The organism is Bacillus sp. 95MFCvi2.1 (assembly GCF_000374965.1).
Taxonomy (GTDB): Bacteria; Bacillota; Bacilli; order Bacillales; family Bacillaceae_G; genus Bacillus_A; species Bacillus_A pseudomycoides.
This window is the reverse complement of the sequence record NZ_KB895700.1, coordinates 115,343-171,949: the sequence shown is the minus strand read 5'-3', so window position 1 is coordinate 171,949 and position 56,607 is coordinate 115,343. Positions and strand designations below refer to the sequence as shown.

66 protein-coding genes and 10 pseudogenes (1 of these 76 running past the window's edge) are annotated in these 56,607 nt (G+C 34.1%); 27 read left to right on the top strand and 49 right to left on the bottom strand.

Annotated elements, in window-relative coordinates; genetic code table 11:
* Window positions 1-72: 72 nt before the first annotated feature.
* Window positions 73-444, bottom strand: coding sequence for a hypothetical protein (locus C568_RS0116800; RefSeq protein WP_018768014.1), 372 nt, complete (start codon window positions 442-444; stop codon window positions 73-75).
* 231 nt (window positions 445-675) lie between these two features.
* Between C568_RS0116800 and C568_RS0116795 the strand changes: the two genes are divergently transcribed.
* A complete protein-coding gene (locus tag C568_RS0116795) occupies window positions 676-1,179 on the top strand; it encodes a hypothetical protein (RefSeq protein WP_006096844.1) in 504 nt (167 codons plus the stop codon).
* Between the two features lie 143 nt (window positions 1,180-1,322).
* Here C568_RS0116795 and C568_RS0116790 read toward each other — a convergent pair whose 3' ends face one another.
* The 3 genes from C568_RS0116790 to C568_RS0116780 form a co-directional block, all read right to left on the bottom strand.
* Window positions 1,323-1,712, bottom strand: coding sequence for a (deoxy)nucleoside triphosphate pyrophosphohydrolase (locus C568_RS0116790; protein WP_018782204.1), 390 nt, complete (start codon window positions 1,710-1,712; stop codon window positions 1,323-1,325).
* 305 nt (window positions 1,713-2,017) lie between these two features.
* Complete coding sequence (locus C568_RS0116785) at window positions 2,018-2,311, bottom strand: hypothetical protein (protein WP_006096842.1); 294 nt, start codon at window positions 2,309-2,311, stop codon at window positions 2,018-2,020.
* A gap of 66 nt (window positions 2,312-2,377) precedes the next feature.
* Window positions 2,378-2,500 carry a hypothetical protein gene (locus C568_RS0116780; RefSeq protein WP_029427407.1) on the bottom strand — a complete coding sequence of 41 codons (123 nt, stop codon included), beginning with the start codon at window positions 2,498-2,500 and terminating at the stop codon, window positions 2,378-2,380.
* 272 nt (window positions 2,501-2,772) lie between these two features.
* On the opposite strand from C568_RS0116780, the gene C568_RS0116775 reads away from it, so the two are divergent.
* Both C568_RS0116775 and C568_RS36135 read left to right on the top strand, forming a co-directional pair.
* Window positions 2,773-3,867, top strand: a complete 1,095-nt coding sequence (locus C568_RS0116775) for a response regulator aspartate phosphatase (RefSeq protein WP_003209465.1) — start codon at window positions 2,773-2,775, stop codon at window positions 3,865-3,867.
* On the top strand, window positions 3,864-3,986 hold the full coding sequence (locus tag C568_RS36135; RefSeq protein ID WP_018768008.1) for a hypothetical protein: 123 nt from the start codon (window positions 3,864-3,866) through the stop codon (window positions 3,984-3,986). Before C568_RS0116775 ends, C568_RS36135 begins: the two co-directional genes overlap by 4 nt.
* Window positions 3,987-4,075: 89 nt before the next feature.
* Here C568_RS36135 and C568_RS30920 read toward each other — a convergent pair.
* Window positions 4,076-4,528: pseudogene (locus C568_RS30920) on the bottom strand (glycoside hydrolase family 5 protein); the annotation flags it as partial.
* Window positions 4,529-4,670: 142 nt separating this feature from the next.
* Here C568_RS30920 and C568_RS0116760 point away from each other — a divergent pair.
* On the top strand, window positions 4,671-6,017 hold the full coding sequence (locus C568_RS0116760) for an NAD(FAD)-utilizing dehydrogenase (RefSeq protein WP_018782203.1): 1,347 nt from the start codon (window positions 4,671-4,673) through the stop codon (window positions 6,015-6,017).
* Between the two features lie 270 nt (window positions 6,018-6,287).
* On the opposite strand, the pseudogene C568_RS0116755 reads toward C568_RS0116760, so the two are convergent.
* The 6 genes and pseudogenes from C568_RS0116755 to C568_RS33110 all read right to left on the bottom strand — a co-directional run.
* Window positions 6,288-6,641, bottom strand: a pseudogene (locus C568_RS0116755) (ATP-binding cassette domain-containing protein); the annotation flags it as partial.
* Window positions 6,637-6,945, bottom strand: a pseudogene (locus tag C568_RS0116750) (transposase); the annotation flags it as partial. The pseudogenes C568_RS0116755 and C568_RS0116750, both read right to left, overlap by 5 nt.
* A gap of 32 nt (window positions 6,946-6,977) precedes the next feature.
* The gene (locus C568_RS0116745; RefSeq protein ID WP_003199857.1) at window positions 6,978-7,295 is read right to left on the bottom strand and encodes a hypothetical protein; all 318 of its coding nucleotides are present in this window, start codon (window positions 7,293-7,295) and stop codon (window positions 6,978-6,980) included.
* A 207-nt stretch (window positions 7,296-7,502) separates the two neighbouring features.
* Window positions 7,503-8,156, bottom strand: a complete 654-nt coding sequence (locus C568_RS0116740; protein WP_016114779.1) for a DUF6944 family repetitive protein — start codon at window positions 8,154-8,156, stop codon at window positions 7,503-7,505.
* Between the two features lie 333 nt (window positions 8,157-8,489).
* Window positions 8,490-8,570: pseudogene (locus C568_RS35535) on the bottom strand (cell division protein FtsK); the annotation flags it as partial.
* 259 nt (window positions 8,571-8,829) lie between these two features.
* Window positions 8,830-9,018 (bottom strand): hypothetical protein, encoded by a 189-nt coding sequence (locus C568_RS33110; RefSeq protein ID WP_078212166.1) that lies wholly within the window; start codon window positions 9,016-9,018, stop codon window positions 8,830-8,832.
* Between the two features lie 717 nt (window positions 9,019-9,735).
* Here C568_RS33110 and C568_RS0116725 point away from each other — a divergent pair.
* Window positions 9,736-9,915, top strand: coding sequence for a hypothetical protein (locus C568_RS0116725; protein WP_003199845.1), 180 nt, complete (start codon window positions 9,736-9,738; stop codon window positions 9,913-9,915).
* A gap of 333 nt (window positions 9,916-10,248) precedes the next feature.
* On the opposite strand, the pseudogene dut reads toward C568_RS0116725, so the two are convergent.
* Window positions 10,249-10,596: pseudogene (gene dut / locus C568_RS0116720) on the bottom strand (dUTP diphosphatase); the annotation flags it as partial.
* Between the two features lie 153 nt (window positions 10,597-10,749).
* A complete protein-coding gene (locus C568_RS0116715; RefSeq protein ID WP_018766347.1) occupies window positions 10,750-10,992 on the bottom strand; it encodes a DUF3947 family protein in 243 nt (80 codons plus the stop codon).
* 391 nt (window positions 10,993-11,383) lie between these two features.
* Here C568_RS0116715 and C568_RS35530 point away from each other — a divergent pair, with 391 nt between their 5' ends.
* Window positions 11,384-11,551, top strand: a complete 168-nt coding sequence (locus tag C568_RS35530) for a hypothetical protein (RefSeq protein ID WP_222129854.1) — start codon at window positions 11,384-11,386, stop codon at window positions 11,549-11,551.
* Here C568_RS35530 and C568_RS35525 read toward each other — a convergent pair.
* Complete coding sequence (locus C568_RS35525; RefSeq protein WP_033794522.1) at window positions 11,537-11,785, bottom strand: hypothetical protein; 249 nt, start codon at window positions 11,783-11,785, stop codon at window positions 11,537-11,539. The two genes, C568_RS35530 and C568_RS35525, sit on opposite strands and share 15 nt — an antisense overlap.
* 1,083 nt (window positions 11,786-12,868) lie before the next feature.
* Window positions 12,869-13,264 carry a hypothetical protein gene (locus C568_RS0116700; RefSeq protein WP_018782199.1) on the bottom strand — a complete coding sequence of 132 codons (396 nt, stop codon included), beginning with the start codon at window positions 13,262-13,264 and terminating at the stop codon, window positions 12,869-12,871.
* A 484-nt stretch (window positions 13,265-13,748) separates the two neighbouring features.
* On the opposite strand from C568_RS0116700, the gene C568_RS0116695 reads away from it, so the two are divergent.
* Window positions 13,749-14,330 carry a pesticidal protein gene (locus tag C568_RS0116695; RefSeq protein ID WP_231398834.1) on the top strand — a complete coding sequence of 194 codons (582 nt, stop codon included), beginning with the start codon at window positions 13,749-13,751 and terminating at the stop codon, window positions 14,328-14,330.
* 51 nt (window positions 14,331-14,381) lie between these two features.
* Here C568_RS0116695 and C568_RS0116690 read toward each other — a convergent pair whose 3' ends face one another.
* A complete protein-coding gene (locus C568_RS0116690) occupies window positions 14,382-14,999 on the bottom strand; it encodes a replication-relaxation family protein (RefSeq protein WP_029427397.1) in 618 nt (205 codons plus the stop codon).
* Window positions 14,941-15,627, bottom strand: a pseudogene (locus C568_RS0116685) (FtsK/SpoIIIE domain-containing protein); the annotation flags it as partial. The gene C568_RS0116690 and the pseudogene C568_RS0116685, both read right to left, overlap by 59 nt.
* A gap of 85 nt (window positions 15,628-15,712) precedes the next feature.
* Between C568_RS0116685 and C568_RS0116680 the strand changes: the two are divergent.
* Both C568_RS0116680 and C568_RS0116675 read left to right on the top strand, forming a co-directional pair.
* Entirely contained in the window at window positions 15,713-16,099 is a 387-nt protein-coding gene (locus C568_RS0116680) for a hypothetical protein (RefSeq protein ID WP_231398832.1), read from the top strand.
* 15 nt (window positions 16,100-16,114) lie between these two features.
* Window positions 16,115-16,423: a hypothetical protein gene (locus tag C568_RS0116675; protein WP_018782194.1), complete on the top strand. Its 309-nt coding sequence runs from the start codon at window positions 16,115-16,117 to the stop codon at window positions 16,421-16,423.
* Between the two features lie 88 nt (window positions 16,424-16,511).
* Here C568_RS0116675 and C568_RS35520 read toward each other — a convergent pair.
* Window positions 16,512-16,628: pseudogene (locus C568_RS35520) on the bottom strand (N-acetylmuramoyl-L-alanine amidase); the annotation flags it as partial.
* 288 nt (window positions 16,629-16,916) lie between these two features.
* Here C568_RS35520 and C568_RS0116670 point away from each other — a divergent pair.
* The 5 genes and pseudogenes from C568_RS0116670 to C568_RS35510 all read left to right on the top strand — a co-directional run bounded on the left by C568_RS0116670 (window position 16,917) and on the right by C568_RS35510 (window position 19,556).
* Window positions 16,917-17,192, top strand: a complete 276-nt coding sequence (locus C568_RS0116670) for a TIGR04197 family type VII secretion effector (protein ID WP_018782193.1) — start codon at window positions 16,917-16,919, stop codon at window positions 17,190-17,192.
* 41 nt (window positions 17,193-17,233) lie between these two features.
* Window positions 17,234-17,596 carry a DUF3958 family protein gene (locus C568_RS0116665; protein WP_018782192.1) on the top strand — a complete coding sequence of 121 codons (363 nt, stop codon included), beginning with the start codon at window positions 17,234-17,236 and terminating at the stop codon, window positions 17,594-17,596.
* Window positions 17,593-18,234: pseudogene (locus C568_RS36475) on the top strand (T7SS effector LXG polymorphic toxin); the annotation flags it as partial. The gene C568_RS0116665 and the pseudogene C568_RS36475, both read left to right, overlap by 4 nt.
* Complete coding sequence (locus C568_RS36470; RefSeq protein WP_442852865.1) at window positions 18,210-19,193, top strand: polymorphic toxin type 17 domain-containing protein; 984 nt, start codon at window positions 18,210-18,212, stop codon at window positions 19,191-19,193. The pseudogene C568_RS36475 and the gene C568_RS36470, both read left to right, overlap by 25 nt.
* Before the next feature lie 18 nt (window positions 19,194-19,211).
* A complete protein-coding gene (locus tag C568_RS35510) occupies window positions 19,212-19,556 on the top strand; it encodes a hypothetical protein (RefSeq protein ID WP_018782190.1) in 345 nt (114 codons plus the stop codon).
* Between the two features lie 143 nt (window positions 19,557-19,699).
* Here C568_RS35510 and C568_RS0116650 read toward each other — a convergent pair.
* The 3 genes and pseudogenes from C568_RS0116650 to C568_RS0116645 all read right to left on the bottom strand — a co-directional run.
* Window positions 19,700-19,912 (bottom strand): annotated as a pseudogene (locus C568_RS0116650) (N-acetylmuramoyl-L-alanine amidase); the annotation flags it as partial.
* A 40-nt stretch (window positions 19,913-19,952) separates the two neighbouring features.
* A complete protein-coding gene (locus C568_RS36295) occupies window positions 19,953-20,069 on the bottom strand; it encodes an IS3 family transposase (protein ID WP_323957796.1) in 117 nt (38 codons plus the stop codon).
* A 106-nt stretch (window positions 20,070-20,175) separates the two neighbouring features.
* Window positions 20,176-20,520 carry a transposase gene (locus C568_RS0116645; RefSeq protein WP_231398830.1) on the bottom strand — a complete coding sequence of 115 codons (345 nt, stop codon included), beginning with the start codon at window positions 20,518-20,520 and terminating at the stop codon, window positions 20,176-20,178.
* On the opposite strand from C568_RS0116645, the pseudogene C568_RS36290 reads away from it, so the two are divergent.
* The 5 genes and pseudogenes from C568_RS36290 to C568_RS0116615 form a co-directional block, all read left to right on the top strand.
* Window positions 20,515-20,652 (top strand): annotated as a pseudogene (locus C568_RS36290) (Arm DNA-binding domain-containing protein); the annotation flags it as partial. The gene C568_RS0116645 and the pseudogene C568_RS36290 sit on opposite strands and share 6 nt — an antisense overlap.
* A 24-nt stretch (window positions 20,653-20,676) precedes the next feature.
* Window positions 20,677-21,204 carry a tyrosine-type recombinase/integrase gene (locus C568_RS35500; protein ID WP_006094770.1) on the top strand — a complete coding sequence of 176 codons (528 nt, stop codon included), beginning with the start codon at window positions 20,677-20,679 and terminating at the stop codon, window positions 21,202-21,204.
* Complete coding sequence (locus C568_RS34785; protein ID WP_029427391.1) at window positions 21,179-21,550, top strand: tyrosine-type recombinase/integrase; 372 nt, start codon at window positions 21,179-21,181, stop codon at window positions 21,548-21,550. The genes C568_RS35500 and C568_RS34785 overlap by 26 nt, the downstream gene beginning before the upstream one ends.
* A gap of 84 nt (window positions 21,551-21,634) precedes the next feature.
* Entirely contained in the window at window positions 21,635-21,949 is a 315-nt protein-coding gene (locus tag C568_RS0116625) for a thioredoxin family protein (protein ID WP_016114761.1), read from the top strand.
* A gap of 597 nt (window positions 21,950-22,546) precedes the next feature.
* Window positions 22,547-23,428, top strand: a complete 882-nt coding sequence (locus C568_RS0116615; RefSeq protein ID WP_003197533.1) for a cation diffusion facilitator family transporter — start codon at window positions 22,547-22,549, stop codon at window positions 23,426-23,428.
* Here the strand turns inward: C568_RS0116615 and C568_RS0116610 are convergent.
* The 5 genes from C568_RS0116610 to C568_RS0116590 all read right to left on the bottom strand — a co-directional run bounded on the left by C568_RS0116610 (window position 23,415) and on the right by C568_RS0116590 (window position 26,186).
* Window positions 23,415-24,050, bottom strand: coding sequence for a phosphatase PAP2 family protein (locus C568_RS0116610; protein WP_018782185.1), 636 nt, complete (start codon window positions 24,048-24,050; stop codon window positions 23,415-23,417). The two genes, C568_RS0116615 and C568_RS0116610, sit on opposite strands and share 14 nt — an antisense overlap.
* An 82-nt stretch (window positions 24,051-24,132) precedes the next feature.
* Window positions 24,133-24,888, bottom strand: coding sequence for a sporulation protein (locus C568_RS0116605; RefSeq protein ID WP_018766371.1), 756 nt, complete (start codon window positions 24,886-24,888; stop codon window positions 24,133-24,135).
* The gene (locus C568_RS0116600) at window positions 24,870-25,691 is read right to left on the bottom strand and encodes a serine/threonine protein kinase (protein ID WP_018782184.1); all 822 of its coding nucleotides are present in this window, start codon (window positions 25,689-25,691) and stop codon (window positions 24,870-24,872) included. Before C568_RS0116600 ends, C568_RS0116605 begins: the two co-directional genes overlap by 19 nt.
* A complete protein-coding gene (locus C568_RS33095; RefSeq protein WP_017149660.1) occupies window positions 25,691-25,882 on the bottom strand; it encodes a hypothetical protein in 192 nt (63 codons plus the stop codon). Before C568_RS33095 ends, C568_RS0116600 begins: the two co-directional genes overlap by 1 nt.
* 124 nt (window positions 25,883-26,006) lie before the next feature.
* Window positions 26,007-26,186 carry a YozD family protein gene (locus tag C568_RS0116590; protein WP_018782183.1) on the bottom strand — a complete coding sequence of 60 codons (180 nt, stop codon included), beginning with the start codon at window positions 26,184-26,186 and terminating at the stop codon, window positions 26,007-26,009.
* 158 nt (window positions 26,187-26,344) lie between these two features.
* Here C568_RS0116590 and C568_RS33090 point away from each other — a divergent pair, with 158 nt between their 5' ends.
* The gene (locus C568_RS33090) at window positions 26,345-26,500 is read left to right on the top strand and encodes a DUF3930 family protein (RefSeq protein ID WP_003197522.1); all 156 of its coding nucleotides are present in this window, start codon (window positions 26,345-26,347) and stop codon (window positions 26,498-26,500) included.
* Here the strand turns inward: C568_RS33090 and C568_RS0116580 are convergent, their stop codons facing one another.
* The 4 genes from C568_RS0116580 to C568_RS0116565 form a co-directional block, all read right to left on the bottom strand.
* Window positions 26,501-27,079, bottom strand: a complete 579-nt coding sequence (locus tag C568_RS0116580) for a hypothetical protein (protein ID WP_018766373.1) — start codon at window positions 27,077-27,079, stop codon at window positions 26,501-26,503.
* Entirely contained in the window at window positions 27,076-27,225 is a 150-nt protein-coding gene (locus C568_RS34780) for a hypothetical protein (RefSeq protein WP_018782182.1), read from the bottom strand. The genes C568_RS0116580 and C568_RS34780 overlap by 4 nt, the downstream gene beginning before the upstream one ends.
* A gap of 66 nt (window positions 27,226-27,291) precedes the next feature.
* The gene (locus C568_RS36130) at window positions 27,292-27,423 is read right to left on the bottom strand and encodes a hypothetical protein (RefSeq protein WP_018782181.1); all 132 of its coding nucleotides are present in this window, start codon (window positions 27,421-27,423) and stop codon (window positions 27,292-27,294) included.
* A gap of 184 nt (window positions 27,424-27,607) precedes the next feature.
* A complete protein-coding gene (locus C568_RS0116565; protein ID WP_018782180.1) occupies window positions 27,608-28,096 on the bottom strand; it encodes a Rho termination factor N-terminal domain-containing protein in 489 nt (162 codons plus the stop codon).
* Window positions 28,097-28,270: 174 nt separating this feature from the next.
* Here C568_RS0116565 and C568_RS0116560 point away from each other — a divergent pair, with 174 nt between their 5' ends.
* Window positions 28,271-28,531 (top strand): hypothetical protein, encoded by a 261-nt coding sequence (locus C568_RS0116560; RefSeq protein ID WP_018782179.1) that lies wholly within the window; start codon window positions 28,271-28,273, stop codon window positions 28,529-28,531.
* Window positions 28,532-28,881: 350 nt separating this feature from the next.
* Here C568_RS0116560 and C568_RS0116555 read toward each other — a convergent pair whose 3' ends face one another.
* Complete coding sequence (locus tag C568_RS0116555) at window positions 28,882-30,870, bottom strand: hypothetical protein (protein WP_018782178.1); 1,989 nt, start codon at window positions 30,868-30,870, stop codon at window positions 28,882-28,884.
* 354 nt (window positions 30,871-31,224) lie between these two features.
* Here C568_RS0116555 and C568_RS0116550 point away from each other — a divergent pair, with 354 nt between their 5' ends.
* Entirely contained in the window at window positions 31,225-32,994 is a 1,770-nt protein-coding gene (locus tag C568_RS0116550) for a DUF4209 domain-containing protein (RefSeq protein WP_018782177.1), read from the top strand.
* A gap of 390 nt (window positions 32,995-33,384) precedes the next feature.
* On the opposite strand, the gene C568_RS0116540 is transcribed toward C568_RS0116550, so the two are convergent.
* From C568_RS0116540 to C568_RS34305, 6 genes are all read right to left on the bottom strand, one after another.
* A complete protein-coding gene (locus tag C568_RS0116540) occupies window positions 33,385-33,594 on the bottom strand; it encodes a hypothetical protein (protein WP_231398829.1) in 210 nt (69 codons plus the stop codon).
* A 360-nt stretch (window positions 33,595-33,954) separates the two neighbouring features.
* On the bottom strand, window positions 33,955-34,158 hold the full coding sequence (locus C568_RS0116535; protein ID WP_231398827.1) for a hypothetical protein: 204 nt from the start codon (window positions 34,156-34,158) through the stop codon (window positions 33,955-33,957).
* Window positions 34,159-34,350: 192 nt separating this feature from the next.
* Window positions 34,351-35,913, bottom strand: coding sequence for a phage major capsid protein (locus C568_RS34775; RefSeq protein WP_018782173.1), 1,563 nt, complete (start codon window positions 35,911-35,913; stop codon window positions 34,351-34,353).
* Window positions 35,914-36,368: 455 nt separating this feature from the next.
* Window positions 36,369-37,028: a hypothetical protein gene (locus C568_RS0116520; RefSeq protein ID WP_018782171.1), complete on the bottom strand. Its 660-nt coding sequence runs from the start codon at window positions 37,026-37,028 to the stop codon at window positions 36,369-36,371.
* Window positions 37,029-37,208: 180 nt separating this feature from the next.
* Window positions 37,209-38,006, bottom strand: coding sequence for a hypothetical protein (locus tag C568_RS0116515; protein ID WP_018782170.1), 798 nt, complete (start codon window positions 38,004-38,006; stop codon window positions 37,209-37,211).
* 97 nt (window positions 38,007-38,103) lie between these two features.
* Window positions 38,104-38,268, bottom strand: coding sequence for a hypothetical protein (locus C568_RS34305; protein ID WP_018782169.1), 165 nt, complete (start codon window positions 38,266-38,268; stop codon window positions 38,104-38,106).
* 381 nt (window positions 38,269-38,649) lie between these two features.
* Here C568_RS34305 and C568_RS0116500 point away from each other — a divergent pair, with 381 nt between their 5' ends.
* Together C568_RS0116500 and C568_RS0116495 are read left to right on the top strand one after the other, a co-directional pair.
* On the top strand, window positions 38,650-39,273 hold the full coding sequence (locus tag C568_RS0116500) for a hypothetical protein (RefSeq protein ID WP_018782167.1): 624 nt from the start codon (window positions 38,650-38,652) through the stop codon (window positions 39,271-39,273).
* Window positions 39,274-39,740: 467 nt separating this feature from the next.
* A complete protein-coding gene (locus C568_RS0116495; RefSeq protein ID WP_231398823.1) occupies window positions 39,741-40,220 on the top strand; it encodes a hypothetical protein in 480 nt (159 codons plus the stop codon).
* A 77-nt stretch (window positions 40,221-40,297) separates the two neighbouring features.
* On the opposite strand, the gene C568_RS0116490 is transcribed toward C568_RS0116495, so the two are convergent.
* The 10 genes from C568_RS0116490 to C568_RS0116440 all read right to left on the bottom strand — a co-directional run bounded on the left by C568_RS0116490 (window position 40,298) and on the right by C568_RS0116440 (window position 50,681).
* A complete protein-coding gene (locus C568_RS0116490; protein WP_018782165.1) occupies window positions 40,298-41,773 on the bottom strand; it encodes a recombinase family protein in 1,476 nt (491 codons plus the stop codon).
* A gap of 321 nt (window positions 41,774-42,094) precedes the next feature.
* On the bottom strand, window positions 42,095-42,310 hold the full coding sequence (locus C568_RS0116480; protein ID WP_018766382.1) for a YozE family protein: 216 nt from the start codon (window positions 42,308-42,310) through the stop codon (window positions 42,095-42,097).
* Between the two features lie 72 nt (window positions 42,311-42,382).
* Entirely contained in the window at window positions 42,383-42,655 is a 273-nt protein-coding gene (locus C568_RS0116475) for a YokU family protein (RefSeq protein ID WP_018766383.1), read from the bottom strand.
* Window positions 42,652-44,070 (bottom strand): lysine 2,3-aminomutase, encoded by a 1,419-nt coding sequence (gene ablA / locus C568_RS0116470; protein WP_018766384.1) that lies wholly within the window; start codon window positions 44,068-44,070, stop codon window positions 42,652-42,654. Before ablA ends, C568_RS0116475 begins: the two co-directional genes overlap by 4 nt.
* Before the next feature lie 210 nt (window positions 44,071-44,280).
* Window positions 44,281-45,672, bottom strand: a complete 1,392-nt coding sequence (locus C568_RS0116465) for a sigma-54 interaction domain-containing protein (protein ID WP_003197487.1) — start codon at window positions 45,670-45,672, stop codon at window positions 44,281-44,283.
* Between the two features lie 224 nt (window positions 45,673-45,896).
* A complete protein-coding gene (gene ablB / locus C568_RS0116460; RefSeq protein WP_018782163.1) occupies window positions 45,897-46,748 on the bottom strand; it encodes a putative beta-lysine N-acetyltransferase in 852 nt (283 codons plus the stop codon).
* On the bottom strand, window positions 46,745-48,013 hold the full coding sequence (locus C568_RS0116455; protein WP_006094762.1) for a peptidase: 1,269 nt from the start codon (window positions 48,011-48,013) through the stop codon (window positions 46,745-46,747). Before C568_RS0116455 ends, ablB begins: the two co-directional genes overlap by 4 nt.
* 15 nt (window positions 48,014-48,028) lie before the next feature.
* Window positions 48,029-48,691: a CoA transferase subunit B gene (locus C568_RS0116450; protein WP_018766387.1), complete on the bottom strand. Its 663-nt coding sequence runs from the start codon at window positions 48,689-48,691 to the stop codon at window positions 48,029-48,031.
* Complete coding sequence (atoD, locus tag C568_RS0116445; RefSeq protein ID WP_018782162.1) at window positions 48,676-49,374, bottom strand: acetate CoA-transferase subunit alpha; 699 nt, start codon at window positions 49,372-49,374, stop codon at window positions 48,676-48,678. The genes C568_RS0116450 and atoD overlap by 16 nt, the downstream gene beginning before the upstream one ends.
* Window positions 49,371-50,681 carry an aspartate aminotransferase family protein gene (locus C568_RS0116440; RefSeq protein ID WP_018782161.1) on the bottom strand — a complete coding sequence of 437 codons (1,311 nt, stop codon included), beginning with the start codon at window positions 50,679-50,681 and terminating at the stop codon, window positions 49,371-49,373. Before C568_RS0116440 ends, atoD begins: the two co-directional genes overlap by 4 nt.
* A 1,128-nt stretch (window positions 50,682-51,809) precedes the next feature.
* On the opposite strand from C568_RS0116440, the gene C568_RS0116435 reads away from it, so the two are divergent.
* Both C568_RS0116435 and C568_RS0116430 read left to right on the top strand, forming a co-directional pair.
* A complete protein-coding gene (locus C568_RS0116435) occupies window positions 51,810-52,673 on the top strand; it encodes a PucR family transcriptional regulator (RefSeq protein WP_018782160.1) in 864 nt (287 codons plus the stop codon).
* 103 nt (window positions 52,674-52,776) lie between these two features.
* Window positions 52,777-53,880, top strand: a complete 1,104-nt coding sequence (locus C568_RS0116430; RefSeq protein WP_003197473.1) for an ABC transporter ATP-binding protein — start codon at window positions 52,777-52,779, stop codon at window positions 53,878-53,880.
* A 598-nt stretch (window positions 53,881-54,478) separates the two neighbouring features.
* Here C568_RS0116430 and C568_RS30905 read toward each other — a convergent pair.
* Entirely contained in the window at window positions 54,479-54,616 is a 138-nt protein-coding gene (locus tag C568_RS30905; protein ID WP_006094759.1) for a YjcZ family sporulation protein, read from the bottom strand.
* Between the two features lie 427 nt (window positions 54,617-55,043).
* On the opposite strand from C568_RS30905, the gene C568_RS0116415 reads away from it, so the two are divergent.
* Window positions 55,044-55,793 carry a DUF4397 domain-containing protein gene (locus C568_RS0116415; protein ID WP_018782159.1) on the top strand — a complete coding sequence of 250 codons (750 nt, stop codon included), beginning with the start codon at window positions 55,044-55,046 and terminating at the stop codon, window positions 55,791-55,793.
* Window positions 55,794-55,832: 39 nt separating this feature from the next.
* Here C568_RS0116415 and C568_RS0116410 read toward each other — a convergent pair whose 3' ends face one another.
* A protein-coding gene (locus C568_RS0116410; RefSeq protein WP_003197467.1) for a BA2291 family sporulation histidine kinase crosses the window boundary here: on the bottom strand, window positions 55,833-56,607 show its 3' portion. It continues 359 nt past the right edge of the window; 775 of the gene's 1,134 nt are visible here — the last part of the coding sequence; its start codon lies beyond the right edge, outside the window; the stop codon is at window positions 55,833-55,835.

Genomic DNA, 56,607 nt, shown 5'->3' with positions numbered 1-56,607 from the left:
CAATTAGTTTCATATATCATTAGATACATGAAACTAACGAAACAAAAAACCGCCTGTATAGGCGGTTCTCTTTTACGCTTCCAATTTTGCTACCATTTCATCCAATACATTTTCCTTCAGGTACAAAAACGCTGATTCCTCTTCACTCGTCATTCCTCGATGATTATGTATACCGTCCAGCAATAACCACTCCGCATCCCCTACGATGTTTCTATAACGCATCTTGTCTTCCTCGTAAACTAACATCATCAGCATCTCTTCGGTACTAGCTATTGCCAGTTGTCTTTCGAACTGATCTACATAAAACACCGAAATGGTATCACTCACTCGGTAGATTTCGAATTCGTATGTATGCTTGCCTTGTTTGACCTCCACGTTATACCACATTAACTCCTGTCCGCCTGACATTGATATTTCGTATAAGTTCGAATGTGTTTGCACCATTATTAAGCCCCCCTTTTACGTTTGTTTTTCGCCTTACATGTAAAATTTTAACAGATGGATATTAACGGAGTGTAAAGTGGGTGTGAAGTCTCGATTAAACAAAAAACACCTCCCTTTACGAGGTACCCTATCGCACATAGCATGTACGGTAGGTAAATATACAAGCGAAATGAAATAAATTTCCATCTATTGTATTATGCGTAATTTATAAGTAAAGGAATGTGATTATTCGTGAGCTTAAATAACGGAAGAAATTGTAACCATACTGCGATTTCTTGTTCAGTTCCTGGTTCCGTTTCCGTTCCGGAAAATGCGAGCAATATCACGATTATGGAGCTACGAGTTCCCACCGAAGCAGTAGCAGGACAAAGAGCACGCGTTCAACTAGATGCAACAATCGGTACAGAAATTTTTGCCGTTCCAGGAGATGAAGTTACTTTTAGTGTCGATGCCATTACGTATCAGCTATTCCGTAATGATGTACCACTTACAGATATACTTGTATCCGGAAACTATAGAACTAATACGGGTGACGAGACGCTCTATACCTTTAATTTTACGTTTTCGTGGGTGGATTTACCGGGAGACACGGTATTTCCGCCAGACCCGATACATTACCGAATTGTAGCGAATGTAGGGGATTATTTTCATGTAGCAAGAGCTCAAGTTAGAAATCGTGAGTTTGTTGGTGTGGTTCATCCTGTAGATCCTATACTTCCGTCTGATTCTATTTAAAATGGACTAAGCGCGCTATGTAATAAATAAAATCGACTCCGATTACTGAACTGCACCCCAATTGTTAGACACAATTAACAATTGGGGTGCAGTTCAGTACAAATCCGGTTTCTTTTTCGTTATAATAGACCCAACATTTTAAATTATAAACACAAGACCTCTACAGTCGGAATATCCGCTTGGGCCCACTTTAGCTCTAATAAATTATTAACATTAACCCATTTGAGTTCTGCATGTTCAAGTGCTTTAGGCACACCGGACTCTATGTATGCTTTATATGTAGTTAGATGAACAATAATATTCTCATACTCATGCTCAACTTCTTCTATTTTTTCACCTACAGTAATAAAACAACCTAGCTCTTCTTTAATCTCACGTAATAGTGCTTCTTCCGGCGCTTCTCCTTCATCAATTTTCCCACCAGGAAATTCCCAATAGTTAGGTAATGACATTGTAGGAGAACGTAATGCACATAGTATTTTATTTTGTTCATTGAATATTACTGCTCCAACAACCGATACTTTTTTCTTCATCGCTAATCACTTCCTTGATATCGTTTCATTCTTTTGCGTTATCTCATCTTCCCGTTTTATTCTGCTCTAGCTTTTTCTTTAATTTCGCAACATCTTCATTTTTATTTAACACATGTAACTTGCGATGACAATTTGCACCTACTCCAACAGTGTTATAAATCGGGTCTTCCCCACCATCCGATAGCCATTTTACATGATGAGCTTCTAAATATGGATTCCCTTATTTATCTTTGAAAGGAGCATGCTGTTCGCACAATTCACATATACCCTGTGCACGCCTCTTAGCCAACTCAGCTACATATTCATTACGCTGATATGTTTTCGTTTTTTGTAAATCGTTTGTTACTAATAGATATTACCTTTGTAGCACGGTCCTTTAGTTCTTCATAATTTAATCCTCTTGCTTCTTTCATTTCTTGCTCTTGTCGAATCTGAACAATATTCTGAGGAAGTACTACATTCTTAGTCAATAACTGGATTGGAAAAACCCATACTTTTCTATTGATTCCTTGCGTATCCTCCTGAATCTCTTGAAAAGGTTGCTCTATAAGCTTTACTTGCCCCATAAAGATATGTTTATCTGTTTCAAACGCTTCCAATAAATAAACGCCTACTCCATTTTCATTAGAATCATGTAGAGTCTTGTTTTGATTTCCTTCTAGAACTTAATCCCCTTCTTTCCCCATTCCCGTGTAATATAGTATATCTTCATTCCAACGATCATCGTAAATACCTTTTGTATGATCAGAAAATAATACTAATGTATTTGCTCTTTTAGATTTCCTCATTCCCCCCATATTTCCACATTTGAATCTCTTAGAAATTTCGTTATTATTCTAGATTTGACCGATTACAGATGTTCCGAACGAGAAAGTTCACTACGGTGCGACAGCGCTCCCACTTTTAGGAGGGGCGTGTCAATAAACACAACTTTTGGTTATTTGTTGCTTTAAAAATAAAACTGTTAGACAAATGTTGAGAAATATAGAAACTTAATTTCTATTACATTGTATTCCTGCTATCATTATTTATAAGAATATTTGAAAAAGGAGGGGTTTTCATGAATGTCAAAGTTAAGGGGAATGAACAAATTAAAGAACTATTAAATAATTGGTATCAAGAAATACGTTCACGTAATATAAATAATGCCCATTGTTTAAAAGAAGAAATTGATACTCTTATTCCCAATAAAAAGGCAGACTCAAGCTTATTACTCTACTATTACCTGCTAGATTTCGGATATAACTATTTAGTAGATAATTTGAGTATTTCAAAAAATAGTTTTGATAAAATTGAATCCTTTGATATGCCAACTGATAATTCCCTAGCTTACTACTATCATTTTTATAAAGCTATTCATTCTAACGCAATCGGTAATTATAATCTTGCTAAAGAGCACTATGATAAAGCTGAAGTATTACTTAATCACATCTCTGATGAACTTGAACAAGCTGAATTTTACTATAATTTAGCAACATATCATTATCATATTTACCAAGCACTCTTAGCCATAAAGTATGGGACGAAAGCTAGAGATATATTTTCTGAACACACTGGTTATGAACTCAAAACAGCTTATTGCGATAATTTATTAGGTTTAGCTTGTACACATTTAAGAGAATTTGAACTTGCTGAAGAATATTTTATTACGGCAATGGGGACATTCCAAAAGCAAGAAAATGAAAAAGCAATCTTATTAGTTCGTCATAATTTGGGTTTAATGTATGCCAGTCAAAATATTTCTAGTTCAGCAATTCGATATTTATCAGAAGTTGTTGAGAAGAAGCCTCATCATTACAAAGCAATTTTTGTTAAAGCAAAAGAACATGTCAAACTAAAAGAAGAAGAAATTGCATCCCAACTCATTGAAAAAGGGTTAACCATCTGCAATGACTTAGGTAACAAAGAGTATCAATATCGCTTTACAATCCTAAGAGAAATGAACAAAAAATCTCCTGCTGAAAAACTAGAAAAAGGAGTACTAGCAGGAATGGACTACTTTAAAACAGAAAGGTTATGGGAGTACGTTCAAGAATATACCGAGGCATTAGCAGTTCAGTTTCATAACGAAGGAAATTTTGAACAAGGAAGCAAATATTTCTATTTAAGTTATGAAGCTAAAAAAGAAATTTTTAAAAAGGAGGCGTTAAAGTGAAAAAAGTATTATTAGGAATGCTGTTGATTACATTTCTAGCAGTAAGCACACATACTTCAGTTGGAACTCAAACAGTTACTAATCTTATACAAAGTTTAGCCGACGGTGATACAGGTTGAATTATTAACAAAAAAGAACGCAATCCCAAAAGTGGGAAAGCGTTCTTTTTTATAATCCCGTACCACCCTTTTTAACTTTAATGACATTTTTACTTCTTGTGAGATTGCAAATCATTTTTCAATACATCCCAAAGTGGATTCTCTTGACGTATTGGCTTACCTTCTTCGTCCCATTTTATCTTTCCTGTTCCGAGTTCATAATTCATTCCTGTCCAAGTATCTTCACGAAATGCGTAGAACGATTGATGCCAACCTTTTTGATTGAATATAGAAATAAGGTCTTTCATATATTGAGTGGCTCCTGGAACAGTACGATTAATTCCAAATTCCTCAGCAATAATTCGATTAGATGGTACATGATTTTTCTTAGACCACTGGTGAATAGGATGCGAAAATTTTTCTAATCCCTTTTTATTCCACATAACAGGTTTCTCTAAATCTCCTACTTTTACAATCCCAGGATATTGATACTCTTTATTTTGATTTTCTCGTTGACTTGTTAATTCATACGGCTCATACATATGAAATGCGTAAAGCATTTTATATTACAAACGGTGATCCTTCTGGAAATTAAGATAAAAAAACATTCACCTCTCTAATCAATGTGAGCCATTTCCAAACGTTGAAAATTTATTATACACTAGGAAAATAGCAAGCAAACTATTCAATAGCAGGTGAAAAAATATGTATGATGTTACAATCATCGGTGCTGGAGTAAGCGCTGTTTTTATGGCTTATGCATTAGCCCAAAGCAACAAAAATATCTTAATTCTTGATAAAGGTAAGCCATTAGAATATCGAAATTGTCCTTTAGAACAAGGGGAATTATGTAACTGTAATGCATGTGACAAATATTTTGGTTTTGGTGGTCTAGGAAAATCTGAAGGGAAATTTAATTACACAAACGGGTTTGGAGGAGAACTTGAGAAAAAAATAGGTAAAGAAGTTTTTATAAAACTAATGGATGAAGTAGATAAGATCCTATGTCGTTTTGGTGGAAATTCAGTTCTAAAATACTCCACATACAATCCAAATATCACAAAAAAAGCCGAAGCATGTGGTTTACAAATGCTAACAACACAAGTAAGGCATCTAGGCACTACACTTTCGATCGACATTTTTCAGCAACTCTACAAATATTTACGTGAAAAGATAGATATCCAGTTTCGCATAAATGTACAACATATTGTTAAACAGAAACAATATTTTAAAATTACTACAAATCAAGGAATAGTTCATTCTAAGCAATTAGTATTTGCAACTGGACGCTCCGGGGCGGATTGGTTAAAAGAAATGTGCTCTTCCCTTGAAATTGCACAGGAGCAGACCCGTGTAGACCTAGGTATTCGAGTAGAGATGAAAGAACATCAATTACGCTCAATATTAAAAGACACATTTGAAACAAAACTCTCTTATCAAGATGACAATTTCACAGCAACTACCTATTGTATGAACCCCAAAGGGCGTATTGTTCGTAAGTATGAAGAAGGTTTAGTTATGCCTGATGGACAAAATTTTCGAGAACAAAGAACCGGCACTTCTAACTTAAATTTCACGTTATTTATCCCACGTTATTTCCCTACTCTGACAGAAGCAAATTTATACGCGAGTACAATTATAAAAGGAATTAACCAAGGACGAGATCGAATTGTTGTACAGCGTTTGGAGGATTTATTGAAGGGACAACCTACCTTGGAAAAGATGATGAAATATAATCATATACAACCTACACTACAGGGGGATTATGGAGATCTTAATAAAGAAATCCCTCAATTATACATTGAAGGACTCAAAGAATTTTTGCTACGTTTAGAACAATTTATCGGAGAACCTATCAATAAGGATACTTTACTATATAGAATTGATGGGAAATTTTATGCTCCTACGATTAAAATCAATGAAAGGTTTGAAACAACTATTACTGGATTGTATTTAATTGGAGATTGTTCAGGTATTACTCATTCATTATCTCAAGCAGCAGCAAGTGGCCTATATGTAGGAAAGTGTTTATCTAATAGCTCTGTACTATAATTATAAAGAATAGTTAATTCTTCATATACAACAAATAACATCATTACTTGACACTTCCCCCCTAAAGGGAATAGTAGGAAAACCTTATGGTCTTATATCATATTCCCATTTATGAGTGCATTCTGTTAATATGTACCCTACTTTTCCTATTAAAAAGCCTAATTTCTCAATTGATTGTAGAGAAATTAGGCTTTTTTCATCACTCCATTAAAGCACCCTATAGTTTAATGACTCGATTTACTGATTATATCTTCAATCATGCACTTTGAACTATATAGATATAGTTTTTGTTGCAACTGTTTGTTGAAATGCCTTATCATGCCCAACAATAACCATTGTGGGATTAAATTGTTGAATAAGCTCTTCAATCTGCATACGCGAATAAATATCAATAAAATTTAATGGTTCATCCCATATATATAAATGAGCTTTTTCACATAAACTTTTAGCGATAAGCAGCTTTTTCTTTTGTCCACCAGAATAATGAAATATATCTTTCTCAAATTGAATTCGGTCAAAATCCATCTTACGTAGGATGGATTTAAATAACGTCTCATCAATCTCGTGCTCTTCAATAAAGTCCGATAACAATCCCTTCAAATGAGAAGTATCTTGTTGGACATAGCGCAATTAACTGTCCATATAAATGGCACTGGAATCGCTCGAGTTTTATCTTTTTTACCGCATGAATACCAAAAATAGATTTCCATGTTTTAAATAAAATTTCAACTTGCCAACGAAGAGAATAGAATTGATAAATTTTATGCGCCGTCATGTCAGTTTCATTTATCTTTGTAATAAACAAGTTGATACCACTCGCGTATTTAGGCATTCGTCGTTTTTCTTTTTTATGCCGTTCTAATCGTTTTGTATGTTCAGATTCTGTTAATTTATAGATGATTAGGCGCGTTGGTTGTTTTTGTTGAAAATTATACATAGTCTTAACTTGATGGCTATGTCCTATTGGACGCTTTTTATTTCATAACCATTTAACTTTCCAATACCAAATAAATCAATTTCTGTATCAATTAATTTCGGGATAAATTTCACTATTTTTGTCCTACCTTGAAGAACTTCACCTTCAGTAGTAATAAATTCAAATACTGGTTGCTCATTTTTCTTCATTATTTCAATAAAAATTGTATCTTTATCAGTAGTTCCACGTATAATGACTTCCCAGTCTAAATAGTCATCAATCCTTACATAAGCTATTCGAAAATCTATTTCTTCTTTTCTCTCTCCTAAATAAGTGATTTTTCCAACTTCAAACTGTGCCATTTTACTACCTCCCTTTTATTACATCTTCGACAGGAAAGAAGAAAAACCTACACTATAAAACATCTTTTATTCTTTTAAATTACCAAAAATTGAGCTATAGAAAATAATTCTCCCTAAAGTCCTTGTCCGACCTTAAAAGAGAATGAAATATTTCCTTCCATTCATATGAATCTTCATACTAATTTCTCGATAGCTAAAGTTTCAAACTCAATCCTCTATCATTTGTGTGATTCCAATTGCTGAAACTGCTGTACCGATTGCTTGTATCCAAATACCAATTAGTCCAACGAATCTCTCATCTTCTTTTTCTCTATCATTTTTCTCAATCATTTGGTTTTCCTTGGATATGTTGTGTATGCCTTGAAATGCTTGCAATCCAGCTCCTAGCGTTTGTAGTGAATTACCCACTACAATCAACCATGGAATTTCAGGCTCCTCATTCAGTGCCACCTCTACCCCTACAAATGCACCAATAGACTGTAGACTATTTCCTGTGATAATGAGATAATCATTCTCTTCCATTTCTTTTTGTATATTAAAAAACGTTCCTATTACATTTGAAACATTCCCTAAAGCTAATAATTCAATCCCTGTTTTCTCCAAAGATTTATTTCTTTGTTTCATTTGTTCCTCTTTACTCAGTGCAGTTTCTTCTACTTTCATCCCTTGTTTTTCAAAGGAATCTTTTAACGCTATCAATTGCAGTATATATCCAAGAGCTTGTAATGATCCACCTACAATTACAAGTGGTTCTTCAACATTTTCTTCTCCTATAAACCCTCTTGTAGTTCCAATGGCAGCTATCGTATTTCCACCTACTTGAAACCATGCTCCCGTAACCGTTAAATTTCTTGGATTCATATTATTCATCCACCTATATTAGAATCATCTTATTTATCATGGATTCACGGACATCAATACCCACTTGTAAAATAATAACATTTATGTCTTCCCTACATTTTCCCATTATATTTTCATACATTTCATTTTGTGCATGAAATGACTTCTCCAAGCTTTTTCACCTATGTATATATTCCAAATTAAAAAGAGCACTCGACAGTGCTCTTTCGTGATAAGGAGTTTTCAATGAGTATGAAAAAAGCGATTTACGCTTGTCCCATACTTCAATATATGCTTGCCTAGTTCAAAAGGTGTGCAATTTATAAAACTTTTTTCAATTTACTAAATTCTTCATCCAATTGCCATGTGTGGTGTTTCATCAAAATCATGATAAATGATTTTTTTTAGACTTTGACCAATAGGAACAAACCATTTTCTCTGCTGTATTAAATTGGTAATTCAACTCACATATGCAGTTGCATCTTTACTCTCACCATTCATTTGCATAGTAAACGTTACTTTAGAATCCATAATTCCCTCCTCTATTTTTGTTCGTTGTGTTCGTTTGTTTTGTTAGCCCTTAAATTAAATTACAACTACATTCTTTCTATTAAATAACTACTATCAATAAAGAATTCAGAAAATCCATAAACAAAAAGGAGTGCTTTGAAGAAAAGCACTCTTTCAAAAAAATTTACCACTCTCGACGCTCATCGCGATCACAATCACGATCATGTTTACGTCTACGACGACAATCATCGCAATCACAGTCGCGTCTACAACGACGGTCATCACAATCTCTATGTCTGCATCTACAGAACATTAAGTTATCCCAAAATCTACCGCAATCTCGAAAGCGATTAAAATGACAATTACATCTCATAGATATGATTACCTCCTCTTCACAATAGGATTCATCATATTCTATGATTAAACACAAAAAACAGCTTGTTTATTAGTCTATATTCTGTATTTTAGAGTAATAATATTCATATCTAATATGGCTAATAACAAAGATTTTGGTGTGACTTCCCTAATAAACATTTCCGTTTGAATGAAATTCAATATTCTGTCAATAATGTAGATACAATAATCTTTCTCCAGTCCCCCCATTGGAGCCGAGCAGTTAGCTTTTGCTAGCTGCTCTTTTATTTTTATTAACTTGTCACTATTTGATAGGGTAAGCATATATTATGGATATAAGACATGCTTACTCATATGCCCTCATATTGAAAGAGGGCATTTTTATTACATACAAAATAGCGTTTTTGTTGATTTTTTTCACATTTAACTGAGACAAGCATATATTATTTTATGTAGACCTTTCTCATAAAAAATCTACCTTTCTGAGAGCACATTCATATGTGTTCTCTCTTTTTATTTGCTATTAAATAACACTTTTATTTTGTTTAATTTCCATCTCTCTTCCCATCCAGCATAATATTTTAAATCTATCCTATACTATTGTTACAACGGCATTTATTACTAAAAGATTTTTCAATACATTTTATTCATAATCAGTGCAATACTAAAAAACACTTTAGTAATTTTCAACAATTATGTCGCTTGTATACCTACATGTAATAGGGAGGGATGTAAAATGGAGAAAGCGAATGAAAATATATCTACATCAAGCCATCAAGCAAAAGAGGACGAAATTGCTACAGAGGCAGGTGTACTCCTAAAATTAAAAACACTTCAACCAGCAAGTGAAGAATCTGTATTAGCTCCAACCAATCAACTTCCATCTAGTGTTATGAAACCTCTTGAAGATAAATAAAGATTTTTATAAAAAGAGTTCAGTCGCAAATATCGGCTGTCCTTTTTATTTTTCTTAAAAATCCTTAAAACCACTTTCTTCCTTATGAAGGGCCCGGCCGAGATAATTGTAAAATAACGCCTGTATATGAAACCCGTACACATTTTTGACACATCCACTATCACGATCCCCTAAAAATTCGTGATAATATTAATTTGTTGAATATGCCAAATTTCGACATTGCACGACAACAATATCTCCCTTATCGAATCCCTGTCCCCCAGGGATTTTTCCTTTTATTCATTACTTTTTGTTTCATTAAATTTTCAGCCTGAAGAAAATTTAAATTTGGTATTACTTAGTTCCTGTTGATCCGAATCCGTTTTTACCTCTTTGGCTTTCCGATAGCCCGTCCACTTCCACAAAATGTGCTGTTTCCACTGGGGCTATAACGCCTTGAGCAATGCGCGTTCCTCTTTCAATAACATGAGCCTGCATATTCACTCCCAATACTCGTTCATCGTTATCAACAATGACACCAACTTCTCCCCTAAAACCACTATCAACCGTACCTAATATCACTCGTAGCTTCGTGTCACGCCTCATACCGCTACGTGGTCGTACTTGTAATTCGTATCCTGGTGGAATCTCAAAAGCTAATCCTGTTGGCACAACCTTCGTTTCTCCTCGCCAGATAAAAGAGTAAGGTAAGAGTTATTCTTTGCCATTTTAAGAGAGGGTCTGCTATTCGTGGCAGATCCTCTTTTGTTAAGCTGAAACTTAATTAAAAAGCGTTTTGTTAAATTATTTATGAATAAGTGTCCATCGAACAGTAATGTCTCCTGTTATTATTTGCTATAAACCATATACAGTTTCATGCGGAATTCCTGAAAAAAGCATTCCATCCTGTGTAATATACATGGGGTAATAATATTGTGATGAATAGTGAGGTTGTATACTTTGGTGCATTTGTTGTGCTTGTAACGCTTGTTGCTGTGCTTGCATAGCCTGGTGAACAGCTTGAATTGTACTTTGCGCAGGACCCTGCCCTCCTAAAGGACGCATTCGCATTTCATTGTAAAAATAATTGGGAAACATTCGTTTCCCCCCCTCCTCGTAAATACTCTCACCTTCCATCTTTCATACTATGCATATTGATTTAAAGTTGATAATTTGTGAAACTTCTCATCTTGTCACTCCCTAATCTCTTTCTATTCAAATAACGCTTTTATTCATTTCATTTTAATTAACTATTATTTGAAAAATCGGAAACATTTACTCGATGTTTTTTCTGAATACTCATGATATTATTTAGTTGCTGGTGTTCACCATCCCGAGAACTCAGCAACTGCATCCATGAACTCTACTCTCTATATGATGAGAGTAGAGTTTTTATTTATAGGATGATCTCTGTATATTTGTATGGAATTCAAATTTGATACTTGAATTCATTTAATAAAGAGCTGTAATCATCCTCACGATCTCGCTGTTGTTTCTGCTAGAAGTTCTTTCTGCAGCTGTTCAACTTCTTTCGATAACTCACGATTCTGTTCCATTACTTCATATGCTCCACTTCTTACATCATTTAAATCCTGAACCGTTCCGCTTAGAAGATGGGTTGCTAAGGGAACTTCCAGAGCTCCTACACGCTTTCTAGGTATGTTTTTTGCTTCTCGTCTTCTAGAAATGTAGTAGTACAAATTCCCTTCCGCAACACCAAACTGTTCAGCGATTTTCCCCCAAGTCCACTTTTTTCATCAGCTGCACGTAACTTCTCAGCCTTTGTACAGATTTGATCCCAGTTTCTCTCTTCAGCCATATTCTCCGTTCTCTCTTCGATTAGGCTATCGCCTAGCTTTTTAAGGTTTCTCCCAATTTGACAGTTTTCCACACCTCATTAAAGATATGCTCCATTTCCCTTGTCTGATGAATATCTATTTATTTCTTCATTTGGACATAACAGATTACATTTTTCACATAAATTCATATTTCTTAGCCCACACTATCCTTAAGCCGTCCGAACTAGCGGCTTCACTCTTCTTGTAATGAGAACGCAATTTATTGCAATTCGCTAACTCATTCAACCCACCGGCAGGCAACTAAAAGCGTTGTCTGCCCTTTTTTCGTATAAACTTTTTTAATTCACACAAACTACCCATAAGTGAGTTGCTGTATTACTGTTTTTTGAGAAAACATAATTTTCAACGTAAGCAGATAGCATAAAGAGCTATCTGCTTTTCGTATAATCTTTTTCATTTCACATATACTATCAACGAACCTATTTACCAATACGAGTCATTTTGGTGTTTTGAATTTCTCCTAAATTACCCTTCTTGGGATAAGCATTTTTTGCTTATCCCATTTTGTTGTATATATATTTAAATTTACGTTAACACTATTTACGAGCGTGTTTTCTGATTATTCGTGGTTTTTATCCAGGGTAATCTTTCTCCTAATGAGGACGGCAGGTACGACTGCTTGTCCTTATTTTTTTACTCATACCATTACTTGGAAGTGTTCGTTTGGTTTGCAGTTCTGTTAGCAAACTTGTTAGCACTTTTTTATATTTCTTCTACTAAAAACCTCCATTGTATTTCTTCTATTACTCATCACTCTCACTGCCATTATGACGCAAATCATCAATTAAATTATGGGATTTTAAAAATTCCATAATTTAATTGATGATTTGGAGTATTTTATCTGAACTCCCTAATAACTAAAAACATTATTACCTATGTTTATGGCTACGTAATAAATTCTTTTTTCGTTTAGGAGATACTTCAAAATCTTAACTTGATGGTGGTGTGGCGCTGCCCCAAGAAGGGACTCGCTTTTCGCGATCCCCTTCCACTGTGCTTAATAAGCTCAAAGTCGAGCATATCTTTTTAGAAGTCCAATTTATCCAATAAAAAAAGCACTCATTAAAGAGTACTTTTAAACGCATTATCAATAAAATGATATCTAAAATAAATAATTACTTTAATGAATAAGTACAAGAATTACCATTATTCACAAGGCGTAACCTATCATTATCTCTTATCATTTTAACAGTAGTTTTTTCTTCTTCACTGCTTTCTGTTGTTTTTCCATTAACCTTAAGATCAGTAAGTTTTACTTGGAATTCATCCTCAAATATTCTTGTATATTGTAACTCCGCAGTTTTCTTATCTCCCTCTTTAGTGAGTCCTTTCCATACCATCTTATCTTTCCCTGAAAACACGATTGTAGGTGGACATTTTGTATTAGTCTTGTCTATCAATTCCCAGGTACCATTAAACCTATACTCATTTTTACTAGATTCATTATTATTTCCACATGCACTTAAGATTAAAATATAACCAACTGATATAGCAATTAGTTTCTTTTTCATAATACGCCTCCAAATATAAATTTGTACCAATTATGAAAATAACTATTCACTTAAGAACATATTATTATATTTACTCTTCCGTTTATCTATTTATCCCTCTATATAGTTTGTCCATAATGGACAACGTCCTATAAGAAACTTTATTTATTTTTAACGAAACTAACAGAAATATGATCAAAAATTAGTTTCCAAACCCATTACTTAAAAACAAAGTACTATAACAAACATTAGATACTGTCTATTGAACATCCTTAACATACGAAATTGTTCACTGTTTATTCAAACTACAGTGAACAAAAAAAATGAACCTAAACAATCTTATTTTTCAAAACTTTATGACAATTTATTTTCAAAAAGGTACAGTACCACATTTTAAAACAAAAAATAGTTATATATTGGAATTCCCATCATATATCTGTCTTATGCTCTATCTAGAAGGGACTGTTGAAAAATGGGGAATAATCACTTTCATAATGTGTTTGCTGTGAAACAAGAACATTTTGGACAGGTTCTTAAATTAAAGAAATTCTTTGAAGAATTGGATATGGATTTTAATGATTTCACTGATCCTCGCACTCTAGTCAACGTGCTAGAATCAAATCGTGATATAAACTTTTTGAAGTCGTCACAGGAAGCAATCATCGGAGGAGAAGCACTTCAAATTTCAGAATTGATCGAGAAAATTAGTAATCTGATTATTAAAGATATATTAGCATTTCCTACTTATCGTTGGGGAGAAAGTATAAACCAAGATATTGTGAGTCAGGTGACCGATTCTATTACTAACATGTTTATTAATTTAAATAAGCAAGATGCTGAACCATGGATCTTCTGGTATAACACTGGGAGTGTTTTTCCAAGATATACTTATAATATTTTAATCGCTATAGATACTCAGGACAAAGACTATCTTACAGACGTTTTAGCCATTAGTTTTGATGTTTTGGTTGTAAAAAAAACTAAACGGGAAGTTTGTTCTTTCACAGTTAATGATAGTGCACAATGCCTTATAATGATGAAACATATGCTTGTTGGGATTAAATTTGAAGATGTTTATCCCTCGTAACCCCCGCCCCTCTACTTATAAGTAGAGGGGCGGTTATTTTTTGCTACACTCTTATATACTTTGAATCACATAGACCTTCACATATATATCATATTTTGCTGCTAACTGTTCCAATTTCTTTTCCCTATATTTTGTAACTGTAAAGAAATGAATAATTGGCACCTTTCCATTATATTTTTGCTTATAAATTTGCGTGAACTCTTCATACTTTTTTAGCTTTTCTTCATTAATCTTCATTTTTTGTGAACGATCTACTTCAACTGCATGAAGTATCCCTTCTTCATCACTGTATTTTACATCTGGAATAATCTTCTTTTTCTCTCCATTCTTTCTATAACATATTTCCGTTTCTATTTGCCAATCGTCTGGACAATATAGATGTAACCAGGCTTCATTTCGTAAAAGCGCATGCTCCATTCTATTTCTTGAAACAACTTTCCCTTCGCCCAATAGTGCATGACCTTCTTTGTTGAGGTAATATACATACTCTTTATAATAGGTTACACGACTTACGAATGGAGTTAAGTCTTTCATAATACGGTTTGCATTTCGTATGCCACCCATATCATGTACGCGCATCAAATGTCTTCTTGTTGCAAACTGCAGTTTTCTAATCGTCGCAAGTATCTCCATCTGACGTTCCTTCTTCAACTGCTTCAATGTGTCCATCCTTCTCCACCTCATATTCTTTTAGATGTTCCCACATAAGCTCATCGTCAATAAATGGAACTTGCAATTTTGTAAAGTTGTCTTTCATATATATTGCTCTACCTGGCACAGATGGTAAATCCTCTAAACCGCATTGATCAATCACTACTTCGGATGCTGTACGCGTCGGTAAACGAAATCCCAGTTTTGCATTCGCCATTTGCTTTACAACCCTCGGTAATGTGTCACCAGTTGGATATTGCGTACAGAAGACGATGCGGAAACCAAGTGTTCCCCCAACTCGTGCGATATGACTGAGCATATATTGACATTTCTCTAACATTTGGTTTTGTCCTCTTGGTAACCCTTTTGAAGGCGCAAGTACTGCTCCTTCGTCTACTACAATGAAATACCGGTCTTTTTCTTTTGTATGGACAATGTTCTTGATTCCTCGTTCTTTCATATATTTACCATGCCCACTCATCTTCTCTATAACTTTTATCAGCATAGCATGAGCTTGTTCAGGTGTTTCCGCAATGGATTCGACTTGTTGTAATTTTTTGTATTTGCTGAATTCTAGCCCTTCTGCCTTCAAATCGATGAGATAAAAATGAGCATGATTCGGATTCGCTGATGATAAGGAAGCAAAAGTTGTTGAGGATGCAAAATTACTTGAGTCTGGGGCAAGAAGTTATATAACCCAATATGATGACGGACTTGTGCATGTAGAAAAAATGTATAATGAAATTAGAGCTTCAACTTCTGATGTTTCAGCAATTGCTAAAAATACCGGTTGGAAAGAAGCAAGAATCAATCGTATTAAAGAACATCTTTTTATGAAAGAACATGATCTTGATCGAGGATTAGATAGGTTTGACCCTGATTTTGGAATTGCAAGAGCTTGGCAACGGTTAGAAAAAGGTATTCATCATGAAAATGACATAGAATTACTTAAACATGAATACTTTGAATCTCGATTTGAAGGAATTTTTAAAACTGATTATGTAACAGCACATCGTAAGACAGTTAATTCAGGACGCCCATGGGATTCACCTGAAGCCGAACCAATGATACCTTTTGATGAGCATTTAAAAATTCCTCTTGATAAAGTTTTTGATTAAGGAGTGTTGAGAAAAATGGGGAGATATCCACTAATAGCAATAATGAAAGAGAATGAGGATAAAGAAAATGTAATTTACAGTTTCGGTCCAGATACGGAATCTTGTATGTTAAATCCAGAGCTTTATAGTAGATGGAATTTTAAAGTTGTAAAGAATGCAACTAGCCGTATTGAAGCATTTATTTTACTAGATGATATGCCTGAGAAACATATTTCCTTATTATATAAATGCATTCACAAAATATATGTTCACATAGAAGAAAATGGTGGTATAGAAAATATGAATAACATTGACTTTCTGGAATATTTTGAGTTTATCGTGTAATATTTATCATCATTAAACATTTGACATAATAATTCTAAGAAACCAACTCTTTAGTAGGAATCGGTTTCTTTTTCATGCCGTTGCTAGGTTAATAGACGTTTACATAGGCTTCGTTTGCAGTAACATAGTATGTTTTGTCCTTACTGTTGTGTACTTTGTATTGTGGTTAACCATTAATAGTCACCTTTGCATCGATTATAAATACTATACCCACTTCTACTATGTTAAGCCATATCTAATTTCTTTATTTATCATTTCATTCCTGGCAAAGCCCTTTCTCTCATTATGAACTCTCCCCCACCGACTGAAGACTGTAAAAACACACATGTTATAAAAAGGAATTTTTCAAGGAAAACATAGCCAATTATTGCTATAATTAAATTCGCAATATTTTCCCAGGAGTGTTCCTATGGAGAACAGTAGGATAATGGACATACATACTAGGCACTCCCTTCCTTAATACGTTCATAGAAATATAGAAAGGATCTATGCGATGGGACAATTTCAAAGTAATTTTCAAACCGCTGCACAAATCGCAACGCAAATGAGAGCCGCTTCGGATACAATCCAAAGTGCGACAAATCGTTCTATAACAAAGGCGGCACGAACTACGCTAACTGTTAATTCCAAAGCGCAGGAAGCGAATCAACAAGCGTTTGATTTAACGAAACAATTTTGCGCCGCTTTTCAACAAGCGGTCGATAATATTCATTCGGTAGCTAACGAGTTTGAGAGAATGGATAACGAACTTCAAAATACTTTTCGCTAATGTGGCCACCTTCGTAAAGGTAAAACGATAGGAAGAAAAAGATGAGTCGAGATATTGAAAACCAAATCAAACAATTAAATCAAAAGTTACGAAATGTATTTGAAGAACAGGACCAAAATCAATCCGCGATTCAAACCCAGGAGCATGCGGAAGCAGACTTTCACGAATGGAAAAGTCGAAGTAATCGTTTATTTAACCGTATTTTAGAAACTTGGCACGGCGATAGAGAATTATCTCATTTTTTTATGAATATGCGTCAAGAAGCACAACACATTGAGCGAAAACTTACATTCGAATTGGAAAACCAAAAAGAAACGTTGCTTAAAGAAAGACGAGACCTTAGTGATTTAGAAAATGACCTTTCCTATCAGCAACAACAATTAGCAAGGGAGGTCAATGCATGAGTTTAAATATGTATTTGGGAGAAGTACAGAACCAGACTCAAAGCATGAATGCTGTATGTACGGCTACCATTCAAGGGATGGAACAAGCTATTCAGTCCATTGACGCTTTTGCAATTGATACTGTTCTACAAGGACAAACATATAGCAGTGCAAAATCATTTTTTGTACAAACCTTTCGTCCTTTAGCACAAGGGATTATTTACTTATGTGAAGAATTAATCCGTCAGAATGATGCCTTTCCAAGTCAATTTGAATCCAAGGTAGCTTCAACGGATGTAATCGAACAAGAAATATTAGAACAAATTCAAGAAATTGACCGAATGAAGGCAAGTATGGAAGCCATCACTCAAACTATGCCAATACCAGGTATGGACGCTATGGCGAATCTTTTCACTGTTATAAGGAAAAAACTTCAAGAAAAGTTAGATCACCTGTATGAGTTTAATCAAACATCTAGTATAACTATAGTACAGCAATTCAATTAGCCGCTAGCATTGCGACAGGTGTTGCAGAAGTGCAAAGTGGAAAAGGCTTTAGTCTCGCAAGTGGTACATTTAGTATGCAAGGGTTGAATATGGAGTGGACGACTTCTATTCAAGCGATTACAGAAGATATGAAGCGTCAGTCTGAGGAAGAGAGTACAATAGACAAATCGTTATTTGATAAATTTAAAAATGCTGTCGAAAACAACGTAGAAACTATGGATCAGTTGTACGAAAAGATTATTCATCAGATAGAAAATACTCCTATGCTCGGGCAATATTATAACTACAAAAAAGGACAAAATGAAGCTGTATTAGATGAACTTAAAGGAATATTAAATACAGTCTTACACCCAATAGATAGTTTTGAAAGCGCTATGTATGCCCTTTCTCATATCGACGAAACATTTGCTGCTGTAGAACAAGCTATTTCTGATTCATGGAATCAAGATGTTGTAAATGGAGATTGGAATAGCAGAGCTAAATGGTTTGGAAATGTAGAAATGCAAGTTAAATTAGCAGCTGCCGAATTATTGGTAGGAACAAAAGGTGTAGATAAAATTTCAAAATTCGGTAAATTTCCAAAGTTAGGTGAAACCTCAACACTTAGTGAAAGTGTAAACTTTATACAAGGTATTAAAAACGTAATAAATTTCGATAAGCTTAAGCAAAGCGTTGACATGCTGAATAATATTCTAATGCCAAAAAATCAATTTGCTCTTGCTAATACCAATGGACTTGATCTAAGGTTTTTTAATGAAGCTAAGGATATGGGTAATGATGCTTATGGAGGTTATTACAAACGCAAAGAAGAACGAGGGGTAGAGTATCAAAATAATATAACAAATCCAATGACAAGGGCTGAGTTACCTAATAAAGGACATTTCAGATTTATTCCAGGGAAGGAAGTTAAGTTTAATAGGCAGCTTAATGGGTACGTTGATAAATTTGGTAATGTATGGACGAAAGGCCCTTATCATGGGGATCCTAAAAAGAATTTTGAGTTCGAATGGGATGTACAACTCTCCGAAAAAGGATTGAAGGAATGGGGAAAATATACGAAGAATGGAAAAAAATATATTAACGTTGCTCCAGATGGCACAATTTCACACTAACATATTAGGAGGAGTATTATGTTCCAACTTAGTTTATTTGTAGAATGTCAGAATAAGAACGAAGCATTGACAATATTGCATGAATTATTTAAAAAAATAGACACCATGATTACTTCACATGATGTAAGCTCAAATGAACCTTACTGGAAATTTGATGGTTGGTTTAAGATTGTGTGTAATATAGAAACGTCAAAAAGCATTCTTGATATTAAGGAAGCAGAAAAAATACTTGAAAAGATATCAAATAAGTGGTTGTGGGATAAGGGGAAAATTTCTGTTAGCTCTACTATCAATACTGAAGGTACAGTGTTTTTTAATGACAAAGTACGATTTTTCACTTGTTGGTTTGAAGACTTTGAATAATTTTTTGATAACCTTGATTGACTAAATGCCTTTCAAGCTTTCTAGGTAAATAAACATAACTATCTTGATAAAATGATTAAACAAGCAGTAAAAAATATATTATACAAAAGAGCATCCTTTAAGTGGATGCTCTTTTACAACTCTTACTTCACATATACATAGGCTTCATTTGCAGTTACATAGTATGTTTTTCCTTTGCTGTTATGCACTTTGTATTGTGATGATCCGTTAATATTTACCTTAGCATCGATCGTGAATCCTAATCCTGCATCTAAAGAACCAGCAACATCTTTATCCTGCCAAGATAGAGAATCATAGAAACGAAGGTTGTCTACTTTAAAAACAACGCGTTTTCCTGGACTTACCCCCGTCAAGTAGACAGCTTTTAAAAAAAGATTAGGCAGCCATCGAGATTCGATATTCAATCAGAGCTCGGTGGTTGAGTCGTTTTTGGAATCGTTTGTAGTTATAATGATAGATGTATGTTTCAATTGCTTGAATCTGTTCCCGCAATGTATCTCCTTTGAAAAGCGTAATTGTCTTTGAGTACGTGTTAAACGCCACTTATAGTAACTGGAACGATTTAACTGAGCAAGGACATCTTTTACAGATTTGGATACTACTTTTTTAAGTAATCCACCTGTGCCTTGTAGTATTCTAATTCTTCTTCCATACTATCGAATTTCGTACGAGAACGACCTTTCAAGGGGTTTTTGAAGCCCTTATTACCGTTGTTTTTTCCCCGTGAGTCTGAAATACCGCCTGTTTCTTGATATTTCCGAACCCAATCCATTAACTGTGTTCTACTTTTAAGCCCATATTTCTTCGCTATAGCTGATTGGCTACCCTCATCATTTAAAAAACTTTCTACAACTTGTATCTTTAATTCATCTGAATAAGTTTGAAATTTACCCCCTTTTTTAACCATAATAAAATCCCCTCCAAGTAGAAGTGTAACATCCATGTTTGTTCATGGTCTTTTTACACTGTCTACCTTAAGGAGATAATATCAGGTTCGAAGTGGACAATAATAGTAGACATTGGTCCCGATCCTGAAACGGGCAAAAGACGCCAAAAATGGTTTTCAGGATATAAAACGAAAAAAGAAGCGCAAACCGATATGACTAAAAGAATCGTAGAAATTGAAGAAGGCTCGTATATCGAGCCCACAAAAATGAGAGCACGTGAATTCTTTATTCAATATCTTGAAGCTAGGAAGATAAAGCTTAGAGAAACCACGTACTATAACTATCGTAAACATATTAATAATCGTATTATACCAAAACTCAGTAACATTCCAATGCAAAAATTAAAGGGTATAGATCTTGAAAAATTTTATAGTGATCTATCAGAAAGTATGAAGCCCACTACGGTACGAAGTATACATCAGATTATTCGTACTGCCCTTTCTTATGCAATGAGACATAAAATTGTTAAAAAGAATGTTGCGGATGTTGTAAGTCCACCTAAAGGGGTAGAAAAAACAGTAAACACTTGGTCTGAGGAAGATGTACTGCGTTTTTTAAAAAATGCTCAGGATAGTCGTTATTATGTAGCTTATCTTCTTGCAATCACTTGTGGAATGCGTAAATGTGAAATACTAGGTCTACAATGGAAAGACATTGATTTTGAAAGAAGAACATCATGAACGAATAAAAGTAGAAAAAGAACGTTACGGAAGTGAATATAACGATTATGATATAGTCTGCCCTACCTTTAATGGTAATCCTTGCAATTTCAGAAGTTTGACACAGCTCTGGAAAAAGCTTATAAAGAAAAGTGAGGTTCCTGATATTCGGTTCCAAGATCTAAGGCATACTCATGCAACTTTAATGTTGAAACAAGGTATTCATCCGAAGATTGTAAGTGAACGTTTAGGACATAAAAGAGTAGGCATCACATTAGACACCTACTCACATGTCGTACCAGGACTTCAAGAAACTGCGGTGGACCAATTTGCAAACGAATTGTTCGGAAATAAAACCGTTCGTTAGAAATTCGTTAGAAGTTTCGATTTTTTAATGAAATTACCACCTAAAAAAATACAAAATAAAACAATTGTAAAGGGAGCGAAAAACATGAAAGAAATCAAGTCTGAAAAGGAATTCAAGGACATTATCGCAAGCGAGGAGCCAGTAGTAGTTAAGTTCTTCACTACATGGTGCCCAGATTGTGTACGGATGGATAACTTTATCGGAGATGTAATGGAAGAGTTCCAGAAATTCGAATGGTATTCTATTAATAAAGATGAGTTCCCAAGTATTGCAGAAGAGTATCAAGTAATGGGAATTCCTAGCTTATTAGTGTATCAAAATGGTGAAAAACTTGGTCATTTACATAGTGCGAACGCAAAAACAGAAGAGCAAGTTACTGAGTTTTTAGAAGCATACTAAAATAGAAGAAGTGCCTCTGAGATATATTCTTTCAGAGGCACTTTTTTAGTCTTTTTTAATGATTTTCTTTCGTAATTACTTAGTCATTTCTTCAGAAGTGTAATAGGCTATTTCCTCCTGACCAATATACATTAGGATACTTCTTTCTCCTTCATCTCCAAGATACATCTCCATTTTTATATGTAATTAACAAATCATATAGCAGATTACTAATCCCCTTTAATTTTTGTTCATCTTCATTCAATATTCATAAAATAAGCTTCATTTAAACCGCCAAATCCTTTCGAAATAGATATCGATAGCATAGAAATATCTTGCTTCCTCATTGGACGACTTACCCCCTGTGATACTAAGGATCGTAAAAAGCAGGATAATATTTTGCGCATCTCCCCCCTTCCTTATATCGTAAAGGAAATCCGATGAAATTTTTACCTTTTCTCACTTTGTACTTTGCAACATATTTTTCCTTTGCGAAACTTTGTTATCCCCTACTTAAAAAACTATAAAGCGTCAACAATGTTTGTATAGACCCACACGAGTTTCGTTTGATACTCTATTAATAGAAAGAATTTCCTAACAGAAAGGTGAGTGATCATTATGAATTCACTTTCTAATAAAGAAGCTGATAAAGGAGCTATTGTCAGCATTATCGCCTACATATTTTTATCATCACTGAAAATCGTAATTAGCTATATTGCCCTTTCCAGTGCATTACGGGCGGATGGTTTAAATAACTTAACAGATATTGGTGCTTCTTTAGCTGTATTAATTGGTCTTAAAATTTCTCGTAAACCCCGTGATCCGGATCATCCATACGGACATTCACGTGCAGAACAAATCGCTTCACTTGTTGCCTCCTTTATTATGGCGACGGTCAGCTTAGAAGTAATCGTAAGTGCAATTCAATCGTTTTTCAATCCGCAAAAAACCGCACCAAATGTACTTGCAGCATGGGTTGCCTTATTTTGTGCTGTCGTCATGTACGTCGTGTACAAATATAATAATAAAATTGCGCAGCGAACAAAAAGTAAAGCATTAGAAGCCGCTGCAAAAGATAATTTATCAGATGCTCTCGTGAGTATAGGTACAGTTGTCGGCATTGTAGCATCACAGTTCCACATGCCTATCCTCGATCCAATTGCGGCGTTAATCGTTGGCTTTATTATTTGCAAAACTGCGTGGGACATCTTTATAGAAGCTTCTCATATGTTAACTGACGGCATTGATCCGGATAAAATGGAGGAATATTCACAAGCTGTCAGACTCGTTTCTGGTGTTGAACATATTGTTGATATTCGCGCACGTATGTATGGAAACCAAACGTATGTGGATATTACGATTGAAGTAGATGCCCATATGGACGTGAGTAAAAGCCATCATATTACCGATAAAATTGAAGAAATGTTAGAACGAAAATTTGGAATTTTACACACTCATATTCATGTTGAACCTATGCAAAAAGAACCTATGATGACATAGGTTCTTTTTTGATGAATGCTTGATGAAACATAATACATAAAATAAGCCAACTTCCACCCGCTGCCCAGCCCGCTAATATATCGGATGGATAATGGACACCGAGATATACACGGCTAACAGAAATAGAAAATATAACAAAACATGTAATAAAAATAAGCAACAACTTTTTATGCAGTGTAATGCGATGTTCTGTGATTGTTACATAGGCGATAAACCCTAAAAATGCTGTAGCATTCATCGTATGGCCGCTCGGAAAACTATACCCTGTAGCTGTAACAAGCTGCGTGACATCCGGTCTTGGGCGCTCGTACCATAATTTTAAGAGGCTGTTAAGATAGCGAGATCCATAATAATTAACGATTAAAAATAACGCACTTAACAACTTTTTTCGAATGAGAAAGTACATTACAACTATGATTAATACTGGAAAATATATTTTTTTTGAACCAATATAAGACATCCAGATAAAATAAGCTGTCAAATAATCGTTCCGAAAACCTTGAATAAATTTGGAAATAACATCATCAAATCTCTCAACACAAGCGGTATGATACGAAAGTGATAATCCGACAAAACAAATGAGTAACGTACTTAACAAGTATACATGTCGATATCGTTTCACATACATAACCTCACTATATAAAAATAAGAAATGGAGCGGTTGTTTTAGTTTTCCTCCCCATTTCTTTTTTATGCATCATTTATTAAGAAATATAACTGTTAATTTTTTGCTGCATCGTTGGAATGTCTTCACGTGTTACAGTAAAGCGAACAACTCTTTCATCTAAGTCTAAAGCTTCTGAAAATAAACCTGCTAATCCACGGGCTTTTCTGTCAACTTCCATAATAATGTCCAAACGATCATAAGCACGTGGTAAAATTAATAATTCCAATTCATCCAATTTGCCATAATACTGTCCGGAAACTGGAATGAACTCAAACTCTTGCGCAAATGGAATATTGGCACGTAAATGACGTGGTAATTCTTCACACTCCGCTTGACGAAGCCTAAATCCTAATTGTTTTACGCTATCTAAAACACTGTTTAATAACACATTCGGTAGCACCTGAATGTAATCACGATCACTCGGATCAATACTGTGCTTAATATCAAGACCTGTATGAATCCAAACCGTTTTCATTCCAAATGTAAGTGGCGCTTCAATTGGCATTGAGAATGAAAATGGAATTTCTACTTTTTCATTTGGAGATATCGTAATAGGTTCGGTTAAACGTACTCGTTCTAGATCGAATGTAGCACTTACTTTTTTATCATCTACTTCTCGTATATACGATGTCGATAGTGTTAAATAAATGCTTTCAATTTGTTGATTGACTGATCCACCCGTAATATGAACCACACCTACAATTTCTTCTCCTACTAAATATTCATCTTTCTCAAGAACTGTATCCACTTTTGCATTTCCTATTCCAACGCTTGCTAAAAACTTTTGAAACATGTATCCCCCATCCTTTCTAATGCATGGCGTACATCTTCTCTAACTTCTTGTATATTTTCGTAATAAGGAGGCTTCATCCGTAGCATTCGCATAATAATTTCACAGTTTTCTTTCATTAGCTGTAACTCTTCATACCATGGCCTTTCTTCTTTTGCAGTAGATTCATAGCCAGAGTATAATAAAAATAATGTAAAGTGGCCTAGCGCATAAAAATCACTACGATAGTGAATTTCTCGCATATAGGCTTGTTCTCCTTCATAGGTAGATGCTCGTTCATCGATTTCTTCTATAAATCTAGCTAATCCAAAATCGATAATACTAATCTGCTCCTCTTTTATTAAAATGTTAGGAATTCGTAAGTCTCGGTGAATAATACCTTTACTATGAAAATAAGAAACTGGCTCAAGTACTTTATATAAAATCTGAAAAACCTCACGCTCTTCATATACATGTCCATCTTTGAAAATGAAGTCTTCAAAATTCTTACCTGGCATGTACTCCATTACAAAAAACGGCTGTTTTTTCCATATAAAGCCGTTATATAAGCGCGGTATTGCCGGATGATCTAACTGCTCTAAAATCGCTTGCTCCTGTGCGAATGACCTTCTACCTGACATATATTTTTGCTTACTTTGTCTTAACTGTTTCAAAACTCTTTTTTCTTTCGTTTGCAAATCATAAACGATATATGTAAAGCCATAGCTGCCCATTCCAATTACTGATTCAATTTTATAGCGCTGCGAGACAATTGTATCCATACGCAGCGGTCTATCAAACCAGGCGAGTATATCACGCCATTTCATCAACTACTTGAAAAAAAGCTGCGGCTTTTACGCTTTCTTTTATAATGCTGATGTCCATAGCCATGAGAATTTCTCCTCTTGTTATAATCACTACTTGAATACGAACGACCTCTATGACGATAATCACTACTTGAATACGAACGATATCTATTCTTCTTTCCTAGTAAAGAATCAATAATTTTTTTGAACATCCCTTCACCTCTTGCTTAAAATTTTCTTTTTATTATATCAATAATTACGCTTTATGTTTGTGACAAGTTTGTAAAGAAAGAATTTTGAAGTGTAAAAAACGACGAGTAGATCCCGTCGTTACTTTCACCCTTCCTCCTCATCAAACACTTCATCAATCATACATTTTTCTAGTAAATATTCAAATGTAATATCAGCGAGATCTTCAATCTCTTCTCGCTTTGGTACATACCCTCTCTCAATTAGTTGCTCATAAAAAAACTCCGCAATTTCTTCCGTATCAATTACGACTTCAATTTCCTTCATGAGCATCACCCCTTTATTTCTGTTTTATGAAAAAATCCCAAAATTATGTATACGAGATTAGAAAAATAGATTTTCTTTTCCAAATCATACTTGTCTGTCATATCCTTTCATCTTGCAGCATACGATGTAGTACAAGCTATTTGAAGGGGGAAATACGAATGGAATATCAATATGAAATAGAGCAAAGAAAAGAAGAGTTCATGCATGAAGATAAATGGGCAGACTCTATCATTAAAGGGCTTATTATTTTTTTAACTATTGTAGGTATACCGTACACAATATATATTTTTGTTCAATTTCTTCTTGCTTTCTAACTATTTTTTCTCTGTTAATTTAACTAAATAATTATGGACGACATCCATAACAATTTTATATTCTTCATCTTGAAATGTTTCGTATAATAATTGATAGTCGTTATAAATATCTAATAATCCATCAATAATTTCTTGTCTGCTTGTTTTAATACTCACCTTTTTTGAGTTGTTTATTGACTTCAATTTTCCTAAATCTAATTTATTCATCCCGGCTTTATCTTGTTTCATTTTTTTCAAGATTGCATTAGCAGTTTGTGCATTCGCAAGCAAAGTTAAATCTGATTCATCAGCCTCTAACCACTCACCATCTGTAATTCTCGATAATTCATATATTGTATCTTCCCAGGCATCATTTTTATACCGCCACACCTCTGTGCGAAACCCAACGATACGAAAAACATCTTTATCATATCCCGTAACTTGCACAAGATCACCGAACGTAAAATGATAGCGTAATTCAATCCATTCTGTTTCACCTTTTTTCATTTCTTGTTCCGTAACATGTTGAAGTGTTTGTTCCACGTAATATCCATCATGATTATTAACTTCATATACATAAACGCCATCTAATATTTTCATATTTGTTGTTTTTCTATTTTTATTCGGTATTCCTCTTCAAAGAAAGCTTGAAATTCTTCGTTACCTTTAAGCTGTTCATACATCTCTAACAACTTTCTCATCTGTTCGAGTTCTTCTAAATAAACAGAATATTCAGTCGAATTCATATGTATCACTCCCTATAATAATTATAAAATAAAAAAGAAAACCCGTACACTTTAATTTGTACAGGTCTAACTTGCTTTTTCATCTTCTTTTTTGCTTACTTTCTTCTCTATTTGCTTAATTTTTTGTGCTAACTCAATAAGTGCTTTTGCAGCTTTCTCCGCATCAAACGTTCCTATTTCTTCGTAGTTAAAATCCATGATGCTCCTCACCTCTGCCGATATGATATGCGAGACGTTTTGTCTGTGTTCTTTGTCCGCATGATTCTTATATCTGCCAGATGAAAAACGTAAATTAAAAATCCTCATAAATAAAAAAAAAGATGACTTAACTAATCTTTTGGGATTAATTAAATCATCTCCTTACGGTCAATGAAATTATATTTTAGATTACAAATAACAGTCTGTACCCAACTCCATGATACTTTCCGTTCTGAGACTTTGTAATCTTACCGTTGTCTTTTACGTACATCGCTTTACCAGTCTTCAAAGAGCAGTTTGCCCAGCCAACATTGCAAACTCCGTTAGTCACACAGTAATGTATTGCTTTAGCCTGATTTTCGAATTTTTCAATTACTTCATCTTTGTCGTTGATTAACACTATGGGGCGTTTTACTCGTTCTAACGGTTTACGAGGTTTTCTAACAGGCTTTTTTTCTTGTTTAACTGGTGGTTGTAAAGACTGAGCAGCTTTCCATTCCATGTATTGTTGTTCAACTTCTTGATTGTGCTTCATAATTTCTTCATTAATTGCTTTCAAAAGTTCCTGTTTATTTAATCCATGACGTTGTTTAATACCGCACTCCTTTGAAATCACGAACAACTCTTTCATTGATTTTGATTCATTAATGTATAGCTTTGATTGTAAGTTCAACAGTATTCACTCTCTTCTTTTCTGAACTTTCAGTTATTTTATGTCTCTTTTTGTTATATTAACATACTTTGTAATTAACGTACATATGCTCTTTTTCGTAGAAATAAACTATCCCCAGCTTCGTAATTATTATATAATACCTCTAGAAATTTCATCGGAGGTAAATAATAAAAAATGGATTTAAAAAATATTACCCAAGAACAATGCGAAGAGTCTAATCCTAAAAGAAAGAAAGGAAGAACTCGTACAATTGAAGTTTATAAAGATGGAGTGCATATTGAAACTATCGAAGGATTGATTAAAACCTTCAAATGGGCAGCAGAAAATAATATTGCAAATCAAGGATGGGTGAAACACAGCTTGAAAACTGGAAAAGAAACTGTTCCCGGAAGAAAATTCAAAGAAGGCGGTTATCTATTCAAGTACGCTGAGTAATCTGTATATTTTTCCATCGTTCTAGTTTTTTGGTATAATCAAAGAAATCCATATCAATTAAAACAAAAAATCATCACGAGTACCAGAAGGCCCACTGTTACATTTTGTTGATTTTAAAATATAAATATATGGACTTTCTCCTTAAAAAGCAATACAAGACAATCTGAGAACCCGTTTTTTAACAGATGCCATAAAATCACCCATAATTCTTCTAACATCAATAGACAGATAAAAATGAGGCGGTCACATCTTCAAAATAGATATGGCTGCCTCATTTTTACTTGTTAAGATGTTAGTAATAAAATTGATATTTTATTATTTTGGATTGTATTTATACAATCGCTTATTTATTAGTCATTTTTTCTACATAAAGGACAATATGGTCTTGCTAATAAGTGATCACTACGTATTTCCCACTCATGTCCACAGCTCTTACATTTCGCTGTTACTTTTTCTTTACTTGAAACATAATTTAATGCTTCAATAGTGTTATTTGACCTGTTAATTACTTTTTGTTTATAAGCTTCTACTCTTTTAACCTTGCTTTCAACTTTAGGTTCGCTCGATTTATCTACTACTTTCTTATCTTTCGCTGTTGAAGACTTTTTACGCTTCTTAATTTTAGGTAATTTTTTTGTAATCATTTTTTCTACAAATTCGTTATTTTGAAGTCCCTCATTTATCATACATAATCTTAAACAACTATCTAATTTGAAAGTATCGATATTAAATTGAGTTTCTTCATCGATTAGTTGCTGGACTTCATCCAATACAGACGATAATTTAATCAATTTTTTATCTTTTATTGTATAATCATTAATTCCATGCTTATATTCAGTTAAAACTGATATGAAAGAGTTATCTACTTCATTATTTATCATGCTAGAAATTTTAAACCCTTTTTTATTTATAGACCACATGTCATAAAAATCTTTTTCAAAATACTCTATTCCAGCCTGACAATTTCTTGTTGTTTCATTATCAATATAGTACTTCTTTTCAGTTCTATTTCCTTCATTATCAATGAAACAATAATCAAACCTAATAATATCTGGGTCTTTTCTGATTTCAAAATTTCTAGTCCTTGCATTGTTCGAAATATATATTTTGAAATGACAAGTATTAAGTACAGCATCCTCTACTTTTATACCTATAGTATTAGGATCGCATCTATCTCTCAAAGGAAAAGAAGTGAATCGAATCGAAGGAAATATCATTTTATATCTTTCATTAGTATTTCTATTCTTTTTTTGAGTACTTAGTTCACAAGCTTCATCATGAAGTTTAGATTTATTTTCCCTTTCTTTAAATGTATCGTTTACTTCATGTATTTGCTTATCAAAAAACTCATAAAAATCAAAGCCACATTTCTGAGAATCTAAGTACTTATAAAAATTCTTTCTATATTTAGGTTTCTCAGATTCCTCTCTAAAAAATATACTACGGATAAAATTAGTAACTGGTATCTTGTTGCTGTAGATATTCAGTTCTTTAAATTTCTCAATTATTTCGTTTTCTAATTTATCTACTGATTCATCACATTCGTCTCTTACCCTTAAATATTCTTCCCAAGCTTTTCTTTTTTGTTCATTCAATCTTTGAATTTCATTTTCTTCAGCATCAAGGTTATATCGTTTCAGTAATTTATCTACATTAGAAGTAACTTCTTCATATTTTTCAAGTATTTCATTATTAAGTTGTTCATTATCTCTTAATAAGAAAGAATAACCTCTATCAAAAGCATATTCAAGATTAAACTTTGTAAATCCATATTCGTAATAAGATGATATACAATCAATATCTTCCTGTAATAAAGTTAAATACTGATCTGTTTTTGAACTACTCAACGGTCTTAATTTAGGATATTCAGTTCGGGAATTTATTTGGTTAAAACCAAAGAATGATGGTAATAACTGTCTAAAATACTCTTGCTCTTTTTCTTCTAAATATTCTTCATCTACTTCTTCTAGGATAGTCATACGGAAATCTCGTAGAGAACAATTATTTTCTATCATGTATTTAAAAATTTTACACGCCTTAAAATTCCCATCATAGAAAGACTGAGATTTTGAAAAGAAATATTTATAATACTCATCATAAGAAAGTCTATTTAAAGAAATGATTTCTTCGAAGTGTTGTTTATGTCTTGTCTGTATATTTACTGCTTTTCCTATATAAATTGGAACAATCTTTTCAGAAGTGAAATTGTCTATATAAATCATATATATACCTGAAATATTATGTTTTGTTTCTGATGTAACTTCCCTATATAAATTATCTTGTATCAATTGTTTTACTTGGAATTTTATATTATCGATTTTTTTCATATTTTTATCCATGCGGCTTCCCCTATTCATTATCAGTGCATTGCTAGAGTAGTAAACATTTTTTCTTTATTCAACTACTATAATAACTATCTCATAACCTACCTAATGCCTTAAATATTTTATGTACTCCAATTCCACCTTCTTATTTCCATTCTTTTGAGAAACAAACAGATTGATCCCTTAGTTCATTCCAACTTAACATTACCATTTATATCTCCCCTATTTACACATCTATTTATGGAAAGTATTGTATAATTAATTATACAATAAATTGTACTAGAAAAACCTTTATATGTTACTTCACCTTTCATCTGAATTATCACAAAATTAAACATTCCAGTTATCCATTAAAGGAGGAGAAAAAATATGATTAATATATCGTTAACAAAGGAAGATTTTTTAGAGACTAATTGGCAAGAAATTATAAGCTCAGAAGAAATAACTGAAAACCACAACTATAGTCACAGTTTTTATAAAGCAATGCAGGACGCCAGAGATAATGGTGACGAAAAGAAAGCATATATTTTCAAATTATTAGGGGATGTTACATCTTATGGTTTAGATTTAGACTCAAAGGATAATCATTTTACGCCCTTTTGGATAATGGATGGAAAAAGATCAGCGAGTATAGAAGATCTAAAGGAATCCGAACTTTCCTTTTTTGAAGAAATTGTTGAGGAAATTGACAATCCAGAGATTAAGTCTAGAATAGCTGATGTTTTATGGATTAGACAAAAAAATTATAAGAGGGCCATTTTAGCCATAAGTAGCTATATTGAAGTATATGAACAAATGATTAACCCTGATTCTTGGTATGCAGGGATTGAACGTTTAGAAAGAGCTGTTCAGCTAGCAAGTTTATTTAAGAAAGGTGAAATTAGGAAATCGATAATAGAGAAAGTAGAGGAAGAAATTGAAAAACATAAAATAGAAAAAGAATCATTCATTGTTAATTCCCTTATAAAGTTACTTCTAAAATTAAAAAGGTTCGATTTAGAAAAGCACATTGAAATTTTGGAGGAACGAGCAGTATTTGAAGAAGAAAGAGAATATTGGAGTAGAGCAAGAGAATATTGGAATCTTTGTATTGAATGCTTAACATATGAAAAAAGGTTTAATGAACGTGAAGAAGCAAAGTTATCAAGTGCCAATACATACGTAATGGAAGCTGAAATGGTTTTAAGAGATAATCCTACTTACTTCATAGCCGTTTCTCACTTACAAAGCGCTATTGAAGCATACAGAAGAATTGAGGGCACAACCGAGACAGTAAATAACCTTCACAGAAGAATGTTAGAATATCAGAAAAAATCAGTTTCGCAAATGCAAGAATTTGAATCCGAAGGAATTGATATTAGTGAATTAATAGAAAATTCAATCAATGAAGTTAAAGGGAAATCTTTTAATGATAAGCTTGTTACTTTAGCCTTAATGTATAAAAGTCTTAGGACTAACGAGCTAAGAGAAACAGCTGAAGCTGTAATAAGAAAGTCTCCTTTAAGACATATTATGACCTCAGCCAAAGTTAACTCAGAGGGTAAGATAATTGGCAAATCTCCTTCTGTTTTATCAGACAGCACCGAAGATTATGAAGAAGCAATAAAAATTGAAATGTATAATAATGCGGGGTACCATCGCCAAGCTATAGTAGAAGCCATTATAGAACCAGTACGTAAACAAGTTTTGTTAGAACACTTTATAATGTTAAGACATCTTGCGCCATTAGTAATTAATAATCCTTTTATTCCAGAAGGACGAGAAGAAATTTTTGCAAAGGGCTTATATTATGGATTACATGGAGATTTTTTAATCAGCGCGCACTTATTGATACCTCAAATTGAAAACTCCATTCGTTTTATACTTAGTAAAGAAGAAGAAATTGTATCAAATATTGATAAGGATGGAATCCAAGAAGAGAAAAATTTAAATACTCTACTATATTTACCGAAATTAAAAGAACTCTGGGGAGAGGATTTTGTATTTGATCTTCAAAGCCTACTGGTAGAGAAACATGGAGATAACTTAAGAAATACTACATCCCATGGACTAATCGGTAATAATGAATTTTACTCAGTTTCAACAATTTATCTCTGGTGGTTAACTCTTAAGCTTTGTATCATGTATAAAATTCAGTAGATGATATTTAAGCTTTATTTACATCTCCATACAGCAAAGGGTGGGAGGCCACATTAGAAACAAGGGTAACGAGGTAACATATGAAATACCAAGCATGAGTAGAGAAGGTGCGACCGGGCTTTTAGATTTTACTGAAATACTTCTAAGATTTATTTATGAAATACCCGAAAAAATGTCTAAATATAAGTCTCCTCAAACACAGAAATAGAATGGACTTATATAAAAAGAACAAAAATAACCTGGCCATATCTTTTTTTAGATATGACCAAGTTATTTTTTGTCTTCAAACTGTTTTGCAATCAATTGAGCCAACTTCTCAGCTTGCTCAAGACTTTCTGCTGTAACGTAAATAAGCTTTCCTTGTAGAATGATATTGTACTGCTTCAACATCTAAAATCCTCCAATAGTAATTGTTCCATCTTCATGGTATTTCATTGTAAATTTATTCTCAGGAACTTCTTCTTTCTTACAAAGCTCACGATAAATTCTCTTGAGTTTGTAAGCGTCCATTTGGTGAGCTTCCAAATATGAAATGTCTGCTTCTTCTATGAAGAGTTCGACCATTGAACCGTATGATAAGTAAGGCTGTTTTCCTTTCAATCTTAGATTGTAGGAAAGATGAGTAATGAAGTCATCTTTATGAGAGATTTCTTTCGGAGTACATTTGCACTTTATACTTTTTGTTTGTTCAATTGTTAGCCTAGACATATATCCTCCATTATCAACCTGTTAAATTTTGTAAAAAATGCAAATTGAGTTCAACGGAGTTTGGGCCAATTGGTACCGTTGATGAGAGTTACACTCACCACGTTATTACACGATATTTTATCTTTTTTTCCAAAGGGAGAGGCGGTATCAATGGCTAGTTCTCATATCTTCTTTTGAATGAAGTTGAGAATCAAATACTCCAAAATCACTTTCAAAACACACACAAAACTACTTTTTTAGAAGACTTCAACACTAGATTTCAAACTTACGTAAGAAACCGTATGACACTTGATCACAGCCTAAGACATACATCATTAGATTAACTCCTGCGAGGAGCTGCATCCGATTAACCTTCTTACCTTTGCACTTCATTAGTTCTAAGAAGTGGTTTGCAACAATAGATGCTGAACAGAACTTGAAATTCTCTTCTCCAATCACTTCTCTTATCTCCTTCAAATAATCTAATTTCTCATTCATTTGTACCTTCTCCTTTCTAATCGTAATAATAAAGACTAAGAGCAACTGTCTACCCTTAGCCTTATTCAGCCTTTAGATGTTACATTGATACTAGCCCTCTCCCTTTATAAAAATAAAAAAGAGAGCAGAATAATCTCTCCTCTAAGTTTGTGGAATTTTGAGCAAAAGTAATTATGCTACTACACCTTTTGCTACTGCTTGATAGTTATGGCAACATCCATCTAATAATGCTTCTGCTTTAAACGAAACCGAACCGTTTAAAGCTTCAGTCATTCCAATAACTTGCTTAATCTCAATATCTTTAACGATAGCCAATGTATAGCAATCGCCAATCGACATGAAAATTATTGGAGTATTAGTAATCGTATCTCCTGCTTGCATAGTTGATGAGATTTCGATTTCATGTTCCCAAAGTGTCGGAATAACTTTCCCGTCAACAGTTTTCGATTTAACTAAGTACTCACCATTCACTGTGATCTGTGCAACTTTTTCGAAATATGCTTCAGACATATACCATTTACAATAAGGTCTGTATTCTGAATTAACTTTTAAGTAAAGAGCTCGAAGCATTGCTTCAGTTGGAGTAATAGCGAAAGTAACTGATGTCACTAATGAATCGGGAGCAATTCCTTTTAGTCCTTTTACGTTGTCACCTGTCAAAATCTCTTCTTCGATTTTTTTACCAACACGTCTAATCAGTAATTTTTTAGAATGTTCATCCATACCTTTAGCTTCATTAAGAAGGAAATTCGAGATGTTCAGCATTACTCCAACTCGTTTGCCTGTTACAGTATCACGTTCAGCTAGATTTAAGTTAATCATTGGAATGTTTTCACCTTCTAGAACAAAGGCAGCATCATCTAAAGCTGTTTCATATGGAATTTTCATATTTGCACCAATTAACTCAATCTTACGTACATTAGCAACTACATCACTGCTACTTTCTAAAAGTTCAGCAACCGGTGCTACTTGTTGTGAAATAGCTGATTGTCCTTCTGTTGTTCCTTGAAAGTTACGTTCTTCCATTTTTTGTTCCTCCTGTTTTCTTTGTTCTAATTTTGTGAGCTCTTCATTTAGAGCAGCTAATTTATCGTTTTCATGTTTTAATACAGATTTGAAAACCGAACTATTTGGCGCAATTTTCAAAGTATCTTCAGCTCTTCGAGCTTCATCTTTATGGAATTCTTCTTGAATTTCTTCGATTTCTCGAATTTCTGGCTCTTCAACAATTTCAATTCCTCTAGCTGAAATAGTTGATTGGCTATAAGCAGGACTTTTCACAACAGATACTTCGAACAATTCCATCTCTTCAATAGTTCGTTCAAAAAGACCTGAGCTAAGAGAACGCCAGCTATCCTTTACAGTTCTGAAGCCGAATGACATATTCTGAAGAATTCCGTCATTGATAAGTTGGTAGTAATCGCACCCCCACGTGGTTGGAGAAATTGTGGCGGACATAAATAAACCTTGCTCATCTTCTCGCAGTTGTAATGAATCGTTACGAGTGGAAGCAAGGATTAGTTTTGAATTATGCTCAGCTAGAAAATCGATATCTCTTGTCGCATTTAGAATTGCTTTGGAGAAAGCTCCTTTTGCAATTTTTTCTACAAATCTTTTTGTTGTACCAAGGACATTACTCAACTGTTCAGTTTTGTTAACATAACCGGAAACTGTCATTGTTCCATCTTCATTAGCACTTAATTCAGTGCTTTGAAAACGTAGTTCCATTTTCATAAGCTCTTTCACCTCTAAAATAATTTGTTGCTTGCCGAAGCAAACCTGAAAAATGGCAAAAATAAAAAGACGTACCCCGAAGGATACGCCTCGTCAAAAAGAAAAAATCGATAGGAAACGATAGAACTCATTCTGTCGTTTTATATTATTAGTAGCTACTTGAAGTAGCCCTTTATTGAATTTGTTTTAAAAAAGGAGAGCCAGACAAATGGAAAAACTGACTCTCTTGACATTGGAGAAATCAGGAGGTTAAACCAACTCTCCAATGAACCTTAAAGCCTTTTCAAAAACTTTAAAACTCAACTACGAAATCGAAATGAAATTGAATCCACCTATCATGAAGAAAGATGGAACAGATATATAAAGCAAATCGGAGTATACTTTATATATCTCTCTTTTGTTTTTATAAGCAATACTCTTATATTATATATGTCGTTCTACAGTTAGCCGCGCCCCTAAAAACTAGCAATCTTTTCACAAATTTTCCAGATTTTGTATTGACAAGCTTTATAAGTAATATCTAGTTCTTGAGCAATTTCATTAATCTGACGCTCATCTCGAAGCATATCAACTACAAGCTTTTCATCATCATTTAAATTTTGAATCAATTCTTCCAAATCTAAAAAGATAAAGCTTAAATCGTTATTTGGGTCGAATTCCATGTTCATTGGAAGAAGAACTTTTACGTGAGCAGGATTCTTCAAATCTATTACACTCAAATTTGGTACAGTAGATTCTTTTGCAGCAGTTCTGCAACCAAAGACTCCATCTAAAGCATCTTTTGAATAAATCATATCTTGTTTCATTTGACCAATTGTCCTAGAACGAACGAACTTTTTACCATCATCTTTTTGGAAATCTTTTTTAAGATGATTGATTCCATTTTGATAGTCACGTAGAACTTGTCCAAGTAAATCTTGACGATCTAAGTCTTTTTGTCTTATTACTTGTATTTTTCTCTTTTTATGATTCTTTTGATTTCTTATAAGAAAGTGAAGTACTTCCATTCCCATTTCTTTTCCGTCTTCGTCTTGAGCTTCAGTAAGAGATTCAAGTGAAACATCTCGATTGATTCGTTTTGTTAATTCATCATTGTCATACCAGTATTTCCCCATTTTAGTTTCCTCCGTATAATTATTAGTTGTTAATATATTTGTATCTGCCTTATCAAAAACGTAAATTAGAATTCAAAAAAAATAAGACATCTTTCGATGCCTTAGAATTGGTTCCAAATTTGTTATATTTCTATTTTAAATACAAAGGTAACTTTTTTAGAACCACTTAATTATAGTCACTTAAGTATCCAGTATGTTTTTTGTGGTTTCCAGATTGTCTGTTGCATCATCCTTTTTGAAATAGTTTGAAAATAAATTATAAGCTTCTTTTGTAAGAGCTTTTGAAATAGATTTTCTTGGAACCCCTCCATATTCATATACACAAGCTTTATGAGCTTCAGCCCTAGCAAACTTCTTTACTTCTTTAATTGCTTCTGGATTACCTTTGCATAATTCTAGTTGGTCAACAATGTTTTCCTCGTAAATTTCTCTGATGAATGAGTGCATTTCAAGCCATTCTTCTTTAGTTATTTCTTCTCTCATTTCGGTAGAAGTGAATACTTTATAATAAGTGTATTTGTTTGGGTCGATAAACTTCGAAAACAATTCACCAGTTTCAGTATCAAAAGAATGCCTTTCAATTAATTCTTTCTTTTTAGGAAGAATTTTGTATTCTCTAAATAATTCAATATACTTACCAACTGTGTGTCTTTCTAAACGATTGGGCACTTCCCAACCAATATTGTCGCAGTTTTCAATTGTCCAATCATCTTCAAAGAGAAGTTTTATAAGCTTTTCTGCTGTTTCTTCTTTCGGAAATTTTACCTCTCTTCCAGCGATTTGCTCGCACAATTGAATGAACTCAGATTTTTCTGGTTCTTTATAAGAAAATATCTGATAAGATTTGGAACGACCGGTTTTCATTTCAACATAATCGTAATCTTTCAAGAATTTCTCTTTATGAGTCTTGAATGAAGTTATCTTTACATTTAGAGCTTCACATAGCTCTTTAGTGTCGTATGTTTTAAGTTCTAGCATTTGATTTAGCTCCTCGAAATAGTATTAGAAATATGAATAGGTAACATTTTCACTTACCATTAATAAATAAATATATAGTGGTAACTTTTGATGTTACCTATTGAGTAATCGACCATATGTCATCGATTAGTTCATCAGAAAGCAAGAAAGTGTAAACAAAAAATCCTTTAATTCTGTTATGTGGCTCAACTTTTAATAGTTCATGGCCTCTTGAAATAAGTTCTATTGCTAATGCTTTTTTGAATATGCGTTTTGTCTTCATTTTTCATAGCTCCTTTGAACGTTTTTGACCAAACTAAAAACACCTACAATTCTGCAAGCGTTTCAATTACCTGTATGTATTTTATCTGCCCTATGAAAAACGTAAATTAAACGGTGGAAAAAGTTTTTAAAAAATATAGATTTTATTTTCTTCTTCAACAGGCAGGTTAGTACAATAATCTTTTACCACTAACTGGAATTTTATAGTAAGATTAATTTTAGAAATAAATAATCTTAGGAGGTAAAAATTATGATTTCAAATATATTGGTTCCGTTATTATTACTAGCTATAATGGAGTTAGATATTTTAATTAGTAACCTTAAAAATAAAGGTGTGCAGTCGGTAGTTGAGCCGGTGAGATAGATGACAGGAGATGAAAGAATGGCAATTGTTCAAGATACATATAACATACCTGATGAAATTAGTATGAAGATTTTAACTGGAGAGTATATAAGAATTGGAAGCGTTGTACGTCATAATACAGACAGACACAAAGGGCAAATTGTAAAACATCTTGAACCGGTCAACTTGAATGAAGATAAAACACGGGGTATGGGAGCACAGGTTTTACAATTTGCCAAGAATAATAAAACCCTTATTAAAGTAGGGTTAGAAATAGCAATAGCTATTGGCACTGGAATTTATAATAAGGCAAAGAAAAATCAAGAACCTGATGTTGTTGTAAAATTTAGAGAGGCTCTAAAGGTCTACCTGAATGCTGTGCGCGAGGGTGCTCTTACAATGGAGATAATTACAGATTTGATGGCACGCTTGGGTGAACTGAAAATGCATTCTGATTTTGAAAAAATCAGCATTGTACTTTCAACGGACGAGTTGGATGTGTTTGTGAATCGAATGTTTGAGTATACAAAAAAACTTGCAGCAGATAATGCGATTAAACTAACCAGTCTAGAGAAAGAAACACCTTCGCAATCTGAGAATACAATCATTAATCTGCAGCGTTATCTTGAAGCACAAAAGCGCATTTTTGAACTGGCTTCTTAGATTATAGCAAGAGTGAGCAAGCCATCTTATGGAACAATTATGAAACTATAGTTACTTTATTTAATGAATTGGAATATTTGAGTTTATCGTTTTATTGAAAAAAGGTTCAATCGGTTGAAGTTCTTGTTCAACTAACGGGTGCTTTAGTTAAAGAAGAGTATTAGGACCAAAACGGTCCTTTTTTGGTTTTTCTATAATAAAATGAGAATTTTATATTACTAACTTAATTTAGAATTTATGTTTTTTCTTTTAATAAAAGTGCAGGAATTACTGTTTTTTTGTCGAATATTACCACATTTAAATAAATTTTATTTAACTTATAAACTCTAAAAGTGAGGATAAGCATGCATTACAAATTTTCGTTCTATTTAATCTTATTTATAGCAATTTGTTTAATATTGACTTCATTATTTAGAAAAAAAGTACCTTCTACAAAACTACAGTTCTTAACACATGTATTACTTTATTTGATTGAAATAATAACCGCCACAACAATCATTACTTATTTTATTGAAAAATTTGAAGCTATAAGCACTAATTTGTCACTACTTGCTGTATTAAGGAATTATGTCTTTTCTTATACTATCTATCAATTGTTCCTTTTAATAACATTTAAACTAAAAGATTCTCTCGATGTCGATGCCTATACAGCAATAAAAAATCTAATTGATAAGTATCAAATATTTGCTGAATTTGATAAAAAGATTCCAGATGAGGATTTAAAAGAGGTTAATGAAAAAGTTAATAATTCGAGAATGGTTTTTAATAAAGAGCAACGTATATATACCCAAAAAATATTAACTATGGTTGAAGCTTATAATAGTGGTAAAATAGATGTTAAAGACTTTAGATTCGCTTTGAAGCAAGAGTCGAGAGAAATAGACATTCAAACAAAAATAATCAGTTATGGTTGGATGAACTCCATATTATTGAGAATGCTCAAATAACTTAAAAATTAAAAGGTCGAGATTATAATCGACCTTTTAATTCTAAATTTTATTAGAAATAAGACTGAGCATTAAGCTTATAACCACTCAATTTTTATTGTAGCTTTTTTTCTTGGTTTTGTTGTATCGTGATTTGTCTCTGTATTACTGCTAAACCATATCTTCTTAATAAATCTCTTAAGAAAAGCGTTGCAAGCTTCCGGCTCAAGTTCCTCTAACCTTTCTAACATACCGATGATGTATTCGTACTCACATTGTTTTTCATCTGTGTTAGATAAATCTTCTAATTGAATGTCAATAAGGTCAATCTGTTGCCGAATAGACTTAATTTTTCCTTCGTTCTCATCACGCATCTCATAAAATTCGGCTTTACTTATTTCTCCATCCATTCTCATAGTTTTTAGATTCCGTTGACGTTTCTCAAATTTATTAAGTTGCTTCTCTAAAGCTTCTCGCCGAACTATTAACTCCTTCTCTTCATCAACTATATCAAGAGATTTCAACTTTTCTAGTGCTTTTTCAACTTTTTGTTTTCTTTCTTTAACTCTCTGTAATACATACTGCTCAACCGGTTCATATTTATGCCCACGATCTTGACAGACGTTATTATCTATTTTGTAACTACAACTCTTTATAAACTCTTTACCTGCCCCATCACTCTGCAGATACCTCTTCCGCCCACAACAATTACAATAAATTAAATTTTGAAGTCTTCTCTTCGCTTTCAATTTATGAAAGAAATTACCAGTCGTATTTTCTGCCAATATCTCCTGCACTTCTAAAAATGTTTGCTTACTTATAATCGGTTCATGAGCATTTTCAACAAATACTTCATCAACTACCCTACCGTTAACTCTTCTGCACGCTTGAACAACTCCATAATAAACGACGTTCCTTCTGACTTGACTAATATGTGCTGATGTGAGAACTTTACCATTTCTGCTTCTCCACCCTAAAGTATCTAACTGTTTTGCAATTTCGTTAGCACTAACTCGTTCTAATGTCTTTTGAAAGATAAAGCGAATGATTTTAGCTTCATCTTCAACTATCTCTAATCTCTTCTCTTCGTTCTTCTTATATCCTAATGGAACTCGATTTGACATCGTCCATTTCCCTTGTTCTGCTGCCGCTAATCGTCCTCTTCCCAAACGTTTACGAATTTGTTTATATTCAAAATTTGCCATCATTGCTTGGAATGAAAAAAGCATTTCATTGCTTTCCTGTGACAAATCAATTGCGCCTTGGGGAGTCAAAATTTTGATGTCATGAAGAATGAGCATCTTTTTAATTTCTTCAGCATGAGCGTTGTCACGAGAAATTCTGTCTATATCCATTACAAGGAGGGCATCATAATCATCTAACCTGCTTAACAGTAAATTCAATTGAGGCCTGTCAGTATTAACTCCGCTTGAAATTTCTTGATAAATGTCGTAAGTTAATTTTTGCTGTTTTGCGAGTTTGGTCAGCGCATTTCGATGATTGGATAAGATTTCATCTATGTTTAGTTGCTCTTCATTTCTGGATAAACGTAAGTATATTGCGGCTAATCCCATTTTCTTCACCTCTTACATTATGTATTAGGAGTGATACTATAGTATTAACCAAATAAAAATAGAAAATTAACATTTGTAATTTTGCCAACAGTTCCATATAGCGTAATCACGACTATATCTCCTACATTATATTTAGGTTGTTTTTTTCTTGCCATTTATATCTCTCCTTTTTAAAGTCGTGATTTTGATACCAGTATATGCAAACGGCAGAAAAACGCTTATCACATCAGCTTATATTCAAAAAATTTTTCAATAAAAAAATACATCACTTTTTATAGAGTGATGTACACCAATACAGATATATTTGTATATGTTTAATCGTTATCTTTCTTGTATGTATAGCTCCCACGCCTCATCAAAAATAGACATACTGCCTAGTAATCCACTTAATTCTAAATATGAACTAATTTCATCGTAATCTTCTGATTGCTTCGGAAAACTTAAATCATCGTACATAGCTTCAGCTAAATCTGATATTTCATTTCTGATTAAAGACGCACGATACTTCATCATATAGTGATAAAATGACTTTTTCAAACATATTCCCTACCTTTCTAACTTGGATACATTATACAAGGGTAAAAAGAAAAAAACCAGCATAATCGCTGGTTAAAAGTCGAAATAATTTCTTTTTAGGAGACGTGGACGTTCCATTAATTCTTCATATGTCAATTGTTTTGGTAAATCTTTTGTATAAATTAAAAACAACTGATCTTCTATTTCTTTTACAACATGATCAGCCTGATAGTCCATTCCACATGATGAACACGAAATACATGGTGTCTTTTGAATTTCAATGGCTTTTGTACCATCTGGCAATTCCCAATATACAGTATTCAGACTTTCTCTTGCTTCTGTACTGTCACACCACATACAATTCATACTGCGTCACCCTCAGCTTTTTTGCCATCTTCTAATTTCGACATTTGGGCTTGATACTTTTTATCTTTTAACTGATCACGCTTATCTCGTTTATCTTTTAAAGAAGAATGTGTTTCATTTGTTTCATAATCTTTCCGACGATTCATACGTTGTAAATCATCCGGAACAAGATTAAATTTCTTATCACTCATCAATCCTGCTACACCAATATCCGAACGTTTCTCTTCATATGTTGGATAAATCTCTTTAAAGTAACCTTCCGCTCTTCCTGGTACATAGTTTTCTGGTTCTGGATATGTTGTAATAACACCTTCAAAGTTACGAAGAACAACTTTATCTGCGCTTTGTGAAATTAAATAATTTGGCTGAAGAGCAATTTTCCCGCCGCCTCCTGGTGCATCTACAACGAACGTTGGGACCGCATAACCAGACGTATGTCCACGTAACCCTTCAATAATTTCTAATCCTTTTGAAACCGGAGCGCGGAAATGACCGATACCTTCTGATAAATCACATTGATAAATGTAATACGGACGAACACGAATTTTTACTAAATCGTGCATCAGTTTTTTCATAATCGGAACGCTATCATTAATACCTGCTAAAATAACCGCTTGGTTTCCAATTGGAACACCTGCATTTGCAAGCATTTCACATGCTAGTTTTGATTCTTCTGTAATTTCAATAGAAGTGTTAAAGTGCGTATTTAACCATACTGGGTGATATTTTTTAATAATATTACATAGATTTTCTGTAATACGTTGCGGGAATACAACTGGCGCTCTCGTTCCGATACGAATAATTTCCACATGCGGAATTGCGCGTAAATTTTTTAATACGTATTCTAAGATTTTATCATTAATAAGAAGACCATCCCCACCAGAAATTAAAACATCTCGTACTTGTGGCGTTTCACGAATATAAGCAATTGCATCATCTAATTGTTTTTTCGGAACACCCATTCCAATTTGTCCACTAAAACGACGACGTGTACAGTAACGACAGTACATAGAACATTGATTTGTTACTAAAAATAACACGCGGTCTGGATAACGATGTGTTAAACCTGGAACTGGTGAATCCTCATCTTCATGAAGCGGATCTTCTAAATCATACTTTGTTTTATATAATTCTTCCGAAATCGGTACAGATTGCATCCGAATCGGACAGCGTGGATCATCAGGATTCATAAGAGAAGCATAGTACGGTGTAATATTTAACGGAATCGTTTTTGTTGAAATTTTAACACCTTCTTCTTCTTCTGGTGTCAAATTAATCACTTTCTTTAAATCATCTAACGTTTTGATCGTATTCGTTAATTGCCAAACCCAATCATTCCATTGCTCTTCTGTAACATCTTTCCATAATTCGATATCTTTCCAGTGACGATTTGGTTTGTATACATCATGTAACATTGCTATTCCCCCTTTTTTTACGCTCGCCATTTATATAAGCAATAATTATGCCAACTCCACATTTTCAAGAAGTGATGACGAAAGATACCCTATTATATATGAGAAAAAATATTTTTCTTATTTTAAATGGCGCTCTACTCAATACAATATTCGTTACTTTCTGTATATGTAAACGCTCTTTTTTTGGTGCAAACACACAAAAACCGCCAATTATTCGGCGGTTTTGTCATACTTATTTAATTTATACTGCAATGTTTGTCTTGGAATACCTAATAATTTAGCAGCTTGCAAAATATTCCCATCCGTTTCCATTAGCGCTTGATTAATTAATTCTTTCTCTGTTTGGTGAAGTGCCTCACGTAATGGAAGAATAGATTTCTTCTGTTTCTTTGAATCTACTTCTTTTCGAAATGTTCGTGGTAAACAACTAACTGTTAATGAACCTCCTTCTGCAATAATTACAGCGTGTTCAATCGTGTGTTTTAACTCTCTTACATTTCCAGGCCAATGATATGCTAGCAACCTTTCTTTCGTCCCATTATCAATATGGAGCACCTGTTTTTTATATTCTTTGTTATAGTCTCTTAAAAAGTAGGATGCTAACAATAATACATCTTCTTTTCGTTCACGAAGCGGTGGAATATATAGAGAAAATACATTTAAACGATAATATAAATCGGTACGAATTTTATTTTCACGTAAACATACTTCTGGAGGTTGATTCATCGCCGTAATCACGCGAACATCTACTTTTCTCGTCTTACTATCACCGATGCGACGAATTACTCCATCTTCTAATGCACGTAGCATTTTCGCCTGCAGATCAAGGGGCATCGAATTTAATTCATCTAAAAATAATGTCCCTCCATCTGCAAGTTCAAATAGCCCCGCACGTTCAATAGCTCCAGTATAACTCCCTTTAGTTGTCCCAAATAATAGACTTTCTAGTAAGGACTCTGGAAGAGCTGCACAATTCTGGGCAATAAACGGTTTGTTTTTACGGTTGGAAGCCTCATGAATCGCTTGTACAAATAGTTCCTTTCCTGTTCCTGTTTCCCCGTATATTAAAACGTTTGCATTTGTTGGAGCTACCTTTTGCGCCAAATCTTTTGTTTGTTTAAAGCGGGAATCATTCGTCACAATTGTATTAAAAGCAACGTGTTTTTTTGTTATCTTCTTCCTAGAGGATCGTTTCATTTTCGATTGTAAATCAACAATTGTATCCGTTAATTTTTGAATCGTCGAGTAATCTTTTGCGATTTCAACAGCACCTGCAATTTCACCTTCTATAAAAATAGGTAATGTGGTATTTACAGTACAAACATCTTCACCATTTAAATTTTGATAACGCTGCACTTGATGTAAAATCGGCTTTTTTGTATTTAAAACTTTCATAAGTGTACTCGTTTCCCTTGATAGAGATGGGAATGCTTCTAATAAATGCTTACCCAATACATTCTCAATCTTTGATCCGTCATGTTTTGCAGCAACAGTATTATAAAAAATTGTAATACCATTCTCATCCACAGCATGAATCGCTTCATCAATACTGCCCAAAATCGCTTCAATGACTTCTTGTGTCGAAACTGCCAGCAATGTCATTCCCCCCTCTTGCTAAAAATTCAGCAATTTATATGCCGAATTTCCGGCACCCCTGTGCGCGATTATAAGCATTACGATTCCGTTCTACTTTTCTATTTATTTCATATCATTACTTTCCCGCCAACAAGTAATAAAGTGCAACTCTAATCAGCGGGGGGCTTCATCCCCCACTGATTATTAGCCCACAGCAATCCGGTATTCTAAACTTTCAAGTAAAGATTTTACTACCCATTCATGCGGGATAAATCTTTTACCCATACATTCATATCTTCTAATTTATCAAAAATATAACAATTATTTGCTAGCCTTCCTGTGTATGTATATCCTAGCTGATGAAAAGCTGCATTCATACCAAACGAAAGTGAACGTGCGATTGTGTAAGAACAAAAGATTGCTCTCTCTTGTAGTTCTTCTTCTAACTTAATGAGTAAACTTTTCATAAATCCATGCTTTCGATATTCAGGTAAAGTTGCACAATTCGTTAATTCTGCGTTACCTTCTTTCACATTCATTTCTGCTGAAGCAGTACTAATAATACGCTCCTCTGATTCATACACATAATAAATCGTATCTTCTTTCATCGTCTGAACAATATAGTCTGCTTCATTTAACGGTGTCGGATAAATTTCAAACACTTTTCCAAATACACTTGCCAATTCTTCTGCGTCTGCCTCTGTCGCTTTTCGTAGTACAAATTTTTCTGGAACTTGTTTCTCCTTTACTTCCTTTTCTCTCACACCATCTATAATGCGGTCCTCATCAATCCACTGGATACTATTTCGTCTTTCATCATCACGATATTTTACGAAAAAGTATGCATCATGTCCTTGAAAATAATGTGGAATCGTCGCTTCTAATAAAAAGCCAAAAGAGAGCCACGCCGAAACATGCTCTCCCTTTCCTTTTATAATGCATTTGGTGAAAGAATGCTTCTCTGCTAACTCTTCTATTTTTCGCATAAGACTTTCTACATTTCCTGTATAATGATCTACCCGAATACGTTTATTAAAATAATCTAGCACTCCTTCTACAGTATAGTAGTTTGTCTGTTCTCTGAATGATTCATAATAGTTCATTTTTTCACCTCACACCAGTCTAGTAATGTACATGCAATAACTTTTGCTGCGGCAATCATTTTATCCACTTCAATGTATTCATTTGGATAGTGGGCTACCTTTGTCTCTCCTGGTCCGAATATAATGGTTGGGATTTCTGCGATTTGTGTAAATAAACCACCATCTGTGCCCCATGGTGATGCTTCTATAATTGGACTTCTTCCTTCAATTTGAGCAAAATTATCTTGAAGCGTTGTAATGAGCGCATGCTCCTCATCTAATTCACCTGGGACCCACCTTGCCCCAAACCATTCTACCTCTACTGGATATTCTTCGAACCATGGATCTACATTCTTTAATTGCCCTATCCAATTTTCAAATTCTTCTTTTACCGCCTCCATAGTCTCATTCGGCGCAACTCCACATCTTCCTTCTAAAATCAACGAATCTGGTACGGAGCTTGGCCAGCTACCACCTTCAATTTTCCCAACATTGATTGGAACAGGGATTGGAATTTCTTTATATAACGGGTCTGTAATCCGTTCATTTCTTTTCTGTTCTAATTGTCTCAAATGTTCAACAACAAACACGCTCTTTTCAATTGCACTTACTCCTTCATAACGAGTCCCGCCATGTGCTGCTTTTCCTTTCACATGCAAGCGAAACCACATCGAACCTTGTTGTTTCGGGAAAAACTTCATATTTGTTGGTTCTGGAATGATAACCCCATCTGCCTTATACCCTCGTAAAATTGCTGCTAAAGTACCTGCTCCACCGCTCTCCTCTTCTATTACACTTTGAAAATAAATATCTCCTTTTAACTCAATACCCAGTTCTACAATCGCTTCGATTGCCAGCATAAGCGCCACATTGCCGCCCTTCATATCGGTTGTTCCACGACCATATATGCGATTCCCTACTTTTTCACCACTATATGGATGGTGTTCCCACTGATTCACATCACCTTCTGGTACAACATCGATATGTCCATTTAAAATCATTGATTTTCCATCGCCGCTTCCTTTTAACGTCGCAACAATATTTGGGCTATCTGAAAAATTCGTTCTTGGAGATACAAAATAAGGATGATCTTTCATTTTTGTAAAAGAAGGCTCCCAAATATCGAGATCTAAACCTAATTCACGTAGTTTTTCAATGACAATTGCTTGCGCGCCGCTCTCATCTCCAGATACACTTTTTTCTTGAATTAATCGTTTTAAGAGCTTTACACTTTCTCCTTCATGACTTTCAATATAATCACACACTTGTTTTTTTAATTGCTCCATATTTGTTAGCTCCTCTCATTCAATCACAAGTAAATTAGAACTCACATGAAAAGATGCCTCCGTATTTCGTTTTACATCCTCTACTGTATAAGGGCTCATTAACTCTTGGAGTATTAAACCTTCAGAAGTAACTTCCATTACAGCCATATCTGTAATAATTAAATCCACGCACCTTTTCGACGTTAATGGAAGCGTACATTCTGAAACAATTTTTGCATTTCCATACTTATCAACGTGATTCATCACAACAACGACCCGCTTTGCTTTTTGCGCTAAATCCATCGCTCCGCCAATACCAGGAACACGTTTCCCGGGAACAATCCAATTTGCTAAATCACCTTTTTCACTTACTTGTAGTGAACCAAGTATTGTTACATCAAGCAACCCTTTTCGAATCATTCCAAATGCCGTGCAACTGTCAAAATAACTTGCTCCTGTAATGAGTGACGTCGGCAATCCAGCCGCATTACACAAGTTTTCATCTTCGCTTCCTTTACTTGGCGTCGGGCCCATTCCAACGATTCCATTTTCCGCCTGGAACATAACATGTATATCTTCAGGCAAATGGTTAGGTACAAGAGAAGGGATACCAATCCCTAAATTTACAATCATTCCATTTTGAATTTCTTTCGCAGCACGCCTTGCTATCTTATCTCGTACTTCTACTCCCATACCCATTTCCAATTCACTCCTTCCGACGGCACAATATAATTTACAAAAACACCTGGAACAACAATTTCCTCAGGATCTAAACTTCCAAGCGGTACGATTTCTTCTGCCTCAACAATTGTAATATCTCCAGCCATCGCAACGTGTGGATTCATATTGCGAGCACTTTTATCAAACACAAGATTGCCAAACGGATCCGCCTTCTTCGCATATACAATCGATACCTCTGCAGTTAAAGCCGTTTCCAATAAATATGTTTTTCCGTTCATTTCGACTGTTCGTTTTCCTTCCTCTACAATCGTATCCACACCAACATCGACAAGAATTCCGCCTAATCCCATTCCACCTGCACGAATTCGCTCTGCTAGCGTTCCCTGAGGCGAAAACTCAATCCGTAATCGTCCTTCATTTAACTGTCTTCCTGCATTTGGATTTGAACCAATATGAGAAGTAATTAATGATTTCACTCGCTCATTTGTTACAAGGCGGCCAATTCCTACATCTGGAAATCCCGTATCATTTCCGATTAAATGTAAATTTGTAATTCCTTTTTGTGCAATAGCCTGTATTAATGATGGAGGGGATCCAATTCCGCCAAACCCTCCAAACATTAACGTCATATCATCATGAAACAATGACATAATCTCTTCAATTTCTTTTAATTTACCAAATGTATTTGTAATGGTTGTCATACGATACTGTGCCCTCCTTTTTGCATCATCTCTTCCACACTTTTCGCAAAAATCTCAAGTAACTCATCTAACTCAGAATATGTAGTTGTCATTGGCGGTGCAACAAGCAGCGCACTATCCTCTTTTCCTGCTTGCCCTGAAACAGCTTGATATAAAAGAAGTCCGTTTTTCGCCGCGACTGAAATGAGCTCAGACGCTTTTGTAAACGATTGCAATTCTACTCCGATCAGGAGTCCTTTTCCGCGCACATCGGCAATAATTGTCGATTGCTGCTGAACTTTCTGCAATCCTTTTATTAAATATTCTCCTTTTTCAGCTGTTTTTTCAGGTAAGTTATGTTTCTCCATATATTCAATAACCGCTAAAGCTGTCGCGGCTGATAACGGGTTAGCACTTAGCGTATGCCCACTCATAACTGATCGCGACCCTCGTAAAATCGGTTCCATCACACGGTCACTCACAACCGTCGCGGCCATCGGTGTATAACCAGCACCTAGACCCTTTCCTAACGTCATGATGTCTGGCTCCACGCCCCAGTGTTCCATCGCAAACCATGCACCTGTACGCCCAAGGCCTGTCATCACCTCATCAGCAATAAATAAAATATCATAATGGCTACAAATATCTTTAATTACTTTATAATATTCTTTCGGTGGTACAACCGCACCGCCTGCCGCCCCAATAATCGGTTCAGCTATAAAAGCTGCAATATGTTCTGCACCAATTCGTTCAATTGCTCGTTCTAATTCCGTTGCACAAGAAAGCTGACACGTTGGATATACTTTCTGCACCGGACAACGGAAACAATACGGCGCTGGAACAGTTGGATAATCTTCTAAAATAGATACAAATCGCTGGCGACGAAGTGGATGCCCTGACATTGATAAAGCTCCCATCGTAATACCGTGATAACTCATCCAACGTGATAAAATTTTATGTTTCCCTTGAATACCGCGCTCTTGAAAATGTTGAATCGCAATTTTCATAGCCGTTTCATTCGCTTCTGTACCACTATTCACAAAGAAACTCCAGTTCAAATCTCCTACACTTAAATCACTTAACTTCTTTGCTAACTTCTCAGCTGGCTCACTCGTAAACTGTGAGCGGTACACAAAAGCAATCTCCTCTGCCTGCTTTTTAATCACTTCCGCAATCTCTGTTACGCCATGTCCGATACCTGCCGTAATCGCTCCTGACGAACCATCAAAATATTTATTACCATTTTGATCATACAAATACACACCTTTTCCATGTGAAATCATTGGATACGGCTGACCAACAAGTGGCTTAATTAAGTAATCGCGCATAGCGCTCCCCCATTTCTCCAATTTGTATATATATATGAAGAAAATTGACGTTTCTTTCATAAAAAAGAACCCTCTGCAAACGCAGTGAATTTATCAAAAAACTATTATAAAATATACAAATGAGTACTAAAAATCAAAATAAAAATAAACATTCAGAAATATAATAAAAGACCAAACCCTTTACCCCTCTTAAAAAAATCCTCCCCCCTATAAAAAATAAGCCTAAAAAACATACTACCTAATTATTTTTTCACCATACCATCAGCTTCGCTCAATTGCTGGCATTGTGTAAACTTCGACGAAACTCCCGTCAATTTCCTTCCTATTTATTTTGTTTATCTGTCATATTTTTCAACAAATTTAGACAAATCCTTCAAATAGAAACCTCCTATGATTACTCAATCATAGGAGGTTTCTTTCATATAATTTATTTTTTAAATTTTCGACATCTACTTATTCCTATTAAAAAACATGCTTTTATTGCATTTTACAAAATATTTTTTACTGAGAAAAAACAAATGTGCTAATCCTCTGTACGAGGTTTCTCCTCTTACATAGCACCTTAATCTATCTAACTCTCCCAGCGATTCAACCCTAAATAACAAGCTCCATACACACCAGCATCATTGGTAATCGAGATGCTTCTTTATATTGGCGAATAAGTGCAGAAGTCGATGCATATCGTTCGTAACATCCTTTTCCACCGTAACTACATTCTTTTCCATGATATATTGATTATATAAATAATAAATTAAATCATGATATCATGTTGTCATTACCAGTTGTTATGAAGTATACCATTACAACTTTTTCTTTCGTAATACATTTTCTGAATTTTTTATAAAATTTTTCAAACATTTTTATTCATAGCTTAACAATATAATTCTATTTATTGCGAAATAAAAAGCATGAATGGAATTGCCTGCAAGAGAAAGATTATTTTTATCAAATTGATTCTTCCCGTAAAAATCTGATCGATGAAGGTTAATTACTAATAAAATTCTCCCTACCTTAAAGTCCGTACAAATGAGAAAGATAGGTGCGCGGGATAATTGCCCACAAAAAAATCAATTGGTCTGGCTAAATGAAAGTTTCACTTTATCTCAGAAAAAGAAAAGGAGTGTTCCTATGATTCAACAATTAAAAACATATTACGGTAAAGATATAACGGTTAATGAAACAGTATTGTCTGGGGAGTATAGCTGGTTTTTAGTTGAAGGAAACAAAGTAGGGATTCGCAAATCTCGCTTACACCAAAGGGAACGTCAATTACTTTCATCAATCTTAACGCCCATTCATACTGATACATTTTATGAAACAGAAAAAGAAAAATCTTGGTATGAAGCGTTATATCAAAATAAGGATATTCCTATCGTATCTGTTCGTTTTTTACATTTTTTCACAAATCACTCTGTAGTAGAAAGAGAAGAATTTCAAGATGCTTTACAGTCCATGTTTTCTTTCGTCACTACAACGATATGGGAGACTTCTCAAGCCGGCGTTCTCATCTTAGAAGAAGATATATCGAAATCTATATTACAAACAGCCCTTGATACATTAGAAACAGATTTTTTTATATCTCTATCCTTTTTTATTGGCAGACACTATACCGAAACAAATGGAATTTCTCGTTTGTATCAATGGGAACGAGCATTATTTTCTTTTCTTTCTCCCTATTTATCAAAAAAGATTATACACATTGAACACCTACTCCCTTACCAATTAATGATCTCATTACCAAAAGAAGAAAGAGAAAAATATACAAATCAATTGTTAGCACACATTTCAAATGATAAAGAACTAATCGATAGTGTTAAAGTATTCTTCCAATGTAATTTAAATGTATCACTTGCAGCGAAACATTTATATTTGCATCGTAATACCTTGCAGTATCGAATTGATAGATTCATTGAAAAAACAGGAATTAATATCAAAACATTTGAAGGCGCTGTAGCAGTTTACATGGCATTTCTTTCTTTAGATATCTCGTAAACTTGCATAAAAACCTCTCATTTTTTTGTGCAATCTGCCAATTTACCTACCTACAAAAAAATCTTATAATTCGATTAATTCAAAGAATAAGGAGTGAGTAATTGTGGCAGAACTCGTATTAGATCATATTTTTAAAGTTTATGATAATAAAACGACTGCTGTTTCTGATTTTAATTTACATATTGAAGATAAAGAGTTTATCGTATTTGTCGGTCCTTCTGGATGTGGAAAATCAACAACTCTACGTATGATTGCGGGTCTAGAAGACATTTCTGATGGTTCATTTTATATTGATGGAGAACGTATGAATGATGTCGCTCCAAAAGATCGCGACATTGCGATGGTATTTCAAAATTACGCACTATACCCACATATGTCTGTTTATGATAATATGGCGTTTGGCTTGAAACTACGCAAACTTCCAAAAGATGAAATTAATCGCCGCGTAACAGAGGCTGCGAAAATCTTAGGACTTGAAGATTACTTAAAACGAAAACCAAAGGCATTATCAGGTGGACAACGCCAACGTGTTGCGCTAGGAAGAGCTATCGTTCGTGACGCAAAAGTATTTTTAATGGACGAGCCTCTATCCAATTTAGACGCAAAATTGCGCGTAAGTATGCGCTCTGAAATCTCTAAACTTCATCGCCGTTTAAACACGACCACTATATATGTGACACATGATCAAACAGAAGCAATGACAATGGCATCACGCCTTGTTGTTATGAAAGATGGTGTCATCCAGCAAGTTGGTACGCCAAAAGAAGTATACGATGCTCCTGAAAACATTTTTGTTGGCGGATTCATTGGTTCTCCAGCTATGAATTTCTTTACCGGAACATTACAAGATAACTATTTTCATATAGAAAATATTCGTTTCAAAGTACCAGATGGCCAACTAAAAGCATTAAAGAAAAAAGGATATAATGGAAAAGAAATCATACTCGGTATTCGTCCTGAAGACATTCATGATGAACTAATTGTTCTTCAATCTTCTCCTGAATCAACTGTCGAAATTACAGTTGAGGTCGCTGAATTATTAGGTGCTGAAACGATGATTCATGGAAAACTTGCGAGTCAAAACTTTGTTGCACGAATCAACGCTCGTTCAGAAATTAAAGCTACCGATAAACTTCCGTTAGCTTTTAGTTTAACTAAAGCGCACTTTTTCGATATTGATACAGAACAACGTATACGTAATGAATAGACATACTTGATTAAAGTATAAACCAGTTTTCTTCCTGATCTTTCTGTACTATTTACCTAAGAAAGGCCAGGAAGCTTCTTTTTGATATTTTATTTTTTTACAAGTATTATATTTAATCCTTTTCGTTTTTTATTGCTACCACCTGACGCTCCTCTTATTTTTCATTTTCATTAACATTTTTTGGCTACTCCTTTTTTATCTCGCTATTCGCGAGCAGTAAGGCCCCACCCCAACATGCAACAAAAGCAAAGAAATCAGGTGGGAGATGAAGCCCCACCGCTGATTGAAGTTTTACTTTATGAAAATCTAATTTTTCTAATCCTCTATAGATACAACCTTATGTAACCTTACACATGCTTCCATTCAATGTAATTTCAAATTTCCAAGTACATATTTAACAATTAATTTCACAGTTTCTGGATAACCTTTACCATCATTAGTTTATCCCACTGCAACTTCTTCATTTGTTCTTTTGTGTTAAAATATCGCAAGACCTCATGTTCCAACTGATATTTTAAATACGAGTTTACATTAAAATAAAAAAGAAAGAACCGATTAACTATATTAACCAGTTCAGCATGACGCTCTTTATCAGTTATTAACGAACCCAACATGCCCCGATAATAATTAGTAAAATAAACAATACAACGATCAACGCAAATCCAGAACCTGTACTGTACCCTCCGCCGCCATAACCATATCCGCAATAACTACTAGGATATCCGTAACCCCACATGATTTGCTCCACTCCCTCCGCTACTTAAAAATTAAATTCCCTTAATAAATTATGTAGGACAACTCTCACTTTGTATGTGCGTTTGCCTATAAATTAAAAACTCCATAACTCCGCTAACGATTTTATAGTTTGCACCAGATCGAGCAACTTGTATATGTATAAAATTCGTGGCATTAAATACAGTGAAACTTTAATCAGTGGGGGTTTTCTTCATCCCCCACTGATTATTAGCCCTCACCAATCGGGCTTTTACGGACAGTTGATCCCCTACCTACCTTGTTTCTCCCTGAATCTTGAGGTGGGGGTCTTACTGCCCGTTAATGCGGGATAAACTATCTATTATCCTATTTATATTTTGAAGCATTTTTTGCATAAGCCCTTTTCCGAGATGCATATAGTTATAGTGATGACAAAGGAGGAATTTTACATGGCTCAATCTGAAATTGAAAAATATGGACAAGAAGCAGCCCTGTATGAACAACTTGCCCGTTACTATCAATATACAAATCCCAAAAAATATATGGAATTATATATGAAATATCATAGTGCGATTACCAAACTTGTACATGTGTATGAAAAACGCGGCTCTCAAGAAGCAACATTGCCATCCTATATGAGAATATTCCACGCATCCCCTCATACACCAGCTATTGATTTTTTAGTTAACGGACAGAAGGTAGTAAAAAACATTTCTTTTAAACAACACAGTCCTTATTTGTCCTTAACTCAAGGGCAGTACCGGGTTGATATCGTTCCAGTCGGTAATGAAACACCTATTTTTTCAGCACTTGTTCCCATGATGGGTAACCACTCTTATACACTGGCAGCAATTAGTACTGATACACATCTACAGTTGCAACCAATGCTGGATAATACTCCTTTGCAATCTGGTCAAGCAAAAATAAGATTTTTACATTTTTCCTCTGATACCCCTGCTGTTCATATATCCATAAAAGGTGGCGACTATTTATTCGAAAATGTCTTATTTAAACAAGTAACAGATTATTTACAGGTAAGCCCTGGAACAGCTGATATTGAAATTTCTCTTGCCGATACAAAAAAGATACTTGTAACCATCCCTGATGTAAAAGTAGAACCAAATACAATTTACACATTTGCATTAGTAGGCTATTCTAATCAATCCCCAAAATTAGAAGCCGTGGTTCTTACAAATTAAAAAATCTACACCATTCTCTTGGTGTAGACTTTTTTCTCTTTATTTTTGAAATGAAATATGAAATTCTGTCCATTCTGAATCAGAGCGACACGTAATCGATCCATTATGCTTTTCAACAATTTGTTTACATACAAACAAACCGATGCCAGTTCCTAATTTCTTAGTCGTGACAAATGGTTCAAAAATCGTTTCAATACTTTCTGCCGGAATCATCGGTCCATTATTTTTAATAACAATATGAATCCTTTCTTCCTCTTCACATGTATCGATAATAATTTTACGATCTTCTTTAATCACTTCGAGAGCATCGATTGAGTTCATTAAAATATTTAGAAAAACTTGTCTTACTTCACTACGGTATCCTACAAATGAGATAGGATACGGTAAAATCTTTTCAATTGAAACATTTGCATTAACTAGACTTGGATATAAGAAATGAATAATATCATGAAACAAATCATTTAGCCAAAATCGTTCAGACTCATTCCACATTTCTTTTTTTGAAACAAGTAAAAATTGCGAAATACGAAAGTTTAATTGGTCCAATTCATGTGAAATAATATCTAAATATGATAAATTCGGATGATCTAATTTCAATAATTTCACAAACCCCATAATGGAGGTTAATGGATTTCGAAACTCGTGAACAAAACTAGCCGACATTTGTCCTAAAATCGTCAATCTTTCTTTATGTGTTTCATTTATATATTGCTGTTTTTCTTCTAAATTTCTCGATATAATTTCCGAATATTTTAAAACCGTATAATAAATTAATTTGTCAAAACAAGTATGTATTTTTGTCATAATTGGTTTT

Coding starts and splice junctions, on each gene's coding strand:
- C568_RS0116800 (WP_018768014.1), bottom strand. CDS start 444: ATGGTGCAAACACATTCGAACTTATACGAAATATCAATGTCAGGCGGA.
- C568_RS0116715 (WP_018766347.1), bottom strand. CDS start 10,992: ATGTTTCCCAATTATTTTTACAATGAAATGCGAATGCGTCCTTTAGGA.
- C568_RS0116520 (WP_018782171.1), bottom strand. CDS start 37,028: ATGGGGAAATACTGGTATGACAATGATGAATTAACAAAACGAATCAAT.
- C568_RS0116700 (WP_018782199.1), bottom strand. CDS start 13,264: ATGAAAAAGAAACTAATTGCTATATCAGTTGGTTATATTTTAATCTTA.
- C568_RS34775 (WP_018782173.1), bottom strand. CDS start 35,913: ATGAAAATGGAACTACGTTTTCAAAGCACTGAATTAAGTGCTAATGAA.
- C568_RS34780 (WP_018782182.1), bottom strand. CDS start 27,225: ATGAATTCGACTGAATATTCTGTTTATTTAGAAGAACTCGAACAGATG.
- C568_RS0116670 (WP_018782193.1), top strand. CDS start 16,917: ATGGGACAATTTCAAAGTAATTTTCAAACCGCTGCACAAATCGCAACG.
- C568_RS0116560 (WP_018782179.1), top strand. CDS start 28,271: ATGGATTTAAAAAATATTACCCAAGAACAATGCGAAGAGTCTAATCCT.
- C568_RS35510 (WP_018782190.1), top strand. CDS start 19,212: ATGTTCCAACTTAGTTTATTTGTAGAATGTCAGAATAAGAACGAAGCA.
- C568_RS0116780 (WP_029427407.1), bottom strand. CDS start 2,500: ATGAGGAAATCTAAAAGAGCAAATACATTAGTATTATTTTCTGATCAT.
- C568_RS0116550 (WP_018782177.1), top strand. CDS start 31,225: ATGATTAATATATCGTTAACAAAGGAAGATTTTTTAGAGACTAATTGG.
- C568_RS0116600 (WP_018782184.1), bottom strand. CDS start 25,691: ATGAAATGGCGTGATATACTCGCCTGGTTTGATAGACCGCTGCGTATG.
- C568_RS0116645 (WP_231398830.1), bottom strand. CDS start 20,520: ATGGATGTTACACTTCTACTTGGAGGGGATTTTATTATGGTTAAAAAA.
- C568_RS0116515 (WP_018782170.1), bottom strand. CDS start 38,006: ATGCTAGAACTTAAAACATACGACACTAAAGAGCTATGTGAAGCTCTA.
- C568_RS0116740 (WP_016114779.1), bottom strand. CDS start 8,156: ATGAATCCAAGAAATTTAACGGTTACGGGAGCATGGTTTCAAGTAGGT.
- atoD (WP_018782162.1), bottom strand. CDS start 49,374: ATGACAACCATTACAAATACATTTGGTAAATTAAAAGAAATTGAAGAG.
- C568_RS35500 (WP_006094770.1), top strand. CDS start 20,677: ATGACTAAAAGAATCGTAGAAATTGAAGAAGGCTCGTATATCGAGCCC.
- C568_RS33095 (WP_017149660.1), bottom strand. CDS start 25,882: ATGTTCAAAAAAATTATTGATTCTTTACTAGGAAAGAAGAATAGATAT.
- C568_RS0116415 (WP_018782159.1), top strand. CDS start 55,044: ATGGCTCAATCTGAAATTGAAAAATATGGACAAGAAGCAGCCCTGTAT.
- C568_RS0116790 (WP_018782204.1), bottom strand. CDS start 1,712: ATGAAGAAAAAAGTATCGGTTGTTGGAGCAGTAATATTCAATGAACAA.
- C568_RS33090 (WP_003197522.1), top strand. CDS start 26,345: ATGGAATATCAATATGAAATAGAGCAAAGAAAAGAAGAGTTCATGCAT.
- C568_RS0116440 (WP_018782161.1), bottom strand. CDS start 50,681: ATGCGCGATTACTTAATTAAGCCACTTGTTGGTCAGCCGTATCCAATG.
- C568_RS36470 (WP_442852865.1), top strand. CDS start 18,210: ATGAAGCGTCAGTCTGAGGAAGAGAGTACAATAGACAAATCGTTATTT.
- C568_RS0116450 (WP_018766387.1), bottom strand. CDS start 48,691: ATGGGTATGGGAGTAGAAGTACGAGATAAGATAGCAAGGCGTGCTGCG.
- C568_RS0116690 (WP_029427397.1), bottom strand. CDS start 14,999: ATGGACACATTGAAGCAGTTGAAGAAGGAACGTCAGATGGAGATACTT.
- C568_RS0116775 (WP_003209465.1), top strand. CDS start 2,773: ATGAATGTCAAAGTTAAGGGGAATGAACAAATTAAAGAACTATTAAAT.
- C568_RS0116555 (WP_018782178.1), bottom strand. CDS start 30,870: ATGGATAAAAATATGAAAAAAATCGATAATATAAAATTCCAAGTAAAA.
- ablA (WP_018766384.1), bottom strand. CDS start 44,070: ATGTTACATGATGTATACAAACCAAATCGTCACTGGAAAGATATCGAA.
- C568_RS0116475 (WP_018766383.1), bottom strand. CDS start 42,655: ATGAATTGTATGTGGTGTGACAGTACAGAAGCAAGAGAAAGTCTGAAT.
- C568_RS0116745 (WP_003199857.1), bottom strand. CDS start 7,295: ATGGCACAGTTTGAAGTTGGAAAAATCACTTATTTAGGAGAGAGAAAA.
- C568_RS0116490 (WP_018782165.1), bottom strand. CDS start 41,773: ATGGGATTAGCCGCAATATACTTACGTTTATCCAGAAATGAAGAGCAA.
- C568_RS0116760 (WP_018782203.1), top strand. CDS start 4,671: ATGTATGATGTTACAATCATCGGTGCTGGAGTAAGCGCTGTTTTTATG.
- ablB (WP_018782163.1), bottom strand. CDS start 46,748: ATGAACTATTATGAATCATTCAGAGAACAGACAAACTACTATACTGTA.
- C568_RS0116680 (WP_231398832.1), top strand. CDS start 15,713: ATGTATAATGAAATTAGAGCTTCAACTTCTGATGTTTCAGCAATTGCT.
- C568_RS0116675 (WP_018782194.1), top strand. CDS start 16,115: ATGGGGAGATATCCACTAATAGCAATAATGAAAGAGAATGAGGATAAA.
- C568_RS0116625 (WP_016114761.1), top strand. CDS start 21,635: ATGAAAGAAATCAAGTCTGAAAAGGAATTCAAGGACATTATCGCAAGC.
- C568_RS33110 (WP_078212166.1), bottom strand. CDS start 9,018: ATGAGATGTAATTGTCATTTTAATCGCTTTCGAGATTGCGGTAGATTT.
- C568_RS30905 (WP_006094759.1), bottom strand. CDS start 54,616: ATGTGGGGTTACGGATATCCTAGTAGTTATTGCGGATATGGTTATGGC.
- C568_RS0116590 (WP_018782183.1), bottom strand. CDS start 26,186: ATGAAGGAAATTGAAGTCGTAATTGATACGGAAGAAATTGCGGAGTTT.
- C568_RS0116665 (WP_018782192.1), top strand. CDS start 17,234: ATGAGTCGAGATATTGAAAACCAAATCAAACAATTAAATCAAAAGTTA.
- C568_RS0116725 (WP_003199845.1), top strand. CDS start 9,736: ATGGAGAAAGCGAATGAAAATATATCTACATCAAGCCATCAAGCAAAA.
- C568_RS0116605 (WP_018766371.1), bottom strand. CDS start 24,888: ATGTTTCAAAAGTTTTTAGCAAGCGTTGGAATAGGAAATGCAAAAGTG.
- C568_RS34305 (WP_018782169.1), bottom strand. CDS start 38,268: ATGAAGACAAAACGCATATTCAAAAAAGCATTAGCAATAGAACTTATT.
- C568_RS0116455 (WP_006094762.1), bottom strand. CDS start 48,013: ATGGAGCAATTAAAAAAACAAGTGTGTGATTATATTGAAAGTCATGAA.
- C568_RS0116615 (WP_003197533.1), top strand. CDS start 22,547: ATGAATTCACTTTCTAATAAAGAAGCTGATAAAGGAGCTATTGTCAGC.
- C568_RS0116465 (WP_003197487.1), bottom strand. CDS start 45,672: ATGACATTGCTGGCAGTTTCGACACAAGAAGTCATTGAAGCGATTTTG.
- C568_RS0116500 (WP_018782167.1), top strand. CDS start 38,650: ATGGCAATTGTTCAAGATACATATAACATACCTGATGAAATTAGTATG.
- C568_RS36130 (WP_018782181.1), bottom strand. CDS start 27,423: ATGGATTTTAACTACGAAGAAATAGGAACGTTTGATGCGGAGAAAGCT.
- C568_RS0116580 (WP_018766373.1), bottom strand. CDS start 27,079: ATGAAAATATTAGATGGCGTTTATGTATATGAAGTTAATAATCATGAT.
- C568_RS0116435 (WP_018782160.1), top strand. CDS start 51,810: ATGATTCAACAATTAAAAACATATTACGGTAAAGATATAACGGTTAAT.